Below are 56998 nucleotides of genomic sequence, written 5' to 3' on the forward strand. Positions count from 1 at the left end.
CACGAGATCCTGGCCCTGCGCATGTGTAAGAACCTCCTCGGCCCGATGGGGTTGATCGCGGATCGACTGGCGACAGGGCCGGTAAGAACTCAGATTGATCGCTGGTTGGACCTTCGGCCTCACCTGCCGTGACGTGCAATATGCGTGCAATGATCATGGTGGCGAGAGCAGTGAAGAGGTGTCGCGCCGCAGGTCAGGAGCCATGTCACGGCGGGAACTGGCATGGCCTGTAAAACCGTCGGCTCAGCCTACGCAGGTTCAAGTCCTGCACCTGCCACACCAGCTTTTCCCAGCTCAGAGCCCCGCAAGGGGCTCTTTTGCTTTTCCGGGACATGCAGCCAAACGCAGCCCCGAGCAGCCGCAAGTCACCACTCCACCAATATGCGTGCAATGATCTTGGCCGTGTTTCCCAGGTCGCGCCAGGCTTTTCGGGCAGCTCGCGAACGGGAGCCAGCCCTGGAAAGCTGAGGCTTCTTCATCCCGAGTCGTGATCGGCCTCGATCGCCTGCAGAACGAGAATGGCTCGATGATCGCGGTAGCGCGACGGAGGTAGCAACGGAGCCGGACCGGTGCCTCCCTGCCCTCAGGACCGCGACGGCACGCTCATCGATCGCGCGGATGTGGGCATGGACGCGGTTGACGGATCTTTGGCCGCAGGATGGGAGCGGACGGCGCCGGTGGCGCTTGAACAGCGTGTGGATCCTGCCGCCCGCGCCCCGGAACTCCTGATCGGCGAAGGCCGGCAGGTTGGCGCGGGTGAACGCGTCGATCAGGCCCACCGGGCATGCAGCGGCCAGGTCGTGTATCGCCCTGCGCAGCGCGGACGCTGGGGCTCGCATCCGCGTCGTTGGGTCCGCCGAAGGCCGCTACCCGATCTCGCCGAGGTCGAAGGCGACGTCGGCGAGGTGAACCGTCCGCACCTCGGGGTCGTCGAGGAGCTTGCGCAGGTCGGCGAGTTTCCAGCGGTCGACGACGAGCCCGTGCACGACGCCCGCTTTGGCCGCATCGGTGAGCCACGCGTAGTTCAGTTCGAACTCGCTGAGGTCGTCCTCCTCGTCAAGCAACCCGACCCACCTGCGGAACTCCGCCAGCGCCGCCTCGGGCTCGGTCTCGCACTGATAGGGGAGATCCGGCTGAATGTACTCTTCGGTCATGTTGCGGTTCCAGACGACCGCGTTCAGCGGGGGATCGCCGCTGGAGTCGTCGTAGTAGGGAGACGGGGCGTAGATGTAGGAGACGTCCTCCCCTCCGCAGAGTCGGTGCCTTCGATTGAAGGCGACGAGCCGCTCGGTGGTCATCGAGTGCGCGAACTCCACGACCGCGACGGCGTTGAGCGTCTGGGGGAGCCCGTCGATGGTCTTCCGGGCCCTTTCCGTCACTTCCTTGTCGACGCCGAGGTCCTCCTCCACGAAAGTGATCGCGTCATCCAGGCTGCCGGACGGCCCGTCGAGGGAGGGGGCCCGGACGGTGCCGAACCGGTTCTCCACGATTTTGTACCCCGTCCCGTCCTCGCCGGGACTGGCCCGGCGCGGCTCCCCCCACAGTGTGTAGGTCGTCCCCAGCAGTCCCCCGCCATCGCTGTAACCATAAAATAATCGCTTGTCCGGGTTCGCGACGCGGGCGGCCGTGCCGTACACCTGGGCCGTCCGCTCGTCGTCGAAATCGATGAACAGCCACAGGACTCGCTCGACCGCGCTGAGGGCCAGGAACAGCGCCGCGGCGATGGCCACGACCTTGAGAAGGGATCTGGCCACGTACGCCCAGTCGGGCTCCCTCACGTTCATCGCCGCACGCTCCTGCGATCTAGATCAAATCAGGTACGGCGCACCATAGCCGCCCGAAACTGGTCTGGGCAGGGAGATCAGATGGAGACCCGGTACGGAACAGACGCCCGTCTTCCCCGGTCCCGTACTCGTCGATGTGTTGCCGAAGGATCTTGCCGAGTTCGGGTGGGATCGGGACCGGGCGCACGTCGTCACGACCACGATGCTTGGGCTCGCGTTCTTCGTGTGTGCTCCCGCTGTCCGTCCAGTGGACGTTGACCTTTGACCGGGAGACATCGACGGTCAGCCGTTCCCAGTGAGTCGATCGAGGCCGAGGCCAGGGTGCAGGGCCGGTGCTCACTCATGCGGCCACGTCGTTACTGCTTGGACTTACTGCTTGGAAAAAATCAACTCATAGAACGCGGCCGGTCAGATTCTCGTACGATCCACGCGTGACCGACCAGCAGGCGAAGGCGAGCCCCGTACTCATACGGATCATGACCGCAGTCGCCGTCTTGCTCGGGGACGGAGCGCTTTTTGCTGCGGTTGATTGGATCTTAGGACGTGTGCGGCGCCGGGGAGTGCTCTGCGACGGGGACAGCGTCTTGTGTGCCGGAAGAGACCCGACCCATGCCGAGTGGCTGGCGGAGATGCAGGTCCGTAGCACCGTTGCGTACACATCGCTGGCAGCCGTGGTCGTGATTCTGGCGTTGACCGCCGCACTGGCGTGGAAGCATCGCCGCAGGGAACTCGTGCTGACCCAGAGCCTCGCGCTCCTCCTGGCCTTTGCGTTGGTGGTCATATGGAAGCCATACAGGCATGTCGAGGACTTCCAGCCACCCCTGCTCGGCAGCCGAGTAAGCGTGACCATAAATCATCAGTCGCACCAAGCGATCTCCTCATCTGTTCGCAAGCCCACGCATGGTGGTGCTCAAACCCATCAACATCCCTGGGTTTTTTGATCTCAAAGGCCCAGGTCAGGATGCAAATCCCGGCCGGGACCCCGTGTTCTGCGGGTGGGTCGGCCGCCCTATGGGCTGGTCGGCGGGGCGACGACCAACTCGGTGTCCGGGTCGTGGTCGATCTGCGGAGGGCCGGCGACGATCATGGTGGCTCGGGCCCACGGCTGTTCTCGCACCATGAACGGCAGTTCCTCCAGCAGCCAGTTCGCCACGTGTTCCAGTTGCTCGGGGGAGTCGCCGTCGCGGACGGCCAGCAAGCGCTCCTGCTCATCGAGGTCACCCTGCATCCACACCGAGGCGTCCAACCACGGGGCAAGCTCCTCGCGGATGACGCCGGTGCCCTCGACCCAGACGAAGCCGGCACCGGCGGGGACGGTGATCGATCCGGGCCGGTCGTGGGTGATCCAGGCATCAGGGCGGAAATCCACCGCCTCACCCCGGTGCAGGGGGTGCAGGATGCTCTCGACGAGCACGGCGCCCCAGTCGAAGTAGGCGTGGTTCCAGGCGATGTCGTCGGTGTGCACGATGGCGGAGTTGGGCACCACCTTGCGCAGCCGCTCGGCCAGGGTCGTCTTGCCGGCGCCGCCCCGGCCGTCTATCGCGATCACCCGCGGACGCCCGGTGACGTCGGGTGAGGCATCACGCAGCTGCCGGACGGCGTCGAGCACGGTCACCACCCGCCAGTCAACGGCCTCGATCTCGCCTGAATGTAGACGCATTGACAACCTGTCTCCAGAGGTGAGGACACGGGTCCGGCCTGCCCGGACGAGCCGCCGGTTGCCTGACCTTAGGTCACCGTGAGCGGCTCTCGGCCAGTGGTCGTGGAGTAGATCTTGAGGAGTTTCCCCAGGTGACCTCCGTAAAAACGAAGGGGTCCTGTGGGCGACAATGCTTTTTCCTGGTCAGGTGGTGTCGCGGTGAGCGGTCAGCGCGGAAGGGCGCGCATCACCATGGAGGCGGTTTGCCGTTCATGTCGCCGTGCGTGATGCTGCTGGCATGCAAACCGGTCCCCTGCTCGGCTCTGGCCGTACCGCGGATGTGTTCGCGATCGACGACGCATGGGTGCTGCGCCGATATCGGGACGGCGGTGACGCGTCCGCCGAGGTGGCCGTGATGTCCTACGTCTTCAGCCAGGGTTATCCGGCGCCGCGTGTCGGACCGACCGTGGACGGGGACCTGATCATGGAGCGGTTGTCCGGCCCGACCATGGTCGAGGCACTCCAGCAGGGCATGATCACGCCGGAGGAAGCCGGTGCGGTCCTCGCGGGGCTGCTGCGTCGTCTGCACGCTCTCCCACCGTGGGTCTCGGCCGCTCCGACGGATCGTGTCCTCCACCTCGACCTGCATCCGGAGAACGTGATGCTCACGCCCGAGGGGCCGGTAGTGATCGACTGGGCCAACGCCAAGGAGGGCCCGCCCGCGCTGGACTGGGGGATATCCGCTCTGATCCTGGCGGAGGTCGCGGTGGGCCCGCGGGCCGAGGCGCCTATGGCCCGCACGATCCTGGGTTCCCTGCTCAGTGAGGTCGACCATGCGATCGATCTTGAAAGGGCTCTGGCAATACGGGTCGCCAACCCGACGCTGAGTCAGGCCGAGAAACAACGCCTTGACGAGGCCTTGGCGCTGGTGTGGGCAATGTCCTGAAACCGTGGAGGCTTCTGTCTACAGTTGCGCTCTCGCCTCCTCAACCTGGCGCATGATGGCCCGGGCGCCGTCGGCGTCGGCGATCGAGCCCGCCTCGTCGATCAGCGCCAAGGCGTGATCACGGCGGCCCTGTGCGGCTGCGACGTAGGCCAGCCCGACCAGGTTCGCGGCAACACCGGGCAAGAGCCCGATCTCTCGTCGAAGCCGCGTCGACTCCTCCAAACGCTCACGCGCAGCGTCCAGCCGGCCGGCGATGTGGTCCGCGTATCCCAGATGCCGAAGCGCGTACGACATCGTGAGCTTGTCGCCGACCTGCGCTGCAAGTTCATATGACCGTTCGAGAAGGGGAACCGCGGTGTTGTTGTCCCGCACGGACATCTGGTGGTAGGTGCCGGCCCAGAACAGCGCCTCGCCTTCGCCTCGTACGTCGCCGAGCCCCTGATAGAGCTCGGTGGCGCGCTGGAACAAGGCCAGTTCGTCGGGGTTCTCGGTTCGCTGCTCATGAGAACGAGCCTGCATGATCCGGCCGCGTGCTACGGCGAGATCGGCCTCGACCATGTTCAACTCCCGCTCCGCTGCGTCCAGCGCATCGACATCGCCAACGAAGACGGCCCGTTGGCAAGCCAGCCTGGCCCGTTCGATTCGATCTTCTGTACTCATCGTCTCCCCGTCCACCCATATGCGTCTGCGTGGCCCAATGTCGCACAACGCATCACGCTGAAGTTGTCCCGACCGGGTTCATGCGGCGTGCCTCAGCAGCTCAGTGACAGCGGATGTCCAGGCCCGCGTCGGTGCCGTCATTGAGCTCCACGATCACCATGCGGATGCCGGAGGCCCCGAGCTCCGACGGCTGGGTCCACACCGTGACGCTCGGCTGGCCGGCATCGACGCCTGCGATGTCTGCCCGATCGTAATAGTCGGTGAGCTCGTCGACGGACAGCTCCGTACTCAGTGTCAGCCGAACACGGTAGTCGCAGTGGTTGCCGTTGCCGCGGAGCGCGATAGAGCCCTCCGCGCCGCTCTCGGTCCCGTACGTCTTGGGCGGCTGGGGATAGCTCTCGAACCGATCGATCAGAGCGTTGAGCTTCGCGTCGTTGACCCAGATGGGGACCATGAAGAGAAGAAACAGCCCGATCACCGGAAGAAGTGCCACCACCAGGCAGCCGCACCCTGCCCTGCGCCAGAAAGACCGCCTGGCGGACGGGTCTTCACCGGGAGTAACGGGAGCGCTCCGCATGGCACCATCCACGGTTGGTCTAGGTCACGGGATAGACATCCTGCAGCTCATGAAGATCACCTGGCAAGGCCGCGTCCACCACCGATCGAACTCCGCACGGGGACCCCCGTGCAACAGTTTCCGGCCCCGGCTCCTCTCAGAGGTGAGGGAACGACGAAAGGCAAGGGCTGTTGGAAGCTGATCCCCGTTTCGCGGAGTTCGTCGCCGAGCGCGGCGACGCGCTGCTGCGCTACGGCTACATGCTGGCCGGTAATCCGCATGACGCGGCCGACCTGGTCCAGGAGGCGCTGCTGAAGCTGCGCGGCGCCTGGCATCGATTGCACTCGAAGGGAAACCCGGAGAGTTACGTGCGTACCACGATGGCCAGGCTGCACATCGCCACCTGGCGGTTACGCAGGCGCGAGCAGCTTGCCTGGGACCTGCCGGAGCGCGAGCACCACGACCCGCTGCCCAGCGGCGACGAGCGAAGAATATGGCAGGCGCTGGCCGGCCTGCCGCGCAAGCAGCGCGCGGTGCTGGTGCTGCGCTACTACGAGCAACTTGACGACGCCGAGATCGCCGCCGTACTCGGAATCTCACGCGGCACGGTACGCAGCCAGGCCGCCCGCGCGCTCGGCAAACTCCGTAACGCCGTCCCGACCAAGCCGATGACCAGGGGGAACGTACGATGACCGAGGTTGAGGAGACTCTCCGCAGGACGTTCGGCCAGGCCGCAGGGCAGGCGCCCCGGCTGCCCGCCCTGCTGCCTGAGCGACTCGAGCGGATCCACCGGCGCAGGAGGCGGCGGGCCCGGGTGGCGCTGGCCGCCGCGGCGGTCGTGCTGGTCGCGGGCGGGGCCGTCGCCGTGATGCCCGGTGGCGACACCATGACAGTCGTGACCGCTTCGGGGACGCGCTCCGCGAGGCCGGCCGAGCGCGTGGAGAAGGTCTGGCCGGAGGCGGTGCGAAAGGTCCCGGCGAAGGGGCCCGACGGGGCGTCGTGGCGACCGGAGACGTTCATCGACGACCGTACGCTGCTCGTGACGGCTCCGGCGGGATTCGACCAGCCGACCGCCGTCTACGCCTACGATCTCGCCGACAACTCGCGACGCAAGATCGCCGACCTGCCGTCGCTCAAGGGCACGTTGAGTTTCGCCAACGGTTTCGCCGTGGGCAACGGACACGTGGCGTGGTGGACCGGGACGAAGGATCGCATCGCACACCTCTGGGCCGTGCCGGTGGCCGGTGGGACGGCGAAGCTCGTCGCCGACCAGAGCATCAAAGAGGGGGACGGCAGCGGGATCGACTCGCTCACCGTGGCCAACGGCAAGATTGTTTTCTCGCTCTACACGGGCGGAGTCTTCGCCGTCCCCCTGGAGGGCGGCACGGTGGAACCGGTCGAGGGAGGAGCCGGGATGCATCTGCTGGCCTGGCCGTGGATCGGTACGCCGGGGCGGGGAGGCGAGCCCCACGGCACCGTGTTCGCCCGGATCCTGAACGTGGAGACCGGCGAGACCAGAACGGTCGTCACCCACCCCGGCGAGGTGATCCGATCCTGTGGTGTGACCATCTGCCTGGGCGCCACCTCGGAATTCCAGACCTTCTTCCGGCACCGGGACGGCTCCTCGCAGAAGATGGTGCCCGCCAGGGTGGACGGTTCGACCCCGCCGACCCAGGACCGCTTCTACGTCTCGGCGTACGGCGATGAGAAGTTCGAGGGTGTGGGACTGTACGACCTGAACACCGGCAAATCGGGTGATCTGGGCATTCGGGGGGATGGCTCTTCCATCAGCGGGCCGTCCGAGGATCCGACCGGCAGGCTCCTCAGTTACACGCTCGGGGACGACCTTTACATGATCGATCTGGCCAAGATCCGGTAGCCCGTCGCCGACCCTCTCTGAGGTTCGGGGCGCCGGATCATCGGTCACACAGCGGGCGGAGTTCTGTCGGTGCCGTAGGGCATGCTGCCTCCGGACACCCCGATGACGCGAAGGACACCATCGGCCCGCCTGCTCCGCCACCTCGACGACGAGATCCATGTGCACTACGGCAAACTCGGTTTCTACGGTGGCACCGACTACCTGGAGTTCTGCGACGAGGAGTCGGAGGCCCTCCACTACACCACACCCCTCCGCCTGGAGACATGGGACGCCGAACCGCCGGACCCGGGGTCCTCCTGGAAGCCGATAGCCTGTCTTATGGATCTTGCCAGGTAGGTCGGAAACCCCATCGACCTTGGTCTTCGCGTGGGCCTACCCTGGACGTATGGCCCATGCGAAGACCTCCTACGTCTGCCTGCCTTGCCGAGCCTCGTACAAGCAGCCCTACCCCGGCTCCGGCCACGACGACCGGTCCTGCCCGCGTTGTGCCGAGCCGCTGATCCACGTCGGTTCCGCCTTCGCGGCACCACGTCGGAGGGACGTCGCAGGCTGGCGAACGCTCTCGGTGCTGTTGCACGCGGGTGTTCGCTTCCACAAGAGTTGTTGCGGCGGCCCCGGCTACCGCCCACGCACGCTCAGCGAGGTACGCGCGCGGATGGCGCACGCCCGGACCGCTGGGGAGCCGTTCGCCCAGGCTCTGGTACGCCGCGAGCTGCCCTAGGCGAATTGAGCCGGCATACCTCCATGCGGACCGTTGTCCACCGGGTCGCGCATGGTCGTTCTGTCGTGACGCCATGGGCCGGCGTCTGTCAGGCTTCCTTATCTGTGTGCCCCGAGTCGTTCGACGCCGGGGCCGCCAGGGCGGCGGTGAAACGCGTCGCGACCGTCGCGACCGCGGCGCGGAGCTCCTGGCCGCCGTCGACGCGGAAGGCGAACGGCACGGTCGCCAGCCATTCCTGCGCGTACATCGCCGGATTGTTCGTGCTGCCGACGAGCACGCACCCGTCTCCCGATGGTTCGAGCCGCCCCATGGGGGGATGGATCCACGGGGCCACCTCAGCCGGCGGAGCGTCGAACACAACGCGCGTGGAGAACTCCCACCCGACGCCCAGGTGCTCCTCCAGCGCCGCCACCGGGTCGAGGCCGTCGGGCAGCTCGAACCTGTGCGTGGTCTGCTGGACCGCGCGGACCCGGTCGACCCGGTAGGTGCGGATCGCGTCCGCGCGATGGGAGTGGCACAGGAGGTACCAGCGGCCGTAGCGGGTGACGACCGCCCAGGGATCCACCTCGGCCTCCCACTCGTTGCCGGACTCGTTCCGATACGTGATCAGCACGCGACGCCGGGCCGCGACGGCGGCGACGAGCGCGCTGGTGATGGCGGGATCCGGAGGGGCCGAGTATCGATCGGGCGCGGCTGACGCGTGCTCTCGCAGCGCCGCCGCTTGTCGGCCGACGGTCTCGGGAAGTGCCTGGATGACCTTGCCCAGGGCGGAACCGACGAGATCGTCGACGTCGGCGGCCGTCGGCTGGCCGTCGAGCACCGCCATGACCAGACCGAGTGCCTCGGCCTCTGTGAAGACGACCGGAGGCAGCTTCGTCCCTCGTCGAAGCCGGTATCCGCCATGGGGGCCCCGGGTCGACTCGACGGGGACGCCGGCCTCCCTGAGGATCCCGACGTATCGGCGCGCGGCCCGCTCCGTGACACCCAGTCTCTCGGCGAGTTCGTCGGCCGTCGTGCCGGGGCGGATCTGGAGGATCTCGAGGGCACGCAGAGCTCGTGCGGTGGGACTGAGATCGGTCGGCACACGAGCAGACTAGACGGTCACAAAATAAACCGGAAGCAGATCGTCCGGAACTGGTCCTAGCGTGATGCCCATGACAGAGTTCCGCGAGCAGGACCTCACCGGAGCACACTTCGAGCGCGTGAGTCTCCGGGGTGCCACCTTCACCAAGGTGTATCTCAACGACGCCGAGATGCGCGCAGTCGACCTCACCGGGGCGCAGATCCGCAGCGCCCTGTTCAACGGGAGCCGCATGCGCGACGTCGAGCTGATCGACGTCGAGATCAGCGGCGCGCTGCAGAACGTCGTCGTGAACGGCGTCGACATCGCACCGCTCGTCGACGCCGAACTGAACCGTCGCATGCCCGAGCGGGCGAAGATGCGCCCCGACGACAGCGACGGGTTCCGTGAGGCGTGGGCGATCCTGGAGCGATTGTGGGAGGGCACCGTCGCGCGTGCGAGGGCGCTCCCCGAAGCGGCGCTCCACCGCAGCGTCGACGACGAGTGGTCCTTCATCCAGACTCTGCGGCACCTCAACTTCGCCGGTGCCGCCTGGGTGGGCCGGATGATCCTCGGCAACGTCTCGCCGTGGCACCGGCTGGATCTGCCGTGGGACGCGGCGCCCGGGTGGGACGGCATCCCGTGGGACCGCGAGGCACGACCCTCGCTCGACGAGGTGCTCACGGTCCGACGCGAACGCCAGGCGATGGTCCGCCGCGTCATGGAGTCGCTCACCGACGAGCAACTCGCCTCCGAGGTGACTCGCACCGAGCCGGGATGGCCCCAGGAGGAGGACTTCCCCTTCGAGGAATGCCTCCGCGTCGTCCTCAATGAGGAATGGGAGCACCGGCTCTATGCCGAACGTGATCTGACCGTACTAGAGAAAGAGAACTGATTATGGACATCCTGCTCATTGTCGGCCTGTGGCTCGACGGATCCGCATGGGACGACGTCGTGTCCGCACTTGAGCCACTCGGCCACCGCCCCGTGCCGCTCACCCTCCCGGGCCAGGGTGACGGATCGGCGTCCGCCACGCTCGACGACCAGAGGGCAGCGGTGCTCGCCGCCGTGGACTCGGCGTCCGGAAAGCTCATGGTGGTAGGGCATTCCGCCGCCTGCACCCTGGCTTGGCTGGCCGTCGACGCGCGACCGGAGCGGGTCGCGAAAGTCGTCCTCATCGGCGGCTTCCCGTCCGCCGACGGGGACTCCTACGCCGACCTCTTCGAGCTGAAGGACGGCGTCATGCCCTTCCCCGGCTGGGGCCCGTTCGAGGGGCCGGACTCCGCCGACCTCGACGAGGAGGCCAGGCGAACCATCGCGTCTGCCGCGATCCCCGTCCCCGAGGGGGTGGCCAAGGGTGTGGTGCGTCTGGTGGACGAGCGACGCTTCGACGTTCCGGTCGTGCTCGTGTGCCCCGAGTTCACACCTGCCCAGGCCAAGGAGTGGATCGACGCGGGTGACGTGCCCGAACTCGCCAAGGCCAAGCACCTTGACCTCGTCGACATCGACTCGGGCCATTGGCCCATGGTCAGCAAGCCGGTCGAGCTCGCCCGGCTCCTCGCCGCGGCGGCTGCCGAGGCCTGACATGGAAGTCGCAGCCGGAGACCGGACACGCCGCCGAGCCTGACATGGAAGCCGTACACGCTGCCGTGGTCTGACATGGAGCCGCAGCCGGGGGGCCGGACACGTCGCGCCCATCGACGAGGAACTCCGCTGCGGGCTTCTGACCACGTTTCCCGACGCCGGGCTCACAACGGTGATCGACCGGTCAAGCGGCGAACGGTTGCGCGCGTCAAACTCGCGAGCAGGGAAGAGAACGCGGCCGGCAGGTCGGCAAGCACGCCTGGATCATGAGCAGGGTGGTCGATCCGGTGTGACCTGAGCCATAACAAAAGTCAGTCGGACCGCGCGGAAACAGTATTGGATGCCCCGATCCCCGGACTCCTACGTTGGGAGGAGCAGCCTGTTCCATGAGGCGATTCGCCTCAGCACGAAAAGGGAGTCCCCATGATCGGCGACACGTTTGTCTTCGACTGCGTCTGTCACGTTTACGACTTCTCACCCGCGAACCAGCGTAAGGAACTGCGGGAGATGGAGCCGATGATGTACGGCTGGCGCATCGCCATGGACTCCATGAAGTATCAGCCGCAGATGGGCGAGTTCGCCGGTGACTTCGACTGGGAGACGAAGTTCACGACCGAGCAGATGTACGAGATGGAGTTCGTCCAGTCGCCGGTCGACATGGCGATGGCCTGCGCCGTCCCGGTGTGGGACTGGTTCCAGGACTCGTTCTCCTCCATCGAGGCGCAGCACGCCTTCGCCTCGGCGTACCCGGAAAGGGTGCTGCTCTCGGGCGGCGTGGACCCGATCCACCACGGTCTGCACGGAGCGAAGATCGAGATGATCCGCCAGAAGGAGGAGCTGGGCGCCCGCTCGTTCAAGTTCTACAACGGTCACATCGACAAGTCGTGGCGCTGTGACGACCGGGAGCTCGCCTACCCGCTCTACGAGCAGGCGATGAACCTGGGCATTGACGTGCTCCAGTTCCACAAGGGCCTGCCGTTCGGCATGTGGGACGTCGACGTCCTGCGACCGGTCGACCTCCAGAGGCCAGCTCGTGACTTCCCCGACCTGAAGTTCGTGATCCACCACCTCGCGCTGCCTTACTTCGACGAGGTCGTCTCGATCGCGTCGCGGTTCCCGAACGTCTACCTCGCCCTCTCCGGCGTCCTGAGCTTCTACAAGGTCGCGCCGCGTCAGGTGCAGGAGCAGATGGGACGCCTTCTCATGGAGGTCGGCCCCGACAAGCTGATGTGGGGCTCCGAGGCCGCGATGACGGGTGCGCCGGCCCCGTTCCTCGAGGACTTCGTCAACCTGGAGATCCCGGACGACCTGCGCCAGGGCTACGGCTACCCGCAGATCACCCACTCCGACAAGGAGAAGATCCTCGGCCTCAACATGGCCCGCCTGTTCAACGTCGACGTCGAGGCGAAGAAGGCCGAGCTCAAGGCGCTCGGTGAGCCGGCGTCCCAGGTGATCGGCGGGATCTGATGAGCGGCGAAGGCGTCGATCGCGAGGCGGTCGAGCGTCGTGTCAGATCCGTGGATCGGATGATGTTCGTCCACCGCGGTGGTGTCGAGCTCGCCGACGTCGACGACCAGGGCAACGTCGAGGTGAGGTACACCGGCATGTGCACGGGGTGCACCTATCGCCCCGTCTGCTCCGAGGTCACCGTACGGCCCGCGCTCCTCGCACTCGAGGGCGTCGTCTCGGTGAACATCCAGGGCGGCCGGATCGACGAAGGCAATCAGGCCCGCCTGGTGGAGGACCTGGAGAAGTGGCGGCGCGGGAACGAACCAGGTTAGTGGGGTGTCTCCGAGCCCGGACCGGGTTGTTTCGGGGCCGGGTGCTGTTGCCGGTCACGAGGAAACCCGATCACGGGAAACTCGGTCGCGAGGAAGCCTGGTCACGGGTAACCCGGTAGCGGGGAAGCTCAGTGCGAGGGGTAACTCGGTCACGTTGTGTGCGGTGCCGCCGGCCAGGCGCTCTGATGCCGTACGGGCCGTAGGTCACCGGAGGAACCCAGCGCGGCCCGGGCGGCACCGCGCATGTGGACGACCGCCGGGGACGCGTCCTCGCCTTCGCGCCAGGCGAGGGCGACGGTGGGGCTCTCCACGTCGATGACCGGGATGAACCGGATGGGCCTGCCCTGGTAGTTGCGCTCGACCCACGCGGGTGCGATACCGACGGCTTCGGCGGCGGCAACGAGCTGAATGAACTTGTCCATCGTTCGCACCCGATGATGAACCACCGGTGGCACCACGCGGTGGCTCGCCGCGAGCCAGTAGCCGCGGCAGATCTCGTCGGGGGTGTCCGTGGAGACCCAGGGCTCGTCGAGGATTTCGCTGATGGACACGCTCGACCGGTTACTGAGCGGATGCTCGTCGAAGAGGGTCGCGACCACACCCGGCTGTTCGAGCGGCATGAAGCTCAGGTCCTCCTCGTGCATCGGGAGCACGACAAAGGCGACGTCCGTCTCGCCGGCTCGCAGGCCGGCCGAGGGCTTGTCGAACGTGTACTCGACGAACTCGATGCGGCTCCCGGGAGCGACCTGGCGGAACGCCCGGAGCACGCGGGAGATGACGTCGACCTGGGTGCCGACGATCAGCCCGACCCGCACAACGGAGTGGACGCCCGTCGCCGCGGCTCTGGCGGCGTCGACGGCATGCTCAAGTTCGAGCAGGGAGGCTCGGACGTGGGGGAGGAACACCTCGCCCGCCGGGGTCAGGTCGACGCCCTTGGCGTGCCGGGAGAACAGCGCGACACCGAGTTCGGCCTCCAGTGCGCGGATCTGCGAGGAGAGCGCCGGCTGCGTTACGAAGAGTGACTGCGCGGCACGCGTGACGTGGCCGTGTTCAGCCACGGCGATGAAGCATTCGAGCTGGTGAATCCGCAGAGTCATCGGGTCACCTCCCCCATTGTCCGCATCCCCCTCAGGATAAGCACGAAATGTGACAGGGGCACTCCGGACGCTACACGTGGAGGCTCGGGACGTCTCTGCCTCCGCCGTACGTGGATGATCGGGGCGCCACTGCCCCGCCGCGCGTGGGGACTCGGAGCGCCGCTGCCCCGTCGTGCGTGGAGAATTGGGACGTCGCCGGTCCGAAACATCGCACGTGGAGGCTCGGGGCGACGCCGTTCCGGACCCCGGCCGCGGTCATACGTGGGAGGAGATCCACTCCACCACGAGCTTGGCGGTGGCCTCGCGGCAATCGTCGCCGTAGTAGACCTCGAAGAAGTGACCGGAGCCGTCGATGATCTCCAGGCGGGTCTCGGCGTTGCCGTGCTCCACGAGGGCGTCGCGCATCAGGACCGAGTGGTGCATGGGCGAGTGCATGTCGGCCGTGCCCGCGATCAGGAGCGTCGGGACCTTGATCCGGTCGGCGTAGTTGATCGCGGCGTAACGCTCGTACGGCGTCGGGTCGACGTCGGGGTCGGCGCCGCCGAACCGTGCGACCAGGGCGTCGAAGCGGACGGGAGCATAGGCCCGGGTCGCCCGGACATAGCCGAGGAAGTCGGTGACCGGGTGGACGGCTCCGATGGCCTTCACCCGCGCGTCCTTCGCGGCGGTGCGAAGGCTCACCATGGAGCCCCGCGAGTGACCGGCCATCGCGATCCGGCCGGCGTCGATGCTCTCGTGAGCCGCGAGGTAGTCGAGCGCGGCGGCGACGTCCTGGTCGTCGTCGAGCAGGTCCATCCCGCGATAACGGATGGCCAGAACGGCGAAGCCGGCCTTCAGGAGCGCGTCGCGGATGAACCCGAGACCCGCGATGTCGCGGGTCAGGCCGGGACAGAGAAGCACCGCGGGATGGGCGCGAGCGCCCTCGGGCAGGTGCAACTGCCCGTCCATGCCGGTGCCGGCGACATTGATCGTGACGTCCATCGGATGACCTCTCGTGTTTTGGTACGGGTCCGGGCCGGCTGACTTCCGGTGCGGGTCCGGGCCGGTCGATTTTCAGTGCGGATCCGGAGCGGCTGACTTCCGCTGGGTCCGGGTCGGCCGATTTTCAGGTGGGTCCGGGTCAGCCGACTTTCGGTGCGGGTCCGGGTCGGCTGACTTTCGGTGTGGGTCCGGGCCGGACGAGGCTGATCGGGGGAGTCTGCCGGGGTGGCTCGTGCCGGGTGTCAGCCTCGCTCATAGACCGTTTTTCCGCCCACGACGGTCTCGGCGACCTTCAGGGACAGGAAGTCGGCGTCGGGGGTCAGCAGGGGATCGCCGGTGAGCACGGCGAGGTCGGCGAGCTTGCCGGGTTCGAGGCTCCCCTTGAGGTGCTCCTCGCCGGTCGCGACGGCGTTGTTGATCGTCCAGACCCGCAGGGCGGTCTCGCGGTCGATCCTCTCCTCCGGCATGAGGACGCCGGCGAGCGTCTCCTGGGAGAAGGTCGCCCACAGCCCGAGGAACGGGTTCTCGGAGTCGTAGGCCACCGCCGGGCAGTCGCTGCCTCCTGTGACGAGGTGGCCGGCGCCGATCCAGGTGCGGATCGGCTGGCCCCAGCGCAGCACCGTTCGCCGGTGCTCCGTCGTGACGCCGGGGGGTTCCTCCAGGTGGAGGCTCTGCAGGGCCTGCTGCATCGCCGCAGAGCGTCCGGCCCCCACGTAGGACAGATGGGGGTTGGCGGCGATGGTGACCCCGAGATCCAACAGCCGGCGCTGGTGGTCGGGATTCACCAGCCCGAACGCGTGCTCGTACGACCACCGCGCTCCGTCGATGGCGTGCTCCCGGTGGGCCTCCTCCATGGCGTCGAGGAGGATCTCGATGTCGTCGCCGAGGTCGCCCGGGGTCCCGTGGATCGCGAAGGACCAGCCCAGGCGGTTGCCCTCGACGAGCAGGGCCCGGATCTTCTCGGGGTGCATCGACCAGTAGCCGTAGTTCTGCGCGACGACCTTGAGGCCGCCGATCCTCAGCCATTCGTCGCCGAAGCCCTGCTTGGGACCCATGTACGCCTGCAGGGCCGCGATGATCTGATCCGTCGGCAGATACTGAACGGGAAGCCCGAGGACGAGGTTGGTGCGGACCGTCGCCTCGCCCCGGCGTACGAGCTCGACGTACGTGTCGATCTCCCGGGGGGCGACCCCCATGTCGCGGACGCCGGTGATCCCCGCGGCGTTGAAGGTGCGCATCTGCGCCCGGAGGGCCCTGAGGTTCGTGTCGGCGTCGAAGTCCAGGAAGTCCCACATCTTGATGGGCTGCCCAAGGCGTTTCCACCAGTTCAGGCGTGCTCGGTCGCCGGCGCCGACGATGAGATGTCCCGTCGGAACACCCGCCTCGTCCCGCACGATGTGCCCGTCCGCGAGTTCGGGGTCACCTTCGGGCTCCGGGGTGTTCGCGTCGATCCCCGCGAGTTCGAGCGCCCGGGTGTTGACGATGATGTTCCGGCCGCCGTCGGCCACGTAGACGGGGTTGTCCGGTGCCGCCACGTCGAGGTCGTGCCTGTTCGGGAACCGGCCGTCCGTCAGCGCGCCACGGAACAGGCACGAGGTCGTGATCCATTCGCCGGGCCGTACCTGGCGGGCGCGCGCCGCGATCAGAGCCTGGATCTCGGCGATCGAGGTCGACGAGGCGACGTTGACCTTCGCCCCCGCCTCGGCGCTGTCGAGGCCGGCCATGAGCTGGTGGGTGTGGTTGTCGATCAGCCCCGGGATGATGCTCGCGCCGTGAAGATCGGACACTCGTGTCCTGCGTCCCGCCAACGGCAGCACGTCCGCGTCGGCGCCCACCGCGACGATCCGATCGCCTTGGACGGCGATCGCCTCGGCGATGGTGGACACGCCGTCGAGGGTGATGACGCGGGCGTTGTGCAGGACGGTGTCGGGGACGAGGCGTCCCTCTTCGATCATCACGCTGTCTCCTGGTCGGACGGCTCCATGGCGGCCAGATCGGCCCTTATCGATTCGGCGGCGAGGCCCTTGCCGATGACGACGACCCGTGTGCGGCCGTCCCCGGATTCTCGGCGCGCGGCCGGTGAGGCGAGCACGGTCACCCGTGCTCCGACGCGGTGCAGCGCCACGTCCGTCTCGCCCTGCCGGATGAGCGCCTTGACCCGGTAGATGCTCGGCGGCAGGGCCTCCACCCAGGCGAGTAGCGGCTCAAGGCCGATCTCCCGGTCCGCCTCCCACGCGACGCTGTCGTAGCCGGGCTCCGTGTGGACGGCCCGCCGCCGGGTCGAGACCGTGGGGACCCCGGCCACCTCGCCGAGGAGGCCGGCAGCCGACCGGCCCCCGTCGGACGGCAGGACGGCCGCGCGTGGGTTGAGCCTGGCCAGGCGTTCGCCGATGGCGATGACCACCTCAGGCGCCACGAGGTCCGACTTGCCGACCACAAAGAGGTCGGCGCTGACGATCTGGCTGTACGCGGCCTCGGCGTCGGCAAGGTTGCGGTCGAAGTTCTCCGCGTCCACCACGGTGACGACCTGACTCAGCCGCAGGTCCGTCGGGAAGACCCCGTGTGCGAGGAGGTCGGCGACGCCCAGTGGATCCGAGACGCCGCTGGTCTCGACGACGATGGCGTCCAGCTCCGAGGCCCTCTGGGTCAACAGAGTGAGCGCCCTGCCGACGTCGCCGCGGCTCTCGCAGCACATGCAGCCTCCGGGGAGCTCGATCACCGACTGTGCCGCCCCTTCCAGGAGCGCGCCGTCGATGCCGAGCTCACCCAGTTCGTTCACGATGACCGCGACCCGGGTGCCGCCGCCCGCGGTGAGCAGCCCTCTGACAAAGGTCGTCTTGCCGCTGCCGAGGAACCCGGTGACGATCGCGACCGGCAGCGCCGTGGCCCCGGTCACCGGGGCGAGCACCTGGTCCGCCTTCACTGTGTCAGCCTCCCGGGTCTGGTGACAGCCGCCGGTGCGCGGAGGCATGCGCGTCAGTGGCGAACTTATTGCGCAACGCTGATCATCGTCTACGACGCAATACATTCATTTTTAGCGTCGCCTCATTCGAGAACCGTTATGACGCGCCCCGGTCACCGTCTGGTCATCGGCCGGGGTGGAGGAGGCGCGACTGCGGAATGACGGCCACGCCGACGATCTCGACCATTGCCTCGGGCTGCCAGAGGGCGGTGCAGCCGATGCCGGCCATGGCGGGGTAGGTCGGGCCGGCCAGTTCCTTCCACACCTTTCCGATCTCCCTGCCGTGAGCCTGATAGTCCGGGATATCGGTCAGGTATATGGTCACGCTGACGAGGTCTTCGGGCTCGCCGCCGACCTCGCGAAGCGTGACGACGACGTTCGACAGCGCCTGGCGGAACTGTTCGACGATGCCGCCGGGGACGATCCTCATCTCCGCGTCGAGGGCCGTCTGGCCGGCCAGATAGAGCGTGTTCCCGGAGAGGGTCCCGTGCGAGAAACCGCTGGGGGCGGGCAGGGCATCGGGGTTGACGGCAACCGGTCGCATGGCGGTCTCCTTGCGCTGTGGGTGAGCCTGACGAGGCATCCGAGATTCTATTGACATTTTCTGACGCTCGTGAAGAATACGGCATACATATTGTCTCGTATAGACCTGATCGATCACTGCGAGGAGGCCGGTAGTGAAGCTGGCGACACTTGCCGGCCGTCATGGCGTGACCGCTGCCGCCATCCGGGTGGAGGGGCACTGGCGCCGGCTGCCGTTCCCCGATCTGAACGACCTCCTGACGCACACGGGCGCCGCGATCGACACGGTCGCCCACCTTGCCGGGGAGGCTCTCGAAGGCTGGCGTCTCGCCTGCCCGCTGCCGCGACCGGCGAAGGTCGTCTGCTGTGGGCTCAACTACGCCGATCACATCCGGGAGATGGGCCGGGAGCTTCCGGCCCATCCGACCCTCTTCGCCAAGTATGCCGACAGCCTGCTCGGCCCCGAGGATGACATCGCGCTTCCCGCCGGCGTCGACGTCGACTGGGAGGCGGAGCTCGCCGTCGTCGTCGGAGCGGACCTCGAACGGGCGGACGTCGTCACCGCCGGGCGGGCGATCGCGGCGTACACGGTCGCCAACGACATCTCCGTGCGCGACTGGCAGAACCGCACCCTCCAGTGGTTCCAGGGCAAGGCGTGGGATCGCTCGACCCCGCTCGGCCCGGTGCTGGTCACCCCTGACGAGATCGACGTGGCGGGCGGCGTCGACGTGATCTGCCGGGTCAACGGCGTGCAGCGCCAGCGAGGCAACACCAAGACCCTCGTCTTCGACCCGGCGGCGCTGCTGGCCTACGTCTCGACCTTCACCCGGCTGCGTCCCGGCGACGTCGTCCTGACCGGCACACCCGGCGGCGTCGGGATGGGGATGAAGCCGCCCCTCTATCTGGCCGATGGCGACGTGGTCGAGACCGAGATCCCCGGCATCGGCACCCTGCAGAACCGTTTCACGACCCGTTGAGGAGCAACACGATGGAATCCGATCCGAGCAAGTACGAACTCGAGGGCGACAACTCGAGGTACGCCGGCGCGAGCGGCCTCGTCGTGCCGGTGGTGACCCGAGGAGGGCTGGAGGTGGGTGACACCGGTCAGTCCGCGGGTGCCACGCGCGTCTCCGGCGTCAGCATCCAGCACACCCCCGCGACCAGGCTGTGGTTCGGCAAGGTCAGCAACGATCCGGGCTACCGGTCGGTGACGCATCACCACGGCGAGGCCGAGACCGGAGGCTACGTGCTCTCCGGCCGGGCGCGGATCTACTTCGGCGAGCGGTTCGAGGACTACACCGACATGGAGGAAGGCGACTGGGTCTTCGTGCCGCCCTTCATGCCGCACATCGAGTGCAACCTGGACCGCAACAGGCCGCTGACCTGGATGACGACCCGCACGCCCGAGAACATCGTCGTCAATCTCGCGGACGTCCCCGACACGGACCTGCGTGACTGGCTGGACCGGCCGTGACCACTCCGGCGGGTCCCACCAGCGAGATCTTCACGGCCGCCGTCACCCTGAAGGCCGCCGAGCCCGAGCACCTCGACCTCGCCTTCGGCGCCGTCACCCAGGCCTGCCCCTGGCCCAAGGCGTACGGCGGCGACATGGTCGCCCAGGCGGCGGCCGCCGCCATGCGGTCGGTGCCCGGGGGCGAGGGCGGCAAGACCCTGCACTCGATGCACTCCTACTTCCTGCGGCCCGTCGACATCGGCGCCGAGGTGCGTTACGAGGTGGAGCTGCTGCGCGACGGCCGCGGCTACGCCACCCGGCAGGTACGCGGCTTCCAGAACGGCAAACCGGTCTACGTCTGCCTGGCCAACTTCGCCGCCGGCGAGCCGGGCGGCAGCTTCACCGCGGGCGCCCCGCTCGGCGTTGCCGCCCCCGAGGAACTGCCCGGCTCCGCGTCGTACCTCGACGGCTTCGGGCTGGAGGGAACGATGACCGAGCAGTCGCGGGCCTACTGGGCCGGCGGCCGCGGCTTCGACATGCGCCACGTGCCCGGCCCCGTCTATCTCGCCGTGGAGGGGGAGCGGGTCCCGCACCAGGCCGTGTGGGTCAAGCCGTTCGACGCGCTGCGTCCCGTCGAGGGTCTCAGCGACGAGCAGCGCGACCTGGCCGCACTCGCCTACGTCTGCGACTACACCATCCTCGAGCCGGTGCTGCGGGTTCTCGGCCTCGCCTGGGCCGATCCCGGCCTGGTGACGGCGAGCCTCGACCACTCGATGTGGTTCCACCGCGCCCCGGCCCCCGGCGTCGTCGACGACTGGCTGCTCTACGCGCAGGAGGCGGGCGCCGCCGAGTCCGGCCGCGGGCTGGCCACCGGCCGCTTCTTCACCCGAGACCACATCCACCTGGCCACCGTCGTCCAGGAAGGCATGATCCGCACCCCCAAAGGACGACCCTGATGGATCTCAGGCCCTCTGCCTACTCCGACACCTTCGCCCGTGACCACCTGCCGCCGTACGAGCAGTGGCCGGTGATCGAGTTCACGACCGAGATGGTGCAGTACCCCGAGCGGCTCAACGCCGCGACCGAGCTCATCGACGTGCCGACGGCACGATTCGGCGCCGACCGTCCGGCCCTGCGGACGCCGGCGGGCGAGATCTGGACCTACGGCGAACTGCGACGGCGCGCCAACCAGGTCGCGCAGGTGCTCACCGAAGACCTCGGACTCGTACCCGGCAACCGGGTGCTGCTGCGCTCACCCAACAACCCGTGGACCGTCGCCGCCTGGCTGGGCGTCCTCAAGGCCGGCGGCATCGTCGTCACCACGATGGCCGCCCTCCGCGCCCGCGAGCTGGCCCCCATCGTCGAGAAGACCCGGCCGGCGATCGCGCTGGTCGACCACCGCTTCGTCGAAGACGTCGAGACCGTCCGCGACACCGTCAGCCCAACTCTCGCGATCATGGCGTACGGCGGCGAGGGGGCGGACGACCTGACGCGGCGGGCCACGGCGAAGTCCGGCGAGTTCGTGAACGTCGCGACCGCCGCCGACGACATCGCGCTCTTCGGGCCGACCTCCGGCAGCACGGGCGTCCCGAAGATCACCACGCACTTCCACCGCGACGTCCTCTCCATCGACAACACCTTCGGCCGCAACATCCTGCGACTGCGCTCCGATGACCTGGTCTCGTGCACCGCGCCGTTCGCGTTCACCTTCGGCCTCGGCATGCTCGTCGTCTTCCCCCTGCGGGTCGGCGCGTGCGCCTTCCTCACCGAGTCGGCCACCCCGGTCCAGTTGGCCGACCTCGTCGCCGAGCACGGCGTGACCGTGCTGGCGACCGCGCCCACGGCGTACAAGCAGATCCTCAAGTCGGGCAACGCCAAGCGCCTGAGCGGTCTTCGCTCGGCCGTCAGCGCCGGCGAGCACATCCCGAGGAGGGTCTGGGAGCAGATCCGTGACGAGCTCGGCCTTGAGATCATCGACGGGATCGGGGCGACCGAGATGCTGCACATCTTCATCTCCGCGCGGGGGGCGGACATCCACCCCGGGGCGACCGGGAAGCCGGTGCCGGGCTATCGGGCGACCATCCTCGACCCGGACGGCGAAGAGGTCGGTCCCGGAGTGGAAGGCATGCTCGCCGTCATCGGTCCGGTCGGCTGCCGCTATCTCGACGACGAACGGCAGAGGCAGTACGTCGTCAACGGCTGGAACGTCACCGGCGACACCTTCGTCCGGGACGAGAACGGCTACTTCTTCTACCGGGCCCGCACCGACAACATGATCGTCTCCTCCGGCTACAACATCGGCGGCCCCGAGGTGGAGTCCGCGATCGACACCCATCCCGACGTCGTCGAGTCGGCGGTCGTGGCCGAGCCCCACGCCGAGCGAGGCTCGATCGTCTGCGCCTTCGTGGTGCTTCGCGAGGGCGTCGTCGGCGATGCGGCCAAGGTCCGGGAGATCCAGGACCACGTCAAGGGCCGGCTCGCGCCGTTCAAGTATCCGCGCGACGTCCGGTTCATCGACGCGCTGCCGCGCAACCGCAGCGGCAAGCTGCAGCACTTCGTGCTCCGCCACATCGTCGAACAAGAGCAGGCCGACGTTCCTGCCGCCTCCCAGTGAAAGGAACTCCTTTGAAGATCGCCATCGTCGGCGGCGGCCCCGGGGGCCTCTACCTCGCCGCCCTGATGAAGGGCCTCGACGCCACGCACGAGGTCACCGTCTGGGAGCGCAACGCACCCGAGGATACCTTCGGCTTCGGCGTCGTCTTCTCCGACGAGACCCTGGGCGGCATCGAGAGCGCAGACCAGGTCATCTACCGGAAGATGGAGAGCCGGTTCGCCCGCTGGACCGACATCGACATCGAGTTCAACGGCCGCCCCTTCACCGTCGGCGGACAGGGCTTCGCGGCGATGAGCCGCAAGGAGCTGCTGCGGTTGCTGCAGGAGCGCGTCGCCGAGCTCGGCGTCACCGTCCACTACCGCTCGATGGCGCCCGACGTGGACGAGCTCAGATCGGCGTACGACGTCGTCGTCGCCGCCGACGGGCTCAACTCCACGGTCCGGGCGAAGTACGCCGACTTCTTCGGCACCACCCTGGATCATCGGCGGAACAAGTACGTCTGGCTCGGCACCGACCTGGTCTTCGAGGCGTTCCAGTTCTTCGTCAAGGAGACGGAGTGGGGCATCATGCAGATCCACGGCTATCCCTTCTCTGAGCGGGGCTCGACCTTCATCGTCGAGATGCACGAGGACGTCTGGCGCCGCGCGGGGTTCGGCCGGACGGAGAGCGAGGAGTTCCCGCCCGGCACCAGTGACGAGTACGCCGTCGCCCGGATCAAGGAGATCTGGGCCAAGGAGCTCGACGGCCACGAGATCCTCACCAACAACTCCAAGTGGCTCAACTTCACCACCGTCCGGAACACCGGCTGGCATCACGGCAACGTCGTGCTGCTCGGCGACGCCGCCCACACCGCGCACTTCTCGATCGGATCGGGCACGAAGCTCGCCATGGAGGACGCGCTCGCGCTCGCCGCGTGCCTGCACGAGAACCCGACGGTCGAGGCGGCGCTCCAGGCGTACGAGACCGAGCGCAAGCCGGTGGTGAAGTCGACCCAGCGGGCCGCGCAGGCCTCGCTGGAGTGGTTCGAGAACATCGGCATGTACGCCGGCCAGGAGCCCGCCCAGTTCTGCTTCAACCTGCTCACCCGCAGCCGGCGGATCACCTTCGAGAACCTCAGGGAGCGCGACGCGGGCTTCGCGGGACTGATCGAGGCGGATTTCGCGAAGGTCAACGGGGGCGACCAGGCCGCGCCGGCGATGTTCCAGCCGGTTCGCATCGGCGAGCTGGAGCTGAAGAACCGCGTGATCGTCTCGCCGATGGACATGTACTCGGCGGTCGACGGTCTCGCGAACGACTTCCATCTCGTCCACCTCGGCTCGAAGGCGCTCGGAGGCGCCGGGCTGGTGATGACCGAGATGGCGTGCGTCTCCCCGGAGGGAAGGATCACACCGGGCTGCACCGGCCTGTGGACCGACGAGCAGCGCGACGCGTACAAGAAGATCACCGACTTCGTGCACACCCGCAGCACCGCCAAGATCGGCGCCCAGATCGGCCACTCCGGTCGCAAGGGCTCGACCAAACTGATGTGGGAAGGCCTCGACGACCCGCTGACCGAGGACAACTGGGAGGTCATCGGCCCCAGCCCGCTGCCCTACGGCGCGGACTGCCACATGCCCCGCGAAGCCACGCGCGCCGACCTGGACAAGGTGGTCGCCGACTTCGCCGACGCCGCGCGGCGCGCGGTCGACGCCGGTTTCGACCTCATCGAGCTCCACGCCGGACACGGCTATCTGCTCTCCTCGTTCCTGTCCCCGATCTCCAACAGGCGCGCCGACGAGTACGGAGGACCGCTTCCGAACCGGCTGCGCTTCCCGCTCGAGGTCTTCGACGCCGTCCGTGCGGTGGTGCCGGGGCACATCCCGGTGACAATCCGCATCTCGGCGACGGACTGGATTCCGGACGGCAACACCGAGCACGACGCCGTCGAGATCGCGCGTGCGTTCGTCGAGCATGGCGCGGCCGCCATCGACGTCTCCTCCGGTCAGGTCGCCAAGGAGGAGAAGCCCGCGTTCGGCCGCTCCTACCAGACCCCGTTCGCCGACCGGATCCGCCACGAGGTGGCCGCGCCGGCGGGGGCGAAGGTGATCGCGGTCGGCGCGATCAGCTCCTACGACGACGTGAACTCGATCCTGCTCGCCGGCCGCGCCGACCTGTGCGCTCTCGGTCGCACCCACCTTTACAACCCGCAGTGGACGCTCCACGCCGGGGCCGAGCAGGAATATCAAGGGCCGGGCGCCGACTGGCCGCTGCCGTTCATGGCCGGCCGTCGCAGGCCGCCGACCTCGCGCACGGACAAGATCCCGCCGCGCCTGGCGCTGCTGCGAGCGGACCAGGACGACCAGGTCCACGTGCGATGGACGCCGGACCGCGCCACGGGGCTCACGTGACGGAGAAGCAGGGGCCGGTCGGGGTCCACCACACCCGGGTGGAGTGGGTCGACACCGACGCGGCGGGCATCTACCACAACACGGCGGTCGTGCGGTTCGTCGAGTCGGCCGAGGCGGCGCTCATGCGGGAACGGGGGCTCCACGACTACTTCCCGAAGGCCCCCCGCGTGCGATACGAGGTGGAGTTCGAGGCTCCCCTGCGGTTCGGCCAGGAGGTCACCGCCGTCGTCGAGCTGACCAGGATCGGCGCCTCGTCGATGACGTTCTCGTTCGAGGTCTGGGGTGAGGAGTTCGAGGGACGGCCGCGGACGCGAGCGGCGCACGGGTCGTACGTCACCGTGCATGTCGCGGACAGCCACCGCCGGAGCTCGCGCTGGCCGGGCAGCTGGCGAGCCGCGCTCACCACGTGACGAGCACGGCCCTCCCACCCCGGGGCGAGCCGCGTCAGGTCAGGAGTGAATCGTCCTGATCGCGTGCTCTCGTGCCGGTCGGCGCAACAGCGCGTCGAGGTCGGCGAACAGGTTCTCGGCGCGACTGCCGATCCAGCCTTCGGGGAGCAGCTCGAACGGCAGGCCAGGATCTCGGTACGGCAGGCGACGCCACTCGGTGAGCATCGGAACGTAGATCTCGAATGCCGTCTTCGGGCCGTCGGCGGCTGCCGCGAACCGCTTCGGGGCGTCCTGGAAACGACAGACGAACTCGTTGTACTCCGACTCGATCGCATCGAGATCCCACCACTCGGCGACCCGCTCGCGAAGGTCGCCGAAGGCTCGGTGGTGCGCGATGAAGAGGTCGACGTAGCCGGTCAGACCCATTCGCTCGACCGTGCGGACCGCGTGCTCGTGGAGCGTTCCGGGCGCGACCCAGACTCCGGGCGCGGCTGTTCCGAATCCCATCTCGCCGAGGGTGGAGCGCAGGGCGTGACGACGGTCACGCTCGGATTCCGGGATGGAGAAGACCACGAGGACAAACCCGTCCGCCAGCCGGGCCCTCGGGTGGGAGAAGATCCGCACATCGCCCTCGCGCAACAACTCCAGGGCGCCGGGCGAGAGGCTGTAGCCGGCGGTCCGCTCGACCTTGAGCGCCTCGAGCACACCGCGCCGCTTGAGGCGCGAGATCGACGAACGCACGGCGGCCGGATCGACATCCACGTCGCTCAGGAGCTTGACGACCGAGGCGACCGACAGCCAGTTGCGTTCGTCCCGTGCGTACAGCCCGTACAGCGTCAAGATCAACTGACGAGGCGCTATCTCCGGCATGCGGAAACTCTAAGGCGGAAGTGCCCGATCCGTAGCAATCGGCAACGGGCGTGGCTCGGCGGACGGCGCCCGCCCAAGAACGGCGCCGGAAGCCGGTGGCTTTCCGTACCGAGGACCGCGGCGGGTACGCGCGCGGTACGGCTATGGCCCGGGACGTCGCCGGCCGGGAGGCGAGAGCCTCCGGACGCGGCGTCCCGACGCCGATTGTCGGTGCCGGGTGGGAGGATCTCCGCCATGACTGGATCAGACCCGAAAGCAGACCTTCACCGCTACCTGCAGACCGCCCGTGAAGCCCTGCTGTGGAAGCTTGACGGGCTCTCGGAATATGACATGCGCCGCCCGCTGACGCCGACCGGCACCAACCTGCTGGGGCTGGTCAAGCACGTGGCCGGCGTTGAGCTGGGATATTTTGGCGACACTTTCGGGCGGCCGTTCGCCGAGCCGATTCCCTGGATCGAAGACGACGCCGAGCTCGGTTCGGACATGTGGGCGACCGCGGACGAGTCGCGTGAAGAGATCGTCGGGCTGTATCACCGGGCATGGGCTCACTCGGACGCGACGATCGAGGCGTTGACGCTGGACGCGATCGGCCGGGTGGCGTGGTGGCCGGAGGACCGGAGCGAGGTGACGCTGCACCGGATCCTCATCCACGTGATCGCCGAGACGAACCGGCATGCCGGGCACGCCGACATCGTCCGGGAGCTCATTGACGGAGCCGTCGGACTGAGGAAGGACGGCGAGAACATGGCGCCGGGTGACCAGGCGTCGTGGGAGAGCTACCGCGAACGACTGGAGAGCGTGGCGCGGGAAGCCGACCGGAGCTGAGTCTGTGCTCCGGCAGGGGCGGTGCGAACTCCGGTCACCCCGGCGAGGATGGTGCGAACTCCGGTCACCCCGGCGGGGGCGAACTCTGGTCACCGTGGAACATGTGAACTCCGGTCACCCCGGATCAGGGGGCGGCGAGTAGCCGTTCGCAGACGTCGAGCAGGTGTTGCCGCTGGGGCCGTGCCCGCTCGGCGAACCCCCGCTGCTCGGCGGCGTACTCGGCCCGTCCCTCGGGCGTCTCGATCCGGATCGCCCGATGGCCGAGCGAGCTCAGGTCGTACGGGCTGGCCCGCATGTCCACGGCGCGGATGTCACGGGCCAGCATGAAGCAGTCGGCGACCAGCTCACCGCTCACCAGCGGTGACAGCTTGTACGCCCACTTGTACAGGTCCATGTTGGCGTGCAGGCAGCCCGGCTGCTCCAGCTCCTCCTGCCGCTGCCGCGTCGGCTGCAGTACGTTGAGCGGGCGCGCCTCGGGGGTGAAGAAGCGGAACGCGTCGAAATGGCCGCACCGCACGCCCCGCTGCTCCACGACCTCCGCGATCTCCTCGCCGCTGAGCCGCAGCGGCCAGGCGCCGTGCCGTACTTCCACGGCCTTGTAGACCATCGCCCACTCGTGCAGGCCGAAGCAGCCCAGAAACGCCGGCCGTGCCGCGGTGGCGGCCAGCAGCCGCGCGATCCACTCGACGGAGGACCTGCGCCTGTCCATCAGCGCCGCGGTGTCCAGCGTGACGCCCTCGGGGGTGTCGAGATAGTCGCGGCCGAAGTCGTGCGCCCCCTTCAGCGCCACGCCGACGCCCGGATGCCACTGCCGCAGCCGCGCCGGCCGATGCCCGTAGTAGGTGAACAGGAAGTCCTCGATGGGATGGGACTCGCCTCGCGCCCTGCGCGCCAGATGCGGCGCAGCCCATGCCTCGACACGTCGCCGGTGGGCCTCCGCCCGAGCCTGCCACTCCTCCGGCTCCAAAACCTCCACCGATGAATGGTACGTGCGGGCCGGCGGTGCCCGGCGGGCAGCCCGGACGTCCATGCCGGATCCCGATCAACCTCACCCGGCAGGCCTCGCACGGAGGAGCGCGTCTGACGTACGTGATCCCGCCGCGAACACCGTTCCCCCACGTGCCGTGACGTGGCCAGATGAACATACGGTGACCCTGGCTCATCGGCCTCGGGTGCAACATGTGACGATTCCTTCAGTCTTGTAACAGTTGCAACGTTCCAAATGACTTGGGCAAATTGGACCGTTAATGTCGCTCTCTGTCTGTGGAGGGGTTGTTTGCCCGGAAGCATTCGGGCATATCGGGGCAATTCGCCCAGGAGGATCTGTGGCATCCGTGTCGGACTGGTTTGATGCTGCTTACGAATGGGTCGTTCGCTCCACCGCAAACGGGAGCTGGCGAGACTTCATCCCACTGGGCCTGGCGGGCCTGCTCGTCTGGGGCCTGTGGCTCTACCGGGTGGTGCTGTCCCGGCTGGCCAAACCGGTCGTGAACGGCTACCGGACCACTGTCTCCGTAGTCGTCCCGTCCTACCGGGAGGATGCCGAGATCCTGGTGCGCTGCCTGGCCAGCTGGCTCTCCCAGGACCCGCTTGAAGTGATCATCGTTGTGGACGTCGCGGACACCGAGTGCCATGCCAAGCTCCAGGAGGTGACGGACCCTCGGCTGCGCGTCCTGGTGTTCGAGCATTCGGGCAAGCGCTCCGCGCTCGGGGTGGGCATCCGGGCGGCCCAGGGAGAGGTCGTGGTCTTCGCCGACTCCGACACCTGGTGGCAGCCCGGCCTGCTGGACGCCGTGCAGATGCCCTTCGAGGACCCGACGGTCGGCGGGGTCGGCACCCAGCAGAACGTGTACCAGCGGACCACCAGCGTCTGGCGGCGCATCGCGGACTGGCTGGTCAACCTGCGCTACTACGACTACGTGCCGGCGATGGGCAGCAGGGGCGGGGTGGCCTGCCTGTCCGGCCGGACCGCCGCCTACCGGCTTTCGGCCATCCTCCCGGTCGTCACCCACCTGGAGAACGAATTCTTCCTCGGCCGCCGGTGCATCGCCGGCGACGACGGCCGGCTCACCTGGCTCGTCCTCGCCTCCGGATACAAGACCGTGCACCAGTCCTCGGCCCGTGCCATCTCGATGTTCCCCGACTCCTTCAGCGCCTTCGTCAAGCAGCGTGTCCGGTGGAGCCGCAACTCCTACCGCTGCTACCTGACCGCGCTGTGGAAGGGGTGGCTGTGGAAGACTCCGCTGGTCACCAAGGTGACCGTACTGCAGATCCTGCTCACCCCGGTGACCATGGGCGTCACGCTCGCCTACCTGTTCTTCAGCAGGCTGGAGCTCACCGCGGTGAGCATCGGGCTCGCGGTCGGCTGGCTGGTCCTGGGCCGGGGCATCCGTGGCTGGTCGCACCTGCGCCGCCACCCCTCGGAGATCCTGCTGCTGCCGCTGCTCTGCCTGGTGGTCATCATGATCGCGCTGCCGATCAAGCTGTACGCGTTCCTGACGATGAACAAGCAGGGCTGGCTCACCCGTACCTCCGACCAGGTGGGCGGGGCGGGCCAGAGCGCCGCCACGCTCAAGGGACTGGTTTGAGATGGCGCGTGCCATCCCCGTCCTCCTGACCGTCGCGGCGCTGGCGTTCGGACTGGGGACCGGCCCGGCGGCCGCGGCCTTCCTGTCTCCCACCTCGCCGGACGGGCCGGACGTGGTCTCGGGGATCGACCCGGCTCCGGGGTCCGACGTGGATCCGGAGGACACCCCGGGTCCGGCGGACCCGGTTCCCGAAGTCAGCCCGACCCCGAAAGTCAGCTCGACCCCGAAAACCGGCCCGACTCCGAAAACCGGCCTGACCCCGACAGTCGGACCCACGCCGAAAGTCAGCTCGACCCCGAGATCCAACCCGGCACGCGGCCCGGCTTCGACGGGCAGGCAGGCTCCCCAAAGCGACAAGAAAACCGCAGCCGAGCCGGCCCTGGTCGAAGACGCGATCATGGCGGACGACGCGATCCTGGCGGCCGGCACGATTTCGGCGGACGACGCCGAGACGCAGGCGACCCTGGTGGACGTCGAGGACCAGCGGATCGTCCAGACCCGTGCCGCGCTCACAGCCATGCTGCAGACCGGCGGCGTCCAGGCCGCCCAGCGCAAGCAGCCCCAGGTCTTCGCGTCGGCGCACGGCAGGACACTGGTGCTGCCCGCGCGCAGCACCGACACCCCGTACACCCTCAAGGATCTGGCGGCCGTCGAGAAGGGCCGGTATCTGCGGCGGCTGAAGGACGGCTCCTACCTGCTCGGCGTCCACGTCTTCGTCGCCGACGGGGCGCGCCTGCAGTTGCGCGGTCCGCTGACGCTGCGAATGGGCAGCCTGCCCGGCTCGTTCAGCTCGATCGTCGCGTTCGGCGGCAACATCGAGATCAAGGGCACCGCCAAGAGGCCGGTTCAGATCACCAGCTGGGACGTGCGGACCAAGAAGCCGGACCTGAACACGACCGATGGCCGCGCCTACATCCGGGCGGTCGGCGGCGAGTTCGAGATGGCCTACACGCAGGTCTCCCACCTGGGATTCTGGAGCGGCCGTACCGGGGGCATCGCGCTCACCGGCACCGAGCGACCGGCCAGCGCCTACCGGCACCGGACAAAAGACCAGCGCCATCAGGACAAGCGGGAACGGCTGGCGAACACCCAGGCCGATCGGGGCGGGAACAGCTTCGGCGACGTGGAGACCATTCCGGTCGGCCCCGGCACCGCCTCACACGTGCTCGCCGACGAGCTCGTCTCCGGGTCGATCCAGCACAGCGTCATCACCGGCGACGCCTACGGGCTCTTCGTCTCCGGCTCGAACCAGACACAGATCATCGACAACAGGATCGTCGACAGCCTGGTGCACGGAGTGTTCATGCACCGGTTCGCCAAGAACGCGACGATCGAGGGGACCAAGGTGATCGGCAGCGGCGGCGACGGTTTTGTGCTGTCGCGGGCGACCGTGAAGGTACGGGTCAGCGACTGTCTGGCCGAGGGGAACGGGCGCAACGGCTTCACGCTCAACGGGAGCGCGCTCGCGAGCGGCCCGTCCGCGAGCGGCGAGTCGCTGGCCGTCTACGGTGACAGCTCGGTCAGCAACAGCGTCGCCCGCAACAACGGGAGGTACGGCATCGAGGTGCTCGGCGGCAGCCGGCTGGCCGTGCAGACCAGTGAGGTCATCGGCGGCGACATGGGTATCGTGGTGCGGGAGGGCGCCAGCGGGGTGCAGATCTCCGGTAACAGGCTGGCGGACCAGCGCCGCCAGGCGATCGCGCTGCGCGACGGGGCGACCGGAGCGTATGTGGCCGGCAATACGGTCACGGGGACCGTCACCGGGGTCTATATGCGCGACTCCAATGGCACTATCGTCGGAAACAAGATCACGACCCTGCCGGTTCCCAAGGCTCACGGGATCACCGTGATCGGCGACGCCGGAGGCTCCGAGATCACTCGCAACACCCTCATCGGCTGGGGGACCAGCGCGATCAGCACCGCGCGGGCCGCCGACAGGCTGAACAAGCACAACAACGACGAGGACCGGTGGGATGACACGTCGTCGTTCTGGGTCAAGGCCAAACGCTATGTCAAGCCCATGAACGTGATCTGGGCCGGAGTCATCCTCCTGGTGGTCGTATCGGCGGTCCGATCCCGCGGCACCGTCATCGAACGGCGGCGACCCAGGGAGATCCGCAACCCCTACGCGCTCCAGAAGGCGCTCGGGGAGGGGCGGCCCATCCTGCTGCGCCATGCCTCCGCGCCGGACCCGGAACCCGTCGTCGAGCTTCCCTCGCGGCACCGGGAGCCGGCCGGCTCGACCCCCGCGGCAGGGGGCAGGGGATGAGCGGGTCACCCCGGAGGAGAGGCCGTACCCTCCTCATAGTCCTGGTGCTGATCCTGTCCGCGGTCGGCACCTGGACATACCTCTCCTACGTCGACGGCTCCGCCCTGCCTCCCGGTGTCAACGAGGTGCCCCAGGCGGAGGCGCAGCAGCAGTCGACCCTGGTCGACCAGGAGGATCTGCGGATCATGGAGACCCGCGCGGCGCTGGCCTCCGCACTGGCGCGGGGCGGACCCGCCGCCGCGGAGGCCCGCGTGCCGCACATCTCCAGTTCGGCCAACGGCCAGACGCTCGTGCTGCCGCAGCGCCGCGAGCCGTACCGGGTCGCCGACCTGGAGCGCCTGGGCCTGGAGGATTTCCAGAAGCAGTCGGACGGCTCCTACGTGCTCGGCATCAACGTGTTCGTGGGCCCGGGGGCCAAACTGGTGCTCCAGAACGCGACCGGTCCGCTGGTGATCCGGATGCACAGCGAGCCCGGCTCCTTCGTCTCGATCGTGAGCTTCGGCGCGAGCGTCCGGATCAACGGTTCGACGCAGAACCCGGTGCGGATCACCAGCTGGGACCCGAACGCCAGGACGGCGGACACCAAGGTCTCCGACGGTCGCGCCTACCTGCGCGCGATCGGCGGGGAGCTCAAGGTGAGCCACGCGGTGGTGGAGTATCTCGGTTTCTGGAGCGGGCCGACCGGCGGGCTGGCGCTGACCGGCAGTGACCGGCCGACCCAGACCGCGGAGCGGGTCCCCGTCACCGCCCTCCCGAAAACGCCCCTCCCGAAGAAGACGCCCCCTGCGAAGAAGACGCCCCTTTCGAAGAAGAGCCCTCCGCGGGGGGCGGCCGCCGCCCAGCCGCGGGTGCTCCTGCCCAACGGCCTCCTCGTGCCGGGCAGAGGCGTCGACGGCCAGGTCGAGATCACCGACGGAGCGGGCCGGGGGAGAGTCTCCTACCAGATGCCCGACGCCAACCTGGTCACCGGCGACATCACCGACACCACGATCACCGGCAACGCGTACGGAATCTTCATCACGGCCTCCAACGAGACCCGGATCACCGACGTCTCGATCACCGGGAGCCTGGTTCACGGGGTGCTGCTGCACCGGTTCGCGCGCAACGCCTCCATCGAGAACACCACCGTGACCGACAGCCGGGGTGACGGGTTCGTCCTGTCCCGGGGCACGCAGAACGTCACGATCACCGGTTCGAAGGCCGAGCGCAACGGCGGCAACGGCTTTACGATCAGTGGCCTGCCGCTGGCCCGGGGGCCGTCGGCGTCCGGGGAGTCGCTGCGCAGTTTCGGCGGCAGCTCGGTGACCAGCAGCGAGGCGCGGGACAACGGCCACTACGGCGTGGAGATCCAGGGCGGCGTCGAACTCGCCGTGCAGACCACAGAGGTGATCGGCGGGGAGATGGGCATCGTGGTGAGCAAGGACGCCACCGGCGTCCAGGTCACCGGCAACCGTCTCACCGGCCAGCGCAGCCAGGGGATCGTGCTCCGCGACGGCGTGCGGTCGGCCCGGATCAGCGGCAACATCGTACGGGACACCCAGACCGCGATCTATCTCCGCGACGCAGAGGCCACCATCTCCGGCAACACGGTCGAGTCCGCCTCACTGCACGCGATCTCACTGCTCGGCGCGGACGGGGGCACCGAGATCACCGGAAACACCCTGGGCGGCGCCGGCCGCAGCGCGCTCGACACCGGCCGCTCGACGGGAAACACGACCGTCACGCAGAACAACACCGGTGGCTGGCAGGACACGGCCGGCTTCTGGACGACGGTCGAGCGGCTCGCCAAGCCGATGAACCTGATCTGGCTGGGTGTGTTCTCCCTGATCGTGATCTCGGCGCTCCGGGCGTTGCGCGGCGACGGCCCGCGGGTCGGCCGCCGATTCGTCCATCCATACGAGAAGCAGACGCTGCTGGAAGGGCGACCGGCTCGGCTTCTGACGACCGACGCCGCCCCGACCCCGGCGGAGAGGAGCTGAGCGATGCGCCTGGACATCGACCGAAAGACTCTGGTGGGGATGCTGGCCGGAGCGGTCATCACGGTGATCGTCGTGGTGCTGCTGCGCGGTCTGTTCGGCGTCGGAGCAGGCCCGGGCACCCCGATCGAGGACATCCGGCCGAAGAGCGCGGGAACGCCGGCCTCGCAGGAGGACAACGCTTCGCAGAAGGAAGACAACGCTTCGCAGGTGGAGGACGACGAGGAGGAAGAGGTGGAGGAGTTCACCGCATCGCAGGAGCCGCCCGACATCGCCGTCCCCACCGGGGAAGGAATGATCGACTGCCCCGAGGCCACGGTGACCGTCGGCGACGCCGCCGGGCTCGCCGAGGCGTTGGAGGCGGCCGAGCCGGGCACGGTGATCAAACTGGAGCCCGGTGTCTACGCCGGCCGGTTCGTGGCGACGGTCTCGGGGACGGAGGCTGACCCGATCTTCGTCTGCGGCTCGCCCGATGCGATCATCGACGGCGGCGGGGTCAAGAAGGGCTACGCCTTCCACCTCAACGAGGTCGGTCACTGGCGGCTGGTCGGTTTCAGCGTCCGCAACAGCCAGAAGGGTGTGATGGCCGACCGGACCACCCACACGATCATCCAGGGGCTGACCGTCCACGACATCGGGGACGAAGCGATTCACCTGCGCAACTTCAGCACTGACAACACCGTTCAGTACTGCATGATCTACGCGACCGGCCTGCGCCGGGAGAAGTTCGGTGAGGGCGTCTACCTCGGCACCGCCGAAAGCAACTGGGCGGCCTACTCCGGCGGGAAGATGGACCGCAGCGACCGCAATCTCGTGCGCGGCAACGTCATCCGGTCCACCGCCGAGGCGATCGACATCAAGGAGGGCACCTCCGGCGGGCGCATCGTCGGCAACATCTTCGACGGTTCCGGCCTCAGCGGTTCCAAGCACAACGACTCCTGGGTCGACGTCAAGGGCAACGGCTACGTCATCGAGGGCAACACCGGTAGCAACACCAACGGCGACGGCTTCCAGACCCACAAGATCGTGGACGGCTGGGGCACCGGCAACGTGTTCCGAGCCAACATCATCAATCTCGGCAATTCGGGCGGCGTCGGCATCAATGACACGGCCGGCGGAAACAAGATCGCCTGTGACAACAAGGTCACCGGCGGCATGCTCACCAAAAAAGATGTCTGTTCCTGAGCACGGGCTCGAGGACGAGTAGATGGGAAAGACAGACATGGGCGGAACCGAGCTCCCACGGCTGACTGTGATCGGAACCGGCTATCTCGGGGCGACGCACGCGATCTGCATGGCGTCGCTGGGGTATGACGTGGTCGGCCTCGACGTGGACAGCAAAAAGATCGAGCGACTGCAGTCCGGGGAGGTCCCGTTCTTCGAGCCGGGTCTGCCCGAGTTGCTGGGCAAGGCCCTGGCATCGGGCCGGCTCCGGTTCACCACCTCCTACGCGGAGGCCGCCGAACACGGCGACGTTCACTTCGTCTGCGTCGGCACCCCCCAGCAGCCGGGCTCGGACGCCTGCGACCTGAGCTACATCGACGAAACCATCCGCAGCCTGGCTCCCCACCTGACCCGGCGCTGCCTGGTGGCCGGCAAGTCGACCGTCCCGGTGAACACCGCCGCCCACCTGGCCGACCTGCTCCACGAGCTGGCCCCGGCCGGCGAGGAGGTGGAGCTGGCCTGGAACCCGGAGTTCCTGCGGGAGGGCTTCGCGATCGACGACACGCTCCGGCCCGACCGGCTCGTGTTCGGCGTCGCCTCGGAGTGGGCGCGCGAGCAGCTGACCGCGGCGTTCCAGCCGATCATCGACCTCGGTACCCCGGTGGTGGTCACCGATCTGGCCACCGCGGAGCTGGTCAAGGTGGCCGCCAACTCGTTCCTGGCCACCAAGATCTCCTACATCAACGCGATGGCCGAGGTCTGCGAGGCCACCGGGGCCGACGTCCGCGATCTGGCCAAGGCGCTCGCCTACGACGACCGGATCGGCGGCCGGTTCCTCCAGCCGGGGCTGGGCTTCGGCGGCGGCTGCCTGCCCAAGGACATCCGCGCCTTCGCGCACCGGGCGGAGGAGATCGGCGTCGGCCAGGCCGTGTCCTTCCTCCGCGAAGTCGACGCGATCAACCGGCGTCGCCGTTCCCGGACCATCGACCTGGTCAGGGAACTGCTCGGTGGCCAGCTCGACGGCAAGAAGGTCGCCTGCCTGGGCGCGGCCTTCAAGCCCAACTCCGACGACATCAGGGACGCTCCGGCGCTGGACGTGGCCCGGACCATGCACGGGCTGGGCGCCACCGTCCGGGTGTACGACCCGGCCGCGCTGGACAACGCGCGCCGCGCCTACCCAGAGCTCAGGTACGGCACGAGCGCGCTGGACGTGGCCCGTGACGCGGATGTGGTGGTCCTGCTCACCGAGTGGACGGAATTCCGCGAGATCCAGCCCTCGGCGCTGGCCCAGGTGGTCAGGCACACCCGGATCGTGGACGGCCGGCACGCGCTCGACGCGGACGTCTGGCGTGCGGCGGGCTGGGAGTACCGGGCGCTGGGCCGTCCCTGACCCGGATGGCGGGGGCCGGTGTGATCCTGGTCGCGGGTCGGAATTCTCGCCACGGCGCCATGGTTCCTCTACTGCTCGCGCCGTAGAGAGCCACAGAGGCCGCAGAGAAAGAGACGAAGGATGTCCGCACCACTTGAGTTCGCGATCGACACGTTCGGGGACGTCACCTTCGACGCGGACGGAAACCGGCTGCCGTACGCGCAGGTTATCCGTAACGTCGTCGAGGAGGCCGTGCTCGCCGACAGCGTGGGGATCGACGCGATCGGCATCGGGGAGCATCACCGGGACGACTTCGCGATCTCGGCACCGGAGATCGTGCTGGCGACGATCGCCGGCCGTACCGAGCGCATCCGTCTCGGTACGGCGGTGACCGTGCTCAGCTCGGATGACCCGGTGCGCGTGTTCGAGAAGTTCGCCACGCTGGACGCGGTGTCCCAGGGCCGGGCAGAGATCATCCTCGGCCGTGGCTCGTTCACGGAGTCGTTCCCGCTGTTCGGTTTCGACCTCGCGCAGTACGAGGAACTGTTCGAGGAGAAGCTCGACCTGCTCTCCCATCTGCTCGAGGAGGGGCCGGTCACCTGGCAGGGCCGGCTCCGCCCCGGGCTGAAGGACCAGCACGTGTATCCGAAGACGGAGTCCGGCCGGCTGCGCACCTGGATCGGCGTCGGCGGCAGCCCCGAGTCCGTGGTCCGCGCGGCGCGCTACGAGATGCCGCTCATGCTCGCGATCATCGGTGGTGCGCCGGAGCGGTTCGCGCCGTACGTCGACCTGTACCACCAGGCCCTCGCCCAGCTTGAGGTCCAGCGGTTGCCGATCGGCGTGCACTCGCCGGGTCACATCGCCGAGACCGACCGGGAGGCACGCGACGAGCTCTGGCCGCACTACCGGGCCGTGCACGACCGCATCGGCCGCGAGCGCGGCTGGGGTCCCACGACCCGCAGCCGCTTCGAGGCCGAGGCCGACGAGGGCTCGCTCTACGTCGGATCGCCCGAGACGGTGGCCACGAAGATCGCGAAAACGGTGGGTGCGCTCGGCGTCGACCGCTTCGAGCTCAAGTACAGCTCCGGGACGCTCGCGCACGAGAGGCTCATGACCACGATCCGCCTCTACGGCGAGGAGGTCGTGCCGCGGGTGAGGCAGTTGCTGGCCCAGACCCCGGCCGCGGCGGGACAGGCGTGAACGGCACGTGATCCGGACGTGCGCACGGGTGCGAGCGGGACGTGATTCAGGTGTGCGCACGGGTGCGAACGGGACGTGATTCAGATGTGCGCGCAGGCGTGAACGGCACGTGATTCGGACGTGCACGAGGTGTCAACGCCGTGGCGCTTTCATGGGGATGTGACCGGGAACGACCGGTCACGGATGACTCAGGAAGGGCTGAGCGATGAGCGCCATGCAGTTCGGCATCTTCACGGTCGGCGACATCGCGCCCGATCCCGCGACCGGGCGTGCGCCGACCGAGCACGAGCGGATCAAGCGGATGGTCGAGACCGCGCTGAAGGCGGAGGAGGTGGGCCTCGACGTCTACGCGGCGGGCGAGCACCACAACCCGCCGTTCGTGCCGTCCTCGCCCACCACGCTCCTCGGCTACATCGCGGCGCGGACCAGCAGGATCCTCCTGTCGACGTCGACGACGCTGATCACCACGAACGACCCGGTGAAGATCGCCGAGGACTACGCGATGCTCCAGCACCTGGCGGACGGCCGGGTCGACCTGATGATGGGCCGGGGTAACACCGGCCCGGTGTACCCGTGGTTCGGCCAGGACATTCGCGACGGGGTCGCGCTGGCGGTGGAGAACTACGCGCTGCTGCGCCGGCTGTGGCGAGAGGATGTGGTCGACTGGCAGGGCAGGTTCCGCACGCCGCTGCAGTCGTTCACCTCGACCCCGCGCCCGCTCGACGGCGTGCCGCCGTTCGTCTGGCACGGCTCGATCCGCAGCCCGGAGATCGCCGAGCAGGCCGCCTACTACGGCGACGGGTTCTTCCACAACAACATCTTCTGGCCGAAGGAACACACCCGGCAGATGATCGACCTGTACCGCACCCGGTTCGAGCACTACGGGCACGGGCCGGCGGATCAGGCGATCGTCGGGCTCGGCGGGCAGGTGTACATGCGGCGCAACTCGCAGCAGGCGATCGCCGAGTTCCGCCCGTTCTTCGACAACTCCCCGGCCTACGGCAACGGGCCGTCGCTTGAGGAGACCATGCGGCGGACGCCGCTGTCGGTGGGCAGCCCGCAGGAGGTCATCGACCGGACGCTCCAGTTCCGGGAGCACTTCGGCGACTACCAGCGCCAGCTGTTCAACGTGGACGGCATGGGCCTGCCGCACAAGGCGGTGCTGGAGCAGATCGACTTCCTCGGCGAGGAGGTCGTCCCCGTGCTCCGTAAGGAGTTCGCCGCGATGCGACCGGCGCACATCCCGGACGCGCCGACACACGAGTCACTGAAGGCGGCGGAAATCGGATGAAGCGCACCATCGCCGTGGTGTCCGCCGGGCTCGGCCGCCCGTCGTCGAGCCGGCTGCTCGCCGACCGGCTGGCCGCGGCCGTCGAGCGGGAGCTGCACGAGAGGGGCGACGAGACCGAGGTGCGCGTGGTCGAGGTCCGTGACCACGCGCACGACCTGGTCAACAACCTGGTCAGCGGCTTTCCGGCCCCGGAGTTGCAGGGCGCGTTCGACGTGGTGACCGGAGCCGACGGGCTGATCGCGGTGACGCCCACGTTCGCCGCCTCCTACAGCGGGTTGTTCAAGGCGTTCTTCGACGTCCTCGACCTGCTGGACGACAACGCGCTGGCGGACAAGCCGGTGCTGATCGGCGCGACCGGCGGCACCGCGCGGCACTCGCTGGTGCTGGAGAACGCGATGCGGCCGCTCTTCACCTACCTGCGGGGAGTGGTCGTGCCGATGTCGGTGTTCGCGGCTCCGGAGGACTGGGGCGGGGCGGCCGCCCCGGACCTCCTGGCCCGCCGGATCGACCGGGCCGCGGCCCAGCTCGCCGTGGAGATCCACCGGCGGGACGCGCCGGCCGTCCGCGACCCGTTCGAGCCGACACCGTTCGAGGACCTCCTCGGCGCGGGCTGACCCATACCGTCCGTACGCTCCAGCGCACAGGGGCCTCCTTGACGTGGGCCGACCCGGGATACCGTCCGTACGTTCCGGCCCTTGAGGAACAGCGAAGAGAAAACGTACGCCGACGATTCTTTTTTTCGGACGCCGTGGTACCCGGGTCCGAGATGCTCGCATTCAGGGGAAGATCGTGAGCTTGCCGTGGGTCTGGCCCGCCTCGCTCCTGCGGTGGACCAACGCGAGGTTGGACAGCGGGTGGGATTCGGCGACGTCGACGATGAGCGCGCCGGCGTCGAGGAGTTCGACAATGGCGCCCAGCTGCTTGGCGTCGTTGCGGGCGACCATGTGGAGGGCGGTGACATCGGCGTCGGCGGGCGGCTCGACGGGGGTGGCGACGGAGACGATGACGCCGCCCGGCCGCAGAAGGGAGACCAGGTTCGCCGCGGCCTCGGGGGAGATCGGAGCGAGGTTCACGACGGCATCGACCGGGCCGTCCAGCGCATCTGCGAGAGCGGTGGTCGTGTAGTCGATGATCTGGTCGGCGCCGTACTTGCTGACCGCCGCGGCGCTGCGGCCGCTGGCCGTGGCGACCACTGTCGCACCGGCGTGCCTGGCGAGCTGGACGGCGAACACTCCCACGCCGCCACCGGCGCCGTTGATGAGCACGCGCTGGCCCGCGGTGATGTGGGCGTGCTCGAACAGCACCTGCCAGGCGGTGAGCGCGGCTACCGGGATCGCGGCCGCGTCGGTGAGGGGAACAGTGGCAGGCGCCTTGACCAGCACGCCCACCGGAGCGGCGACGTACTCGGCCGCGGCGCCGCCCGCGTCGAGACGGCCGATGACCCGGTCGCCCACGGCCGGCCCCTCCACGTCGTCGCCGACCTCGACGATCGTGCCGGAGACGTCCCAGCCAAGGGTGTAGGGCAGGTCCACCGGCAGCACGGCTCGCAGCATCCCTGACCGCAGCGCCATCTCCGAAGGATTGAACGAGGTGGCGGCGACCCGGATCAGGACCTCGCCCGGCCCGGGGGCGGGCCGCGGTACTTCTTCGTATCGGATGACGGAGGCATCGCCGTACTCATGGATGCGGGCGGCCTTCATCGTGTCGCGGAACTCGCCCGCGTGGTCGGTCACCCAGGTGCGGAACGTGCGGGCCGGGGCTCCGGTGACCTCTGCCACCGTGGCCGTGGTCGCTCTCGGCTCGGTCACCATCTCGGCCTGGGCCTGGAGGATGCCGTCCACGGCCGCGGGTGGCCAGCCTCGGGTGAGCATCTGCTGCCGCGCGGTCTGCGGCGAGGTCTCCTCCCAGTGCACCGGGCGGCCGATCACCTCCCCGATGATGCTCGCCTGCTCGGCCTGGGTCAGTATCTCGGGCCCGGTCAGCTCATAGATCGCGCCGTTGTGCCCGTCGCCGACGAGCGCGTGCACCGCGACCGCCGCGAGGTCCCGCTCGTGCAGCGGGGGCATGGCGGCCGCGCCGTACGGCCCGCGCACGACTGCCTCGGCGCGGATCTGCCCGGCCCACCGCAGGGCGTTGGCCGCGAAGGCGTGCGGTCGCAGGAACGTCCATTCCAGCCCGGACCGCTCGATCAGCTGCTCGACCTGTCGTTCGTGGTCGCGTACGGCCGCCGAAGACAGGTAGACGACGCGGCGGGCATGCGCGGCGACCACCTCCAGAACCGCGGGCATCCCCTCGGCCGTGGCGAACGGCCAGAGGAGAAACACGGTCTCGATCCCATCCAGGGACGTGTGCAGGGTGTGCGGATCGGCCAGGTCGCCCCGCACGACCTCGACGCCGTCCGGAAGGCCGGCCGCTTCGGGATCGCGGGCCAGCGCGCGAACCTCGGCCCCTGCCTCCAGCAACTGCGCCACGACCTGCCGGCCGACCGTGCCGGTCGCCCCGATCACCAGAATCTTGCGTTGCCCCGGCATGAAAGACTCCCAATGGTTGATCACTTTGTGTGCGCTCAACTCTATGAGGATGAAGAGAGACACCCAATGCGTTAAAATCTCATATTTATACGCGTGAGTCTTCTTAGAGCTGTCGAGATAGACTCTCTCTGTGGACGTACTCAGCGATGTGATCACCGCGATGCGCGCCGGGGAACCCCGCTCGGCGCGCGTTCAATGGCACGCCCCCTGGGGGCAGCGGTTCCCCACCGTGCGCGGCTCCGCCGGCTTTCAAGTGATCTTGCAGGGATCGTGCCGACTGATCCCCCCGGACGGCGGCGCCCCCATCGCGTTGAACGTCGGCGACGTGGTGTTCCTGCCCCACGGAAGCGGCTACGCGCTGGCCGACAGCCCTGCCACCCCGCTGACCGAACCCGCCTGCGACCCACTGAACGACCCCCGATTCCAAGACCGCTACGCCTCCGCGACCGTGGGGAAGACCGGACAGGACGACTCGCAGGCGATCACCGTGACCCTCTGCGGTGGATACCGGCTCGACCCCAGCCGAGCCCATCCGCTCCTGGGCGACCTGCCCGAGATCGTCCACCTGCCCGCTCGCCTCGGGCACCGCCCCGAACTGCGCGCCGCCGTCGACCTCCTCGCCGGCGAACTCGACAACCCCCGCCTCGGCGTGGACACCATCGTGCCCGCCCTGCTCGACATGCTGCTGCTCTACATCCTGCGCGCCTGGTTCGACGAACAGTCCGAACGCGGCACGACCACCGGCTGGGCCGCGGCACTGGGCGACCCGGCGATCAGCGCCGCACTGCACGCCCTCCACCGCGACCCCGCATTCCCCTGGACGGTCGAGACCCTCGGCATCCAGGCGAGACTGTCCAGGGCGGCTTTCTCCCGCCGCTTCACCACCCTGATCGGCCAGCCGCCCCTCACCTACCTGACCTGGTGGCGCATGACCACCGCCGCCCGGCTTCTGCGCGAGTCCGACACCTCACTCAGCGAGGTGGCCACCCGGATCGGCTACACCTCGGAGTTCGCCTTCGCCACCGCCTTCAAACGGGAGTACGGCACCGCACCCGGCAAATACCGACGACAGAGCCGAGCGGAAACCCAGAGCAGCGAACTCGACGTAACGGCACCACGACCAGCGGCCACCTCATCGGTGGGCAGCACCGCACGATGATCAAAACTGATCATCGGCCTCCTCGCCCGCGTATCCAGCCGATAAAGGAAGACCGCCCACCCCCAGCTCCGGCACCGCCCGAGAATCTCCCTGACGTGGGCTGACCTGGAACCGCCCACAGGTTCCGGCGCCGCCAGGGGGCCTCCTTGACGTGGACTGATCCGGAATACCGCCTATATGCCGGTCGTTGGTCGGTCTGGGGTTTGCGGTCGGTTTCGGAGGGGGTCCCCGGTGGGCGAACGGCTGCGATTCGAGGTGCTCGGTCCGGTGCGCGCCTGGCGCGGCGACGACGAGATCGAGCTGGGCTCCCCGCAGCAGCGGGCGATCCTCGCGATCCTCCTGCTGCAGGTCGGCACCCCCGCCTCGCCCGACCAGCTGATCGCAGCGATCTGGGGTGGTGCCGCGCCACGTGCCGCGATCGGCATGGTCCGCTCGTACGTGTCCCGGCTGCGCCGAGTGCTCGACCCCGGCCATCCGGCCGCGGTGATCGAGTCGATGGGCGGCGGCTACGCGCTGCGCGCAGAGGACCTCGACCTCACCGAGTTCCAGCGGCGGCTCGGCGTCGCCAGGGAGGCCCGCCGCGCCGGTGACGTGCCCGCGGCGGCGACCGAGCTGCGCACCGCGCTCGGCCTGTGGCACGGCACGCCGCTCGCCGGCGTCAACGGTGACTACGCCGAATTCGAACGTACCCGGCTCGGGCAGCTGCGGCTCACGGCGATCGAGGACCTGGCGGCGGCCGACATCGAGTCGGGCCGGCACGTCGAGGCGGCCGCCGGGCTCGCGGAGGTGATCGCTGAGCAGCCGCTGCGGGAACGGCCGCGCGAGCTGCTGATGCTCGCCCTCTACCGGTCCGGCCGGCAGGCCGACGCGCTGGCCGTGTTCGAGCAGGTGCGGCGATTGCTCTCCGACGAGCTGGGCCTGGACCCCGGCCCGGACCTACGGGAGATGCAGCGGCGGATTCTTGTGTCCGACCCGGCGCTGGTCGGCCCCGCCGTACCGGCGCAGGCGGCCACGCCGTCGCGTAACCCCACGCAGCTGCCGCCGGACGTACCGGACTTCGTCGGCCGCGACGAGCCGCGGTCCCGCATGGCCGACGCCCTGACCCCGTCCGGCGCGAGCGTGCCGGTGATCGGTGTCGAGGGGCTCGCCGGCGTCGGCAAGACGACTCTCGCGGTGCACGTCGGGCACGCGGTCGCCGCCGGTTTCCCCGACGGTCAACTGTTCGTCGACCTCGGCGTGGCCACGGAGCCGCTGGCCGAGCTGCTGCGTGGCATCGGCGTGCCGGACACGGGGCTGCCCGAGTCGTTCAGCGAGCGCGTGGCGTTGTGGCGGACGCTGACCACCGGTCGCCGGCTGCTCGTCGTGCTGGACGACGCCCGCGACGCCGAGCAGGTGCGGCGGCTGCTGCCGGGCTCCGGCGGGTCCGCGGTCGTGATCACCGCGCGGCAGCGGCTGTACGGCCTGGCGTACGTGCACTGGCTGAAGCTGGGCGGGCTGGACGAGGACGACTCGGTCGCCCTGCTGGAACGGATCATCGGCGCCGACCGGGTGCGGCCGGAGCCGGCGGACATCCGCGAGATGGTCCGGCGCACCGCCGGCCTGCCGCAGGTGCTGCAGGTGCTCGGCACGCGGATCGCCTCGCGGCCGGGATGGACCATCGCGGAGGCGAAGCGGCGGCTCGGCAGGCCCGACCCCGGCTCGGAGGTGCTCCCGCCGGAGTGCGGGGCCATCGAGCGGCCGTACGCGTCAGTGATGGAGCAGCTGTCACCCGCGCAGGCGAGGGCGTTCCGGCTGCTCTCTCTCGCGGACGGGCCGGACATCTCTTCCGCCGCCGCCTCGGCCGCGCTGGACCTGCCGCTCGGCGACACCACGGCGCTGCTGGAGTCTCTCGTGGACATGCACCTGCTGGAGCCCGTGGGTCTGGACCGGTACCACTACCACGAGCCGCTGCGGGAGTTCGCCCGCAGTCGCGCGTTCGCCGACGACGGTCCCGAGGCGAGCCAGGCGGCGCTGACCAGACTCGTCCGGTTCCACCGCGCCGAGGAGGGCCGGCTCCGCGCCGGTGTCTGAAGCGACCCGGTTCCCGCTCGGCGCCCTCGCTTCTCGTGTCGTGTTCCGTCATCTGTCTGGAATACGCCATCCCCGGAGAAGCCTCCTGCCGCCGAGCTCCGAGCCGCAGTCAGGACGAGTAAAACCGCAGGTCAACACATCTTTCACGAGGCCCTGACCCCGGCGGACCCATGCGCCTGCCGCGAGCGAATGTTAAACCCTCATGACATTTTTCATCCTTTATTACAAGCAAATGCAACATGAATTCATTATTCTCCCCGTGGATACCTAAAGATCCCTTATCGCCCATTTTGCTTCCCCCCCGCGGGCATCCCCATGCCCGTGAAGGAGATCGTGTGTTCACAGCCCGCCCCTGGCGAATGGCCCTGATCGGGACCATCGCCGTCGCCTTCCTGATCCCCCACGGCGTGGCGTACAGCGCCACGCAGGCCGCACCCGAACGCGACAAGATCGACCGGGTGGTCCAGGCCGACCTGTCCACGGACGACAAGGCCACCTTCTGGGTCCGCCTGAAGGACGATGCCGACCTGCGGACGGCGCGTACGGCGAAGACCAAGGCCGAGAAGGGCAAGCAGGTCTACCGGGTGAAGACGGAGACCGCCGCCTCCTCGCAGACGAACCTGCGCAAGCTCCTCAAGGCCGCGCACGCCGACTTCACCCCGTTCTGGATCGTCAACGCCGTCAAGGTGACCGGTGACGCGAAGCTGGCGGCCGAGATCGCCAAGCTCGCCGAGGTGACGGCGATCGAGCCGTCCCAGGTCGTCCCGCTGCCCGAGCCGCAGCCGGCCAAGGCGGTCAAGGCGACCGCCGCCTCCGTCGAGTGGAACATCGACCGCATCAACGCCCCCAAGGTGTGGGACGAACTCGGCGATCACGGCGAGGGCGTCGTCGTCGCCAACATCGACACCGGCGTGCAGTGGGACCACCCGTCGCTGATCTCCCACTACCGCGGCGCGAACCCCGGCGGCAGTGTCGACCACGCCTACAACTGGTTCGACCCGGGCGGCGCATGCCCGACCGACGCGCCGTGTGACGACCGCGGCCACGGCACCCACACCATGGGCACCATGGTCGGCGGCGACGGCGGCGCCAACAACGTCGGCGTCGCCCCCGGAGCCAAGTGGATCGCGGCGAAGGCATGCTTCGCCGTCGGCGGGTGCCCGGACTGGGCCCTGCTCGCCGCCGGCCAGTGGATGCTCGCGCCCACCGACCTGAACGGCCAGAACCCGCGGCCCGACCTCGCGCCCGACGTCATCAATAACTCCTGGGGCGGGGCCGGCCTCAACCTCTGGTACGACGAGATGATCCGGGCCTGGGTCGCCGCCGGCATCTTCCCCGCCTTCTCCAACGGGAACGAGGCCTTGAAGTCGCCCAACCCCTGTGAGAGCACCGGCAACCCCGGCGGGGACATCGCCGCCTACAGCGTCGGAGCCTTCGACTCCAGCGGGCGCATCGGGGACTTCTCCTCCCGCGGTCCCGGCGAGAACGGCGAGATCAAGCCGAACATCACCGCACCGGGCGTGAACATCCGCTCGTCCTGGAACGACGGCGGCTACCGCCCCAACTCCGGTACGTCGATGGCCGGTCCGCACGTCGCCGCCACGGTGGCGCTGATGTGGTCGATGTCGCCCAGCCTGAAGAACGACGTCGAGAACACCCGAGCCCTGCTCGACGGGACCGCGGCCGACGTCGACGACACGAGCTGCGGCGGCACCGCCGCGGACAACTACACCTGGGGCGAGGGCATGCTCGACGCCTACGCCGCGGTCAGGGCGACCCCGGCCGGAGAGCTGGGCACGCTGACCGGCACGGTCACCTCGGGCGGATCCCCGATGGCCGGCGTGACCGTCGGCGTCTCCGGACCGGTGAACCGTACGGTCACCACCGGGCAGGACGGGTCCTACACGCTGCCCCGCCTCCTGAGCGGCGACTACCAGGTCGGCTTCAAGAAGTTCGCCTACGACGACGTCACCGCGACCGTCACCGTCACGACCGACCAGACGATCACCGAGGACGCTTCGATGGTGGCGCAGGCCCTGAGCACGGTGTCCGGTACGGTCACCAGCGTCGGCCTGCCCCAGGTGGGCGCCACGGTCACCGCGGCGGGCACGCCGGCCGGTGCGGTCACCGACGCCCACGGCCACTACGAGCTCACACTGCCCCGCCAGGGCTTCGACCTGAGGGTCAACGCGGAGTCCCGGTGCACGCAGAACGCCACCGTGCCCGTCACGGTGACCGGTGACCTGACCAAGGACATCGAGCTGACGAGCTACACCGACTCCTTCGGTTACACCTGCAGGAGCGGCACCGAGCCGTACGTCGAGGGCACCACCAAGGAGCCGCTCGGCGGTGACGACGAGAGCCAGAGGATCACGCTGCCGTTCGCCTTCCCGTTCTACGGCAAGACCTACACCAGCGGCGCGGTCGGCACCAACGGGTTCCTGACCTTCGGCACCAACACCTACTCCATCCCGAGCAACACCTCTCTGCCCTCCGGAAACGACCCAAACGCTGCTATCTACCCGTACTGGGAAGACCTGGCGATGTGGGACGAGAGCGGGCTCTACACCGCCACCATCGGGACCGCACCGAACCGCACCTTCGTCGTGGAGTGGCGCAACGCGCAGTTCTACGACTCCGACGAGCACTTCTCGTTCGAGGCGCTGCTCGGTGAGGACGGTTCCATCGGGTATCGCTACCGCGGAATCGACACCACCCACGAGGCGGGCACGACCGCGACGATCGGCATCGAGAACGCGGACGGCACGGACGCGCTCCAGTACTCCCACCTCACCGATCCCAACCCCGCCATCGCCGACGGGCAGAGCCTGGACTTCGCCGCCCGGCGGCACGGGCTGGTGACCGGCACCGTCACCGACGCCAACGACGGCAAGCCGCTGGCGGGCGCGACGGTCAAGGTGGGCGACGTGGCCACCCTCACCACCGGAGCCGACGGCACCTTCTTCGGGCAGATCCCCGCCGGCGACTACCAGATGGGGGTCTCGGAGGAGAACTACGGCACCCTCACCAAGGCGGTCACCATCACGGCCGGTGAGCGGAACCGGCTCGACACCGCCCTGACCACCGGCCGGGTGACGGCGTCGACCGGCGAGATCACCCTCGTGATGCCGCCCTCCTCCACCAGGAAGGGTACGGTCGAGCTGTCCAACCTGGGGGCCGACGCGGCGTACACCGCCGAGGTCGCCCCCGGCCAGAGCGGGCTCAGCGTGACTCCGGCCAGTGGGCAGATCAAGGCCGGCAGGTCCGTGACGCTGCAGGTCACCGCGTCCAGCGCGGGTGTCCAGCCGGGCAGCGTCCGCACCGGCACGCTGGTCGTGCGCTCGGCGAGCGGCCGCAACCCGGCGTTCCCGATCACCGTGTCCGTCGTGGTGCCGAAGTTCCAGGTCGCCGTCGAGGCCGGTGGCGACAGGAAGGTGACCGACGCCGCGGGCGACGTCTGGGCGGCCGACCGGAAGTACACGCCGGGCGGCTACGGCTACGTGGGCGACGGCACCAAGGCGCACACCTCCGGCAAGGACGTCAAGGGCACCGTCGAGCAGGCGCTCTACAGGAGCGCCCGCGAGGACGTGCGGGAGTACCGGTTCGACAAGGTTCCAGGCGGCGTCTACACCGTCGAACTGGGCTTCGCCGAGACCCGGAACAAGAAGCCGGGCAAGCGGGTCTTCGACGTCAGCATCGAGGGCAAGATCGCGATCTCGGCGCTCGACCTCGCCCGGGAGGCCGGAGAGAACACCGCGGTCAGCCGCCAGTACACGGTGAAGGTCACCGACGGCCGGCTCGACGTGGGGTTCACGGCGCGGAAGGGCGATCCCATCGTCAACTCCATCCGCGTCAGCGAGCGTCCCGACAAGACCGCCCAATAGGCGCACCCGCACCGTCGACCGGCCCGTCCCGACAGGGTCGCCCGGTAGGCGCACCCGCACGTCAACCGGCCCGTCCCGCTTCGAGCGGGGCGGGCCGGTTCCGTTGCGGATCGGTTCTAGGACTCCCGCGCCCCGTCGTACGTCTCGCGTGCCTCGAAGACGTCGTCCAGCCTGCTCTCGACCCACCGGCTCAGCGTCCACACCTGCTCGGCGACCTCGTGGCCCATGGGCGTCAGCGAGTAGTCGACGCGCGGTGGGATGACGGGCTTGGCGTCGCGGTGGACGAAGCCGTCGCGTTCGAGGGCCTGAAGGGTCTGCGCGAGCATCTTCTCGCTCACCCCTCCGACCTGGCGGCGCAGCTCGCTGAAACGGTACGAACGCTCCAGCAGCGCGGCCAGGACCAGCACGCCCCAGCGGCTGGTGACGTGTTCGAGCACCAGCCGTGAGGGGCATTCCGCGCGATTGACATCCGGCGGCGGCATGAGCGTCTCGGACACCGGCTGCTCCCTTACGTTCATGACAGTAACTTACTTCAAGGTGGGTACTTACGACAAGGACAGTACTGATCGTAGGGTGAGCTCCGGTGCGGGACCTGCACTGATGAAACATCCAACGGGAAGAAGCACTTCGATGAGCATCATCATCACCGGGGCGACCGGGCAGCTCGGCCGCATGATCATCGCGGACCTGCTCGCCGCCGGCGTACCGGCGGACGAGATCACGGCCGTCGCGCGCAGCAGGGAGAAGGCCGCCGATCTGGTGGCGCAGGGCGTTCGGCTGCACGTCGCCGACTACGACCGGCCCGAGACGTTCACGGGGGCGTTCCGGCCCGAGGACCGCGTGCTGCTGATCTCCGGCACCGACGTGGGCAGGCGCACGGCCCAGCACGCCGCGGTGATCGACGCGGCGAAGGCGGCGGGCGTGGCACAGCTGGCATACCTCAGCGTGTTCGGCGGCCCCAAGGCCGACTTCCTGCTCGCGGGCGACCACCGCGAGACCGAGCGGATGATCCTCGACTCCGGCCTGCCGTACACCTTCCTGCGCAACAACTGGTACTCGGAGATGTATCTCGGCGACCTCCCCGGCACGGTGGAGCGCGGTGCCATCGTCACCAACGCGCCCGCGGGGAGCCGCATCGCCACCGCCCCGCGTACGGACTACGCCGCGGCCGCCGCGGTTGTCCTGAACGACGACGGGCACCTGAACAAGGCGTACGAACTGGGCGGCGACACCGCGTGGTCGTTCGAGGAGTTCGCCGAGGAGGTGTCGCGGCAGACCGGCACGAAGGTCGTCCACACCTCCGTCACCGCCGCCGAGCGCCAGGCGATCCTCACCGGCGCGGGGGTTCCCGCGGCCTTCGCCGAAATCCTCGTGGACGTGGACAACGCCATCGGCCGCGGCGCGCTGGCCTCCACACCGGGCGACCTGTCGCGGCTCATCGGCCGCCCGACGACGCCGATCGCCGACTCGATCGCGGCGGCACGGGCGTCCTGAGACATCCGCCGGAAAACTGGTTCAGTGTGCCGTTCTCTCGGTCAGCGGGGCGCCGTGCCAGCGCCACCGCTGCGGTCGCGGACGGTCGGGTAGCTCGATACGGCCCGTGGACCACAGCAGCGCCTGCCATGGGTCGATGGCACCGAGGTCAACCGCGGCGTGCGGAAACATTCGAGCGAGCACGCGTGCGCACACATCGCGTGGCGGGTCGAAGGGGAGACCAAGACCCTGCGCGATGTCCTGACCATGGAGCAGTGCCTCCACGCAACCCATCGCGGCGAAGCCTTCGGGGTCGGCCATCCCGGTGGGATGGTACGCCCGCGCATGCGGCGGGGTCGTGCGCACCGTCGCCGTCAGGATGCGTGCGCCGGTTTCGGCGAACTCCAGCACCTGGGCGGAAGAGGCGTCCTTATCGGCGCTGGCCATGAAACGTACGTATCTGTCGGTGGGCTGTGCCACGAGCTGGCCGGCGTATGACATCAGGCAGTCGCCGATGTGCTCAGCGGTGTGCCGGCAGCTCCACTCCAAGGTGCCTGCCGGCACGGACCAGTCGCCGTCGGTGGCCGGGCTCAGGGCGGCGACCACGTGGGAGATCGCCGTATCGACGTCGTCGGCGGTGACCGTCATGCTCACCTCCACGGATCGGATCTTTCAAGGTCAAAATAATCTAGTCCGCCGGAGGCGAAGGCGGGGGCGATCGGACGGATGCGGCGGGCACCTGCCCGAGCGTGGCGGCGGTCAGCTCAGGCCGGTTTCGCGCAGGGTGATGTTGATGCGGCCGGCGTCCACGCCGCATCCGTCGGGCGCGGTGCCCGGATAGGTCGTGGTGACCCCGTGGTAGGCGAAGCGGGAGGGGCCTCCGAAGACGAACAGGTCACCGGAGACGAGCTCGACGTCGGTCCAGGGCCGGTTACGGGTGTGGGTGTTGCCGAAGCGGAACCGGCAGGAGTCGCCGAGGCTGAGGGAGACGACCGGCTGGTCGGTGCGTTCGTCCTTGTCCTGGTGCATGCCCATGCGCGCGGCGTCGTCATAGAAGTTGATCAGGGCGGTGTCCGGCCGGTAGCTCTCGGCGGCGGCCGGGTCCCGGTAGGCGTCGGCGAGCGCGGCACGGCCCAGATCGGCCAGCCATCCGGGAAGGGGGGCGACCTGCCCGCCGCCGGCGTCGTCGGCGGTGCGGGTGTAGCGGTAGGGCTGCCAGTGCCAGCCCAGGCACACCGTACGCACCGACATCACGCCGCCACGGGGCAGCCGCGCGGCCCGCGCCGGAACCGGGCCGCGAGCCCACGCATGGCAGGCGACGGCCAGCCGCCGCTGCTGGGCGAGATCGAGCCAGCCCGGCAGGTGGAGCGCGCCGGGCGCTATCTCCCGGGGCCCCGTGCCGGGAAAGGAGAACATCATGCCTGCCCGGAGCGTGTGCTCAGGTGATCGTCGCGCAGCGTACGGAAGACGGCCCAGGTGCCGCCGTCGCGGTGGGCGCCGCACAGGTGATCGAAGGTGCCGATGCCACCCTGGGCGATCAGGTCATCGACGGCGAGGGAGGCGGTGGCGACGGTGCGGGCGGGGTCCCAGTCGGTGGACAGGGCCAGGCGGCGGCCCATCTGCACCCATCCGGTCGGTTGGCCGGTCACGATCCACGCGTCCGGGGCCTGGGCGGTGAACCGGCGGGCCTGACGCAGCCAGGAGGCGGCCTCCTCGGGCCAGTCGAGGATGTCCAGCACCGTCCCGCCCCGCTCCCGCCACGCGGCGGCGAGCCGCTCCGCGGCCTCCCGCGAGACGGTGTCGCGGGAGGAACCGATCACCACGGTGAGCGGGCGGGGCCGCCTCTCCTCCAGCAGTCGCATGACGGCGGCCTGTTCCACCCGGGTCAGCGGCCGGGGTGGCGGTCCCGCGACCGTTCCTCGCGCCAGGGGCGATGAGCCCGTGACCGTTGGGGCCGGCGGTCCTGCGAGCGTGTAGGTCTTGCCGCTCGTCATCGTTTTATCCTCCTCCGTGCTCGATCGTACGGTCGGGCTCGGGTGGCGTAGGGCGGGCCCGCCGGTTGTGCGATCGGGCTCGGGTGACGTGAGGCGAGGTCGCCGATCGTACGGTCGGGCTCGGATGGCACAGGGCGAGCCCGTCGGCCGTGCGGTCGGGCTCAGGTGGCGTCGTGGAAGACGAGCCCGAGGGTGTGCCTGATTCCGGAACGGATCGCGGACACCCCGTGCCGAACGGGAGAGGCGGACCAGCCGCGCTTGGACGGCACGGGCCGGTCGCGGGTGGTGAAGATCAGGCCGTGTCCCTGCGGGATGAGGGTGGCCGTCCCCCGGGACTGGGCCCTGGGACGCTGTTCGACCAGCAGGAACTCGCCGCCCGTGTGGTCCTCGCCCGGAGCGTTCAGGTTGATCACGACCTGGAGAGGGAACACCTTCTCGCCGAAGACGTCCCGGTGCAGGGCGTTCCAGTCGCCCGCTCCGTAGCGCAGCATGATCGGCGAGGGCCGCCCCTGGCCGGCCTCGTGACAGATCGTGAGCCACTCCTCCAGGGTGTCTGGCCATTCGGCCTCGCGGCCGAGCTTGTCGTACCAGTCGCGGGCGATGGGCAGCAGCCGTGGATACAGCTCCTGGCGCAGCCTCTGGACGGGCTCGGGGAAGGGATGGTCGAAGTAGCGGTACTGGCCGCTGCCGAACCGGTAGCGCCCCATGTCGACCGTGGAGCGGAACCGGTCGGTCTCGTCGTACAGGCCGGCCAGGTCGGCGCATTCGGCGGGCGTGAGCAGCCGCGGCAGCAGGGCGCACCCGTACTCGTTGATCTCGCCGGTCACCGCCTGCCAGTCGGCTGAGGCGACCCGGCGGGCGAACACGTCCTCGCCGGGTTCGGTGGCGGTCTTCCTCTTCGCGGTCGTGGTGACGGTCATGCCACTGCCTCCAGGGTCAACAGGGTGTGCTTGGCGTCGGGGCCGCCGGCATAGCCCCCGACGCTGCCGTCGGAGCGCACCACCCGGTGGCACGGCACGACGAGGGGCAGCGGGTTGGTGGCGCAGGCGGTGCCCACCGCGCGGACCGCCCGGGGGCTGCCGGAAGCGGCCGCGACCTGGGCGTAGCTCTCGGTGTGGCCGTAGCCGATGTCACACAGGTGCGTCAGCACCTCGCGCCGGAAACCCTTCGACAGCCGCCAGTCCAGCGGCAGGTCGAACCGGGTCCGCCGGCCGGCGAAGTACTCCTCGATCTGCCGGCTCGTCTCGTCCAGGCGGGCCGGGGCGTTCAGGATGCGGGGGCTGATGCTGTCGGCCAGCTGCCGCAGGACGGCGTCGTGGTCCTGGACGGCGTAGGCGACCTTCACCAGGCCCTGGCCGGTGGCGGCCAGCAGGAGCCTTCCGACGGGTGTGTCCAGCGTGCGGTAGGCGACGTCGAGGATCCCCTCGCGCTGCGCCTGCTCCACGAGCCGTTCGTGCAGCCGGGCCATCGCGGGGGCGTCCTGGACGGGAAGCGCCGCGAACAGGCGCCCGGTCTGTGGGTCGGATGCGGTCATGATCGGGCCACTCCCCTCTAATCAGGCAGGTCTCGGATAGGTGGTGCGCAGGGTCTTGATGCCGTCGGCCGCGGCCCTGCGCGCGGCGTCCGTACTCCCGCCGCACAGGTCGGCGATCTCCTTGTACGGCAGCCCGGCCAGATAGTGGTAGGCCACCGCCTGGCGTTGGCGGTCGGGCAGCGCCCTGAGCACCTGCCACAGGTCGCCGTCCCAGTCCTCCGGCCGGCCGGTGCGGCCGGGACGTTCCGGCAGTGTCTCCACCGGGGTGGGCCTGCGGGCGGCGGCCCGGGTGACGTCGATGGCCTTGCGGTGGGCGATCGTCACCAGCCATGCCTCGACGTTGGCGTCGGGCGGCAGGTCCGGGTAGGCCTTCAGCGCCGAGAGGAAGGTCTCCGACCAGGCGTCTTCCGCCTCCTGAGGTCCGAGGACGGCCCGGCACACGCGCAGCACCACGGGACCGTAGTCGGTCACGATCTGCTCGAAGGGTTGCATGGTCACATCCTGTAGACGCCCCGGGCTCTCGGAACGTGAGACCGTCACCCGGAGTCGGTCACGATCTCCTCGAAAGGTCGTACGGTCACATCCTGCGGGCGCCCCGGCCCTCCGAAACATGAGCGTTCCGGGCACGCCCGCCCCCTGAAACGCGAGGCCGCCGCTCAGAACAGCCTCGCCGCCTTCTGCTCGGCCGGCTCCTCCAGCTCCAGCAGGAACCGCTTGCGGTCCAGCCCTCCGGCATAACCGGTCAGGCTGCCGTCCGCGCCCACCACCCGGTGGCACGGCACGATCACGGACAGTGGGTTGCGGGCGTTGGCGGCGCCGACCGCCTGCGCCAGCGACACATTGCCCAGCTGTCGTGCCAGGTCTCCGTAGGTGCGGGTCTCGCCGAAGGGGATCTCCCTCAGCAGCTTCCACACCTGCTGCTGGAACTCGTCCCCCTGAGGCGCCAGCGGCAGCTCGAAGTGGGTCCGCTCACCGGCGAAGTACTCGCCCAGCTGGCGGCGGACCTCCGCAAAGCCCGACTCGCTGTAGGTGCCTCGCTCCCCGGGCTTGGGGCCGCGACGGTGCCGTTCGAAGTACAGCCCGCTCAGCACGCCGTCCTCGGCGACCGCGATCAGGTCGCCCAGCGGCGATGGGATGACGGTGTGGGTTCTGGCCATGATCGTTTTGTCCTTCCCGGAGCGGTGGGACCACCGATGCGGTCCTCTCATACCCTGAAGACGGCCGGGGGCCGGAAAACGTGAGATTACGCCGCGCGCACCGTCGGCTCGGTCCGTGTGATCGGGCCCCTGCCGGGGAAACCGGTGTGACCGGCTCACCGCCGGGGAATCGGTCGGGACGCCGCCCGCACCTGGTTCGGGCACCGGCGCGATCACTCATGCCACGGTGTCTCCCTGCTGCGGGGCGGTTCGATACCCCGATGTTGTCCCCAGAACACTTCGATGACCGTCGAATCGAGGCGGGTCTAGCCTGGTCCTATGAGACAGCAGCCAACCGGATCCGCGCCGCTCCAGGCCGTGGCCGGCGGAGACACCGACATCGCCGCGATCGGCGCGCTGGTCGCCGACCCGGGACGCTGCCGGATCCTGCTCGCTCTCGACGACGGCCGGGCCCTGCCCGCCACCCGGCTGGCCGCCGAAGCCGGGGTCAGCGCCGCCACTGCCAGCAGCCACCTGGGCAAGCTGACAAACGCGGGACTGCTGGCGGTCGAGGCCCATGGACGCCACCGCTACTACCGCCTGGCCGGACCCGCCGTCGCACAGCTCATCGAGGCGCTGCAGCAGCTCGCACCCGCCGTGCCGATCCGCTCCCTGCGCCAGGGCACCCGAGCTCAGGCACTGCGCCGGGCCCGCACCTGCTACGACCACCTCGCCGGACGGCTCGGCGTCGAACTCATGTCCGCGATGATCGAACGCGGCCACCTGACCGGCGGCGACGGCGCGTTCGACCCCTCGCGCGCCCATCGGGACCATCGCACCGGCTACGGCCACGACGTCGGCTACGCCCTCACCGAGTCCGGCAACGACTTCCTCACCGACTTCGGCCTGCGTATCCCCGCGCGCCGGCGGCTCATCGGCTACTGCGTCGACTGGAGCGAACAACGCCACCACCTCGCCGGAGCACTGGGGCGCAGCCTGCTCGACCGGTTCACCGAGGCGGACTGGATCCGGCGAACCGAGGCCACCCGTGCCGTCCACATCACCGAAACCGGCCGGCAGGGACTGCACGACACCTTCGGCATTCGCCTGGAACGGCACGCCGAACCGGTGCCGTGACCGCGCCTCCGATCAATGAAGCGGGCAGCCCTGGAGTACGGCACGGTGAGCCTTCATCGTGCCGGGCGCTGTGACCTCACCTCCGTTCAGTGAAGCGGGCAGATCAAGGAGCACCGAGCAGATGACTTTCCATGATCTCCATTACGGCGACAGGCCCTTGGTCCTTCCCAACGCCTGGGACGTGCCTTCCGCGCTGGCCTTCCTCGACGCCGGTTTCGAGGCGATCGGGACGACCAGCTTCGGGGTCGCCGCCGGCCTCGGCCGCCCGGACGGCGGGCGCTCGACGGGGGAGGCGAACCTCTCTCTGGCCCGTCAGCTGTCGCGGCTTCCGTGTCACGTCAGCGTGGACATCGAAGACGGCTACGCCGACGAACCGGAGCGGGTGGCCGATTACGTCGCCGAGCTCAACGTGGCGGGCATCAACATCGAGGACAGCTCCGCCGAGAGACTGATCTCACCGGAGGCGCACGCCGCGAAGGTGACGGCGATCAAACGCCGCTGTCCAGACCTGTTCGTCAACGCCCGGGTCGACACGTACTGGCTTGGCGAGGACGCCACGGTCGGGGCGACGCTCGAACGCGCCGTCCGTTATGTCGAGGCGGGCGCGGACGGGGTTTTTGTCCCCGGCGCGTCGGAGCCCGCCGTACTGCGCGAGCTGACCGGGAACATCGCGGTTCCGCTGAACGTGCTCGCGATCTCCGCGCTCTCGCTCGGCGAGCTGGCGGAGCTCGGCGTGCGCCGCGTGAGCACCGGGTCCCTGCCGTACCGTGCGGCGATTCATGCCGCCGCCGAGGTGGCAGGCGCCGTCCGTGACGGCCGGGCCGTCCCCGCCGCGACGCCGTACCCGGACCTGCAGGCCCGGCTCGTCCGTTACAAGCGGACGGCGGGCTGATCCGGCCTGTCAGCTGCCCGTGAATCATCGGCGTTCAGGTAAAAGAGAGTTCAGGTAAAGGAGCCCAAGTAAAGGAAAGAGGATGCGCAGCGCGTCAACAGCGCACCAGGAGGCCTGACGCTTGATCTAACTTTGGATACCTGACCATCCGATTCAACTAAAGAGTGATGAATGCTGTCATATGAGGCAACTGCGCGAATCCGAGAGGTCGTCTCATGTCGCATCATCTTGACTGTGAGCAGGCTCGCAGGGACTGTCGGCTCGACATCACTGACAATTACGTCTTTCGCGGCGAGACGGGAACCGTCTTCGTCATGGATGTCAACAGCTCGCTGGCGGGGCCCGGCGCGCAGCGGGGATTCCATCCCGAGGCGCGATACGAGTTCAAGATTCATACGGACGGCACGGCGGCCGAGGACCTCACCTACCGGGTGACCTTCGACCCGCCCGACGGGGCGGGTGAGCAGACCTTCACACTTCACGTCCTGACCGGTCCGGACGCACGGGACGACGCGGCGATCGGCGAGCACCTCGCCGAGGGGCGGACCAACCACCTGGTCTCAGGCCCGGACGGCCTGCGGATGTGGGCCGGACAGGCTCTCGACCCGTTCTACGTCGACC

At 68.9% G+C, this 56998-nt stretch carries 53 protein-coding genes (1 of these 53 cut by a window edge); 32 read left to right on the forward strand and 21 right to left on the reverse strand.

Features of this window, described 5'->3' with window-relative positions:
* Positions 1-866: 866 nt before the first annotated feature.
* Positions 867-1784 (reverse strand): hypothetical protein, encoded by a 918-nt coding sequence (locus CHC08_RS29190; RefSeq protein WP_089210590.1) that lies wholly within the window; start codon positions 1782-1784, stop codon positions 867-869.
* A 431-nt stretch (positions 1785-2215) separates the two neighbouring features.
* Here CHC08_RS29190 and CHC08_RS29200 point away from each other — a divergent pair, with 431 nt between their 5' ends.
* Positions 2216-2725, forward strand: a complete 510-nt coding sequence (locus CHC08_RS29200) for a hypothetical protein (RefSeq protein WP_089210591.1) — start codon at positions 2216-2218, stop codon at positions 2723-2725.
* Positions 2726-2793: 68 nt separating this feature from the next.
* Here the strand turns inward: CHC08_RS29200 and CHC08_RS29205 are convergent, their stop codons facing one another.
* A complete protein-coding gene (locus CHC08_RS29205; RefSeq protein ID WP_089210592.1) occupies positions 2794-3444 on the reverse strand; it encodes a uridine kinase family protein in 651 nt (216 codons plus the stop codon).
* A 277-nt stretch (positions 3445-3721) separates the two neighbouring features.
* Here CHC08_RS29205 and CHC08_RS29210 point away from each other — a divergent pair, with 277 nt between their 5' ends.
* On the forward strand, positions 3722-4369 hold the full coding sequence (locus tag CHC08_RS29210) for a phosphotransferase (protein ID WP_089210593.1): 648 nt from the start codon (positions 3722-3724) through the stop codon (positions 4367-4369).
* A gap of 18 nt (positions 4370-4387) precedes the next feature.
* Here the strand turns inward: CHC08_RS29210 and CHC08_RS29215 are convergent, their stop codons facing one another.
* Positions 4388-5029: a hypothetical protein gene (locus CHC08_RS29215; protein WP_089210594.1), complete on the reverse strand. Its 642-nt coding sequence runs from the start codon at positions 5027-5029 to the stop codon at positions 4388-4390.
* Between the two features lie 100 nt (positions 5030-5129).
* Entirely contained in the window at positions 5130-5525 is a 396-nt protein-coding gene (locus CHC08_RS29220; RefSeq protein ID WP_089210595.1) for a hypothetical protein, read from the reverse strand.
* A 251-nt stretch (positions 5526-5776) separates the two neighbouring features.
* Here CHC08_RS29220 and CHC08_RS29225 point away from each other — a divergent pair, with 251 nt between their 5' ends.
* From CHC08_RS29225 to CHC08_RS29240, 4 genes are all read left to right on the forward strand, one after another.
* Entirely contained in the window at positions 5777-6277 is a 501-nt protein-coding gene (locus tag CHC08_RS29225; RefSeq protein ID WP_089210596.1) for a SigE family RNA polymerase sigma factor, read from the forward strand.
* The gene (locus CHC08_RS29230; protein ID WP_089210597.1) at positions 6274-7464 is read left to right on the forward strand and encodes a hypothetical protein; all 1191 of its coding nucleotides are present in this window, start codon (positions 6274-6276) and stop codon (positions 7462-7464) included. The genes CHC08_RS29225 and CHC08_RS29230 overlap by 4 nt, the downstream gene beginning before the upstream one ends.
* A gap of 102 nt (positions 7465-7566) precedes the next feature.
* Entirely contained in the window at positions 7567-7800 is a 234-nt protein-coding gene (locus CHC08_RS29235; protein ID WP_143653384.1) for a hypothetical protein, read from the forward strand.
* Positions 7801-7849: 49 nt separating this feature from the next.
* The gene (locus tag CHC08_RS29240; protein WP_089210599.1) at positions 7850-8185 is read left to right on the forward strand and encodes a deoxyxylulose-5-phosphate synthase; all 336 of its coding nucleotides are present in this window, start codon (positions 7850-7852) and stop codon (positions 8183-8185) included.
* An 88-nt stretch (positions 8186-8273) separates the two neighbouring features.
* Here CHC08_RS29240 and CHC08_RS29245 read toward each other — a convergent pair whose 3' ends face one another.
* Positions 8274-9269: a helix-turn-helix transcriptional regulator gene (locus CHC08_RS29245; RefSeq protein WP_089210600.1), complete on the reverse strand. Its 996-nt coding sequence runs from the start codon at positions 9267-9269 to the stop codon at positions 8274-8276.
* A 70-nt stretch (positions 9270-9339) separates the two neighbouring features.
* Here CHC08_RS29245 and CHC08_RS29250 point away from each other — a divergent pair, with 70 nt between their 5' ends.
* The 4 genes from CHC08_RS29250 (at position 9340) to CHC08_RS29265 (ending at position 12610) form a co-directional block, all read left to right on the forward strand.
* On the forward strand, positions 9340-10140 hold the full coding sequence (locus CHC08_RS29250; protein ID WP_089210601.1) for a DinB family protein: 801 nt from the start codon (positions 9340-9342) through the stop codon (positions 10138-10140).
* Positions 10141-10142: 2 nt separating this feature from the next.
* A complete protein-coding gene (locus tag CHC08_RS29255) occupies positions 10143-10829 on the forward strand; it encodes an alpha/beta fold hydrolase (protein WP_089210602.1) in 687 nt (228 codons plus the stop codon).
* A 423-nt stretch (positions 10830-11252) separates the two neighbouring features.
* Positions 11253-12296 carry an amidohydrolase family protein gene (locus CHC08_RS29260; protein WP_089210603.1) on the forward strand — a complete coding sequence of 348 codons (1044 nt, stop codon included), beginning with the start codon at positions 11253-11255 and terminating at the stop codon, positions 12294-12296.
* Positions 12296-12610 carry a NifU family protein gene (locus CHC08_RS29265; protein WP_089210604.1) on the forward strand — a complete coding sequence of 105 codons (315 nt, stop codon included), beginning with the start codon at positions 12296-12298 and terminating at the stop codon, positions 12608-12610. Before CHC08_RS29260 ends, CHC08_RS29265 begins: the two co-directional genes overlap by 1 nt.
* A 149-nt stretch (positions 12611-12759) precedes the next feature.
* Here the strand turns inward: CHC08_RS29265 and CHC08_RS29270 are convergent, their stop codons facing one another.
* From CHC08_RS29270 to CHC08_RS29290, 5 genes are all read right to left on the reverse strand, one after another.
* On the reverse strand, positions 12760-13707 hold the full coding sequence (locus tag CHC08_RS29270) for a LysR family transcriptional regulator (RefSeq protein ID WP_089210605.1): 948 nt from the start codon (positions 13705-13707) through the stop codon (positions 12760-12762).
* A gap of 255 nt (positions 13708-13962) precedes the next feature.
* A complete protein-coding gene (locus CHC08_RS29275) occupies positions 13963-14688 on the reverse strand; it encodes an alpha/beta hydrolase family protein (RefSeq protein WP_089210606.1) in 726 nt (241 codons plus the stop codon).
* Positions 14689-14930: 242 nt separating this feature from the next.
* Entirely contained in the window at positions 14931-16643 is a 1713-nt protein-coding gene (locus CHC08_RS29280; RefSeq protein ID WP_245878636.1) for an amidohydrolase, read from the reverse strand.
* The gene (locus CHC08_RS29285; protein ID WP_179282274.1) at positions 16643-17611 is read right to left on the reverse strand and encodes a CobW family GTP-binding protein; all 969 of its coding nucleotides are present in this window, start codon (positions 17609-17611) and stop codon (positions 16643-16645) included. The genes CHC08_RS29280 and CHC08_RS29285 overlap by 1 nt, the downstream gene beginning before the upstream one ends.
* A 163-nt stretch (positions 17612-17774) precedes the next feature.
* Positions 17775-18194 (reverse strand): RidA family protein, encoded by a 420-nt coding sequence (locus tag CHC08_RS29290; RefSeq protein WP_089210609.1) that lies wholly within the window; start codon positions 18192-18194, stop codon positions 17775-17777.
* A 133-nt stretch (positions 18195-18327) separates the two neighbouring features.
* On the opposite strand from CHC08_RS29290, the gene CHC08_RS29295 reads away from it, so the two are divergent.
* From CHC08_RS29295 to CHC08_RS29320, 6 genes are read left to right on the forward strand one after another with little or no spacing between them, the layout of a single operon-like run.
* Positions 18328-19149 (forward strand): fumarylacetoacetate hydrolase family protein, encoded by an 822-nt coding sequence (locus tag CHC08_RS29295; RefSeq protein ID WP_089210610.1) that lies wholly within the window; start codon positions 18328-18330, stop codon positions 19147-19149.
* 11 nt (positions 19150-19160) lie between these two features.
* A complete protein-coding gene (locus tag CHC08_RS29300) occupies positions 19161-19646 on the forward strand; it encodes a cupin domain-containing protein (protein ID WP_089210611.1) in 486 nt (161 codons plus the stop codon).
* The gene (locus tag CHC08_RS29305) at positions 19643-20581 is read left to right on the forward strand and encodes an acyl-CoA thioesterase (protein ID WP_089210612.1); all 939 of its coding nucleotides are present in this window, start codon (positions 19643-19645) and stop codon (positions 20579-20581) included. Before CHC08_RS29300 ends, CHC08_RS29305 begins: the two co-directional genes overlap by 4 nt.
* Positions 20581-22239: an AMP-binding protein gene (locus CHC08_RS29310; RefSeq protein WP_089210613.1), complete on the forward strand. Its 1659-nt coding sequence runs from the start codon at positions 20581-20583 to the stop codon at positions 22237-22239. The genes CHC08_RS29305 and CHC08_RS29310 overlap by 1 nt, the downstream gene beginning before the upstream one ends.
* Before the next feature lie 11 nt (positions 22240-22250).
* Positions 22251-24626: a bifunctional salicylyl-CoA 5-hydroxylase/oxidoreductase gene (locus CHC08_RS29315; protein ID WP_089210614.1), complete on the forward strand. Its 2376-nt coding sequence runs from the start codon at positions 22251-22253 to the stop codon at positions 24624-24626.
* Entirely contained in the window at positions 24623-25036 is a 414-nt protein-coding gene (locus CHC08_RS29320; RefSeq protein WP_218825553.1) for an acyl-CoA thioesterase, read from the forward strand. Before CHC08_RS29315 ends, CHC08_RS29320 begins: the two co-directional genes overlap by 4 nt.
* Positions 25037-25075: 39 nt before the next feature.
* Here CHC08_RS29320 and CHC08_RS29325 read toward each other — a convergent pair whose 3' ends face one another.
* A complete protein-coding gene (locus CHC08_RS29325; protein WP_089210616.1) occupies positions 25076-25885 on the reverse strand; it encodes a PaaX family transcriptional regulator in 810 nt (269 codons plus the stop codon).
* A gap of 234 nt (positions 25886-26119) precedes the next feature.
* On the opposite strand from CHC08_RS29325, the gene CHC08_RS29330 reads away from it, so the two are divergent.
* A complete protein-coding gene (locus CHC08_RS29330; protein ID WP_089210617.1) occupies positions 26120-26710 on the forward strand; it encodes a DinB family protein in 591 nt (196 codons plus the stop codon).
* A 124-nt stretch (positions 26711-26834) separates the two neighbouring features.
* Here the strand turns inward: CHC08_RS29330 and CHC08_RS29335 are convergent, their stop codons facing one another.
* The gene (locus CHC08_RS29335) at positions 26835-27686 is read right to left on the reverse strand and encodes a 3-methyladenine DNA glycosylase (protein ID WP_089210660.1); all 852 of its coding nucleotides are present in this window, start codon (positions 27684-27686) and stop codon (positions 26835-26837) included.
* Between the two features lie 349 nt (positions 27687-28035).
* Here CHC08_RS29335 and CHC08_RS29340 point away from each other — a divergent pair, with 349 nt between their 5' ends.
* From CHC08_RS29340 to CHC08_RS29375, 8 genes are all read left to right on the forward strand, one after another.
* On the forward strand, positions 28036-29298 hold the full coding sequence (locus CHC08_RS29340) for a glycosyltransferase family 2 protein (RefSeq protein ID WP_218825554.1): 1263 nt from the start codon (positions 28036-28038) through the stop codon (positions 29296-29298).
* 1 nt (position 29299) lies between these two features.
* Positions 29300-31567 carry a right-handed parallel beta-helix repeat-containing protein gene (locus tag CHC08_RS29345; protein WP_089210619.1) on the forward strand — a complete coding sequence of 756 codons (2268 nt, stop codon included), beginning with the start codon at positions 29300-29302 and terminating at the stop codon, positions 31565-31567.
* Complete coding sequence (locus CHC08_RS29350; protein ID WP_089210620.1) at positions 31564-33546, forward strand: right-handed parallel beta-helix repeat-containing protein; 1983 nt, start codon at positions 31564-31566, stop codon at positions 33544-33546. Before CHC08_RS29345 ends, CHC08_RS29350 begins: the two co-directional genes overlap by 4 nt.
* A 3-nt stretch (positions 33547-33549) precedes the next feature.
* On the forward strand, positions 33550-34728 hold the full coding sequence (locus tag CHC08_RS29355) for a right-handed parallel beta-helix repeat-containing protein (RefSeq protein WP_218825555.1): 1179 nt from the start codon (positions 33550-33552) through the stop codon (positions 34726-34728).
* A gap of 37 nt (positions 34729-34765) precedes the next feature.
* Positions 34766-36097 carry a UDP-glucose dehydrogenase family protein gene (locus CHC08_RS29360; protein ID WP_179282282.1) on the forward strand — a complete coding sequence of 444 codons (1332 nt, stop codon included), beginning with the start codon at positions 34766-34768 and terminating at the stop codon, positions 36095-36097.
* Positions 36098-36217: 120 nt separating this feature from the next.
* Positions 36218-37276: an LLM class flavin-dependent oxidoreductase gene (locus tag CHC08_RS29365; protein WP_089210622.1), complete on the forward strand. Its 1059-nt coding sequence runs from the start codon at positions 36218-36220 to the stop codon at positions 37274-37276.
* Between the two features lie 214 nt (positions 37277-37490).
* Positions 37491-38567, forward strand: a complete 1077-nt coding sequence (locus CHC08_RS29370) for an LLM class flavin-dependent oxidoreductase (protein WP_089210662.1) — start codon at positions 37491-37493, stop codon at positions 38565-38567.
* A complete protein-coding gene (locus tag CHC08_RS29375) occupies positions 38564-39181 on the forward strand; it encodes an FMN reductase (protein ID WP_089210623.1) in 618 nt (205 codons plus the stop codon). The genes CHC08_RS29370 and CHC08_RS29375 overlap by 4 nt, the downstream gene beginning before the upstream one ends.
* Positions 39182-39343: 162 nt before the next feature.
* On the opposite strand, the gene CHC08_RS51765 is transcribed toward CHC08_RS29375, so the two are convergent.
* Complete coding sequence (locus tag CHC08_RS51765) at positions 39344-41137, reverse strand: NAD(P)H-binding protein (protein ID WP_245878630.1); 1794 nt, start codon at positions 41135-41137, stop codon at positions 39344-39346.
* 91 nt (positions 41138-41228) lie between these two features.
* Here CHC08_RS51765 and CHC08_RS29385 point away from each other — a divergent pair, with 91 nt between their 5' ends.
* From CHC08_RS29385 to CHC08_RS29395, 3 genes are all read left to right on the forward strand, one after another.
* The gene (locus CHC08_RS29385) at positions 41229-42257 is read left to right on the forward strand and encodes an AraC family transcriptional regulator (RefSeq protein ID WP_089210625.1); all 1029 of its coding nucleotides are present in this window, start codon (positions 41229-41231) and stop codon (positions 42255-42257) included.
* Positions 42258-42488: 231 nt separating this feature from the next.
* A complete protein-coding gene (locus CHC08_RS29390; RefSeq protein ID WP_179282275.1) occupies positions 42489-44327 on the forward strand; it encodes an AfsR/SARP family transcriptional regulator in 1839 nt (612 codons plus the stop codon).
* Between the two features lie 335 nt (positions 44328-44662).
* Complete coding sequence (locus tag CHC08_RS29395) at positions 44663-48211, forward strand: S8 family serine peptidase (protein ID WP_245878631.1); 3549 nt, start codon at positions 44663-44665, stop codon at positions 48209-48211.
* 116 nt (positions 48212-48327) lie between these two features.
* On the opposite strand, the gene CHC08_RS29400 is transcribed toward CHC08_RS29395, so the two are convergent.
* Positions 48328-48729 carry a winged helix-turn-helix transcriptional regulator gene (locus CHC08_RS29400; protein WP_179282276.1) on the reverse strand — a complete coding sequence of 134 codons (402 nt, stop codon included), beginning with the start codon at positions 48727-48729 and terminating at the stop codon, positions 48328-48330.
* Between the two features lie 112 nt (positions 48730-48841).
* Here CHC08_RS29400 and CHC08_RS29405 point away from each other — a divergent pair, with 112 nt between their 5' ends.
* Entirely contained in the window at positions 48842-49705 is an 864-nt protein-coding gene (locus tag CHC08_RS29405) for an SDR family oxidoreductase (protein ID WP_089210628.1), read from the forward strand.
* Positions 49706-49726: 21 nt separating this feature from the next.
* Here CHC08_RS29405 and CHC08_RS29410 read toward each other — a convergent pair whose 3' ends face one another.
* The 7 genes from CHC08_RS29410 to CHC08_RS29440 all read right to left on the reverse strand — a co-directional run bounded on the left by CHC08_RS29410 (position 49727) and on the right by CHC08_RS29440 (position 54369).
* A complete protein-coding gene (locus tag CHC08_RS29410; RefSeq protein WP_179282277.1) occupies positions 49727-50332 on the reverse strand; it encodes a maleylpyruvate isomerase family mycothiol-dependent enzyme in 606 nt (201 codons plus the stop codon).
* 111 nt (positions 50333-50443) lie between these two features.
* Positions 50444-51103 (reverse strand): alpha-ketoglutarate-dependent dioxygenase AlkB family protein, encoded by a 660-nt coding sequence (locus CHC08_RS29415; RefSeq protein WP_218825556.1) that lies wholly within the window; start codon positions 51101-51103, stop codon positions 50444-50446.
* On the reverse strand, positions 51100-51678 hold the full coding sequence (locus CHC08_RS29420; RefSeq protein WP_218825557.1) for a type 1 periplasmic-binding domain-containing protein: 579 nt from the start codon (positions 51676-51678) through the stop codon (positions 51100-51102). Before CHC08_RS29420 ends, CHC08_RS29415 begins: the two co-directional genes overlap by 4 nt.
* 161 nt (positions 51679-51839) lie before the next feature.
* Positions 51840-52598 carry a 2OG-Fe(II) oxygenase gene (locus tag CHC08_RS29425; RefSeq protein WP_089210630.1) on the reverse strand — a complete coding sequence of 253 codons (759 nt, stop codon included), beginning with the start codon at positions 52596-52598 and terminating at the stop codon, positions 51840-51842.
* The gene (locus CHC08_RS29430) at positions 52595-53212 is read right to left on the reverse strand and encodes a methylated-DNA--[protein]-cysteine S-methyltransferase (protein ID WP_089210631.1); all 618 of its coding nucleotides are present in this window, start codon (positions 53210-53212) and stop codon (positions 52595-52597) included. The genes CHC08_RS29425 and CHC08_RS29430 overlap by 4 nt, the downstream gene beginning before the upstream one ends.
* A 21-nt stretch (positions 53213-53233) precedes the next feature.
* Positions 53234-53704 carry an RNA polymerase sigma factor gene (locus tag CHC08_RS29435; RefSeq protein ID WP_089210632.1) on the reverse strand — a complete coding sequence of 157 codons (471 nt, stop codon included), beginning with the start codon at positions 53702-53704 and terminating at the stop codon, positions 53234-53236.
* A gap of 164 nt (positions 53705-53868) precedes the next feature.
* The gene (locus CHC08_RS29440) at positions 53869-54369 is read right to left on the reverse strand and encodes a methylated-DNA--[protein]-cysteine S-methyltransferase (RefSeq protein ID WP_089210633.1); all 501 of its coding nucleotides are present in this window, start codon (positions 54367-54369) and stop codon (positions 53869-53871) included.
* A gap of 318 nt (positions 54370-54687) precedes the next feature.
* On the opposite strand from CHC08_RS29440, the gene CHC08_RS29445 reads away from it, so the two are divergent.
* The 3 genes from CHC08_RS29445 to CHC08_RS29455 form a co-directional block, all read left to right on the forward strand.
* Entirely contained in the window at positions 54688-55485 is a 798-nt protein-coding gene (locus CHC08_RS29445; RefSeq protein WP_089210634.1) for an ArsR/SmtB family transcription factor, read from the forward strand.
* A gap of 121 nt (positions 55486-55606) precedes the next feature.
* Positions 55607-56377, forward strand: coding sequence for an isocitrate lyase/PEP mutase family protein (locus CHC08_RS29450; RefSeq protein WP_089210635.1), 771 nt, complete (start codon positions 55607-55609; stop codon positions 56375-56377).
* Between the two features lie 215 nt (positions 56378-56592).
* On the forward strand, positions 56593-56998 hold the start of the coding sequence (locus tag CHC08_RS29455; RefSeq protein ID WP_089210636.1) for a DUF4331 family protein. It continues 635 nt past the right edge of the window; 406 of the gene's 1041 nt are visible here — the first part of the coding sequence; it begins with the start codon at positions 56593-56595; its stop codon lies beyond the right edge, outside the window.

Source organism: Streptosporangium subroseum (assembly GCF_900188345.1).
In the GTDB taxonomy this organism is placed as follows: Bacteria; Actinomycetota; Actinomycetes; order Streptosporangiales; family Streptosporangiaceae; genus Streptosporangium; species Streptosporangium subroseum.

Excerpts from the sequence above, each read along its gene's own strand:
- CHC08_RS29255 (WP_089210602.1), top strand. The coding sequence starts at position 10,143 with ATGGACATCCTGCTCATTGTCGGCCTGTGGCTCGACGGATCCGCATGG.
- CHC08_RS29420 (WP_218825557.1), bottom strand. The coding sequence starts at position 51,678 with ATGACGAGCGGCAAGACCTACACGCTCGCAGGACCGCCGGCCCCAACG.
- CHC08_RS29290 (WP_089210609.1), bottom strand. The coding sequence starts at position 18,194 with ATGCGACCGGTTGCCGTCAACCCCGATGCCCTGCCCGCCCCCAGCGGT.
- CHC08_RS29415 (WP_218825556.1), bottom strand. The coding sequence starts at position 51,103 with ATGATGTTCTCCTTTCCCGGCACGGGGCCCCGGGAGATAGCGCCCGGC.
- CHC08_RS29400 (WP_179282276.1), bottom strand. The coding sequence starts at position 48,729 with ATGAACGTAAGGGAGCAGCCGGTGTCCGAGACGCTCATGCCGCCGCCG.
- CHC08_RS29210 (WP_089210593.1), top strand. The coding sequence starts at position 3,722 with ATGCAAACCGGTCCCCTGCTCGGCTCTGGCCGTACCGCGGATGTGTTC.
- CHC08_RS29270 (WP_089210605.1), bottom strand. The coding sequence starts at position 13,707 with ATGACTCTGCGGATTCACCAGCTCGAATGCTTCATCGCCGTGGCTGAA.
- CHC08_RS29450 (WP_089210635.1), top strand. The coding sequence starts at position 55,607 with ATGACTTTCCATGATCTCCATTACGGCGACAGGCCCTTGGTCCTTCCC.
- CHC08_RS29205 (WP_089210592.1), bottom strand. The coding sequence starts at position 3,444 with ATGCGTCTACATTCAGGCGAGATCGAGGCCGTTGACTGGCGGGTGGTG.
- CHC08_RS29360 (WP_179282282.1), top strand. The coding sequence starts at position 34,766 with ATGGGCGGAACCGAGCTCCCACGGCTGACTGTGATCGGAACCGGCTAT.
- CHC08_RS29280 (WP_245878636.1), bottom strand. The coding sequence starts at position 16,643 with ATGATCGAAGAGGGACGCCTCGTCCCCGACACCGTCCTGCACAACGCC.
- CHC08_RS29240 (WP_089210599.1), top strand. The coding sequence starts at position 7,850 with ATGGCCCATGCGAAGACCTCCTACGTCTGCCTGCCTTGCCGAGCCTCG.
- CHC08_RS29365 (WP_089210622.1), top strand. The coding sequence starts at position 36,218 with ATGTCCGCACCACTTGAGTTCGCGATCGACACGTTCGGGGACGTCACC.
- CHC08_RS29370 (WP_089210662.1), top strand. The coding sequence starts at position 37,491 with ATGCAGTTCGGCATCTTCACGGTCGGCGACATCGCGCCCGATCCCGCG.
- CHC08_RS29350 (WP_089210620.1), top strand. The coding sequence starts at position 31,564 with ATGAGCGGGTCACCCCGGAGGAGAGGCCGTACCCTCCTCATAGTCCTG.
- CHC08_RS29250 (WP_089210601.1), top strand. The coding sequence starts at position 9,340 with ATGACAGAGTTCCGCGAGCAGGACCTCACCGGAGCACACTTCGAGCGC.
- CHC08_RS29235 (WP_143653384.1), top strand. The coding sequence starts at position 7,567 with ATGACGCGAAGGACACCATCGGCCCGCCTGCTCCGCCACCTCGACGAC.
- CHC08_RS29375 (WP_089210623.1), top strand. The coding sequence starts at position 38,564 with ATGAAGCGCACCATCGCCGTGGTGTCCGCCGGGCTCGGCCGCCCGTCG.
- CHC08_RS29310 (WP_089210613.1), top strand. The coding sequence starts at position 20,581 with ATGGATCTCAGGCCCTCTGCCTACTCCGACACCTTCGCCCGTGACCAC.
- CHC08_RS29325 (WP_089210616.1), bottom strand. The coding sequence starts at position 25,885 with ATGCCGGAGATAGCGCCTCGTCAGTTGATCTTGACGCTGTACGGGCTG.
- CHC08_RS29345 (WP_089210619.1), top strand. The coding sequence starts at position 29,300 with ATGGCGCGTGCCATCCCCGTCCTCCTGACCGTCGCGGCGCTGGCGTTC.
- CHC08_RS29405 (WP_089210628.1), top strand. The coding sequence starts at position 48,842 with ATGAGCATCATCATCACCGGGGCGACCGGGCAGCTCGGCCGCATGATC.
- CHC08_RS29215 (WP_089210594.1), bottom strand. The coding sequence starts at position 5,029 with ATGAGTACAGAAGATCGAATCGAACGGGCCAGGCTGGCTTGCCAACGG.
- CHC08_RS29330 (WP_089210617.1), top strand. The coding sequence starts at position 26,120 with ATGACTGGATCAGACCCGAAAGCAGACCTTCACCGCTACCTGCAGACC.
- CHC08_RS29440 (WP_089210633.1), bottom strand. The coding sequence starts at position 54,369 with ATGGCCAGAACCCACACCGTCATCCCATCGCCGCTGGGCGACCTGATC.
- CHC08_RS29355 (WP_218825555.1), top strand. The coding sequence starts at position 33,550 with ATGCGCCTGGACATCGACCGAAAGACTCTGGTGGGGATGCTGGCCGGA.
- CHC08_RS29260 (WP_089210603.1), top strand. The coding sequence starts at position 11,253 with ATGATCGGCGACACGTTTGTCTTCGACTGCGTCTGTCACGTTTACGAC.
- CHC08_RS29425 (WP_089210630.1), bottom strand. The coding sequence starts at position 52,598 with ATGACCGTCACCACGACCGCGAAGAGGAAGACCGCCACCGAACCCGGC.
- CHC08_RS29265 (WP_089210604.1), top strand. The coding sequence starts at position 12,296 with ATGAGCGGCGAAGGCGTCGATCGCGAGGCGGTCGAGCGTCGTGTCAGA.
- CHC08_RS29410 (WP_179282277.1), bottom strand. The coding sequence starts at position 50,332 with ATGACGGTCACCGCCGACGACGTCGATACGGCGATCTCCCACGTGGTC.
- CHC08_RS29190 (WP_089210590.1), bottom strand. The coding sequence starts at position 1,784 with ATGAACGTGAGGGAGCCCGACTGGGCGTACGTGGCCAGATCCCTTCTC.
- CHC08_RS29445 (WP_089210634.1), top strand. The coding sequence starts at position 54,688 with ATGAGACAGCAGCCAACCGGATCCGCGCCGCTCCAGGCCGTGGCCGGC.
- CHC08_RS29275 (WP_089210606.1), bottom strand. The coding sequence starts at position 14,688 with ATGGACGTCACGATCAATGTCGCCGGCACCGGCATGGACGGGCAGTTG.
- CHC08_RS29230 (WP_089210597.1), top strand. The coding sequence starts at position 6,274 with ATGACCGAGGTTGAGGAGACTCTCCGCAGGACGTTCGGCCAGGCCGCA.
- CHC08_RS29300 (WP_089210611.1), top strand. The coding sequence starts at position 19,161 with ATGGAATCCGATCCGAGCAAGTACGAACTCGAGGGCGACAACTCGAGG.
- CHC08_RS29430 (WP_089210631.1), bottom strand. The coding sequence starts at position 53,212 with ATGACCGCATCCGACCCACAGACCGGGCGCCTGTTCGCGGCGCTTCCC.
- CHC08_RS29435 (WP_089210632.1), bottom strand. The coding sequence starts at position 53,704 with ATGCAACCCTTCGAGCAGATCGTGACCGACTACGGTCCCGTGGTGCTG.